At 38.5% G+C, this 57,671-nt stretch carries 55 protein-coding genes and 6 tRNA genes (2 of these 61 cut by a window edge); 24 read left to right on the top strand and 37 right to left on the bottom strand.

Translation table 11 applies throughout. The features are described 5' to 3' along the window. Positions 1-520, bottom strand: the 5' portion of a protein-coding gene (gene thrH, locus I5515_RS13155; protein ID WP_003655338.1) for a bifunctional phosphoserine phosphatase/homoserine phosphotransferase ThrH. The gene continues 98 nt to the left of window position 1, outside the view; 520 of the gene's 618 nt are visible here — the first part of the coding sequence; the start codon lies at positions 518-520; its stop codon lies off the left edge, out of view. Between the two features lie 184 nt (positions 521-704). Between thrH and I5515_RS13150 the strand changes: the two genes are divergently transcribed. Both I5515_RS13150 and I5515_RS13145 read left to right on the top strand, forming a co-directional pair. Beyond that, on the top strand, positions 705-1,439 hold the full coding sequence (locus I5515_RS13150) for a phosphoadenylyl-sulfate reductase (protein ID WP_199967577.1): 735 nt from the start codon (positions 705-707) through the stop codon (positions 1,437-1,439). Between the two features lie 171 nt (positions 1,440-1,610). After that, positions 1,611-2,996, top strand: coding sequence for a WS/DGAT/MGAT family O-acyltransferase (locus I5515_RS13145; protein ID WP_199967575.1), 1,386 nt, complete (start codon positions 1,611-1,613; stop codon positions 2,994-2,996). A 29-nt stretch (positions 2,997-3,025) separates the two neighbouring features. Here I5515_RS13145 and I5515_RS13140 read toward each other — a convergent pair whose 3' ends face one another. The 6 genes from I5515_RS13140 to I5515_RS13115 all read right to left on the bottom strand — a co-directional run bounded on the left by I5515_RS13140 (position 3,026) and on the right by I5515_RS13115 (position 7,841). Continuing rightward, positions 3,026-3,199 carry a PA1571 family protein gene (locus I5515_RS13140; protein ID WP_199967573.1) on the bottom strand — a complete coding sequence of 58 codons (174 nt, stop codon included), beginning with the start codon at positions 3,197-3,199 and terminating at the stop codon, positions 3,026-3,028. 139 nt (positions 3,200-3,338) lie between these two features. Further along, complete coding sequence (gene rng, locus I5515_RS13135; protein ID WP_199967572.1) at positions 3,339-4,793, bottom strand: ribonuclease G; 1,455 nt, start codon at positions 4,791-4,793, stop codon at positions 3,339-3,341. 107 nt (positions 4,794-4,900) lie between these two features. Next, positions 4,901-5,461: a Maf-like protein gene (locus I5515_RS13130; protein ID WP_199967571.1), complete on the bottom strand. Its 561-nt coding sequence runs from the start codon at positions 5,459-5,461 to the stop codon at positions 4,901-4,903. Continuing rightward, positions 5,449-5,940 carry a rod shape-determining protein MreD gene (mreD, locus tag I5515_RS13125; RefSeq protein ID WP_199967570.1) on the bottom strand — a complete coding sequence of 164 codons (492 nt, stop codon included), beginning with the start codon at positions 5,938-5,940 and terminating at the stop codon, positions 5,449-5,451. Before mreD ends, I5515_RS13130 begins: the two co-directional genes overlap by 13 nt. Further along, positions 5,927-6,784, bottom strand: a complete 858-nt coding sequence (gene mreC / locus I5515_RS13120) for a rod shape-determining protein MreC (RefSeq protein ID WP_199967569.1) — start codon at positions 6,782-6,784, stop codon at positions 5,927-5,929. The genes mreD and mreC overlap by 14 nt, the downstream gene beginning before the upstream one ends. A gap of 16 nt (positions 6,785-6,800) precedes the next feature. After that, positions 6,801-7,841: a rod shape-determining protein gene (locus I5515_RS13115; protein WP_004789315.1), complete on the bottom strand. Its 1,041-nt coding sequence runs from the start codon at positions 7,839-7,841 to the stop codon at positions 6,801-6,803. A gap of 133 nt (positions 7,842-7,974) precedes the next feature. On the opposite strand from I5515_RS13115, the gene gatC reads away from it, so the two are divergent. The 5 genes from gatC to I5515_RS13090 all read left to right on the top strand — a co-directional run bounded on the left by gatC (position 7,975) and on the right by I5515_RS13090 (position 12,615). Further along, positions 7,975-8,289, top strand: coding sequence for an Asp-tRNA(Asn)/Glu-tRNA(Gln) amidotransferase subunit GatC (gene gatC, locus I5515_RS13110; protein ID WP_000107699.1), 315 nt, complete (start codon positions 7,975-7,977; stop codon positions 8,287-8,289). Positions 8,290-8,342: 53 nt separating this feature from the next. Continuing rightward, positions 8,343-9,821, top strand: a complete 1,479-nt coding sequence (gene gatA / locus I5515_RS13105) for an Asp-tRNA(Asn)/Glu-tRNA(Gln) amidotransferase subunit GatA (RefSeq protein WP_199967568.1) — start codon at positions 8,343-8,345, stop codon at positions 9,819-9,821. Continuing rightward, complete coding sequence (gatB, locus tag I5515_RS13100) at positions 9,821-11,290, top strand: Asp-tRNA(Asn)/Glu-tRNA(Gln) amidotransferase subunit GatB (RefSeq protein WP_199967567.1); 1,470 nt, start codon at positions 9,821-9,823, stop codon at positions 11,288-11,290. Before gatA ends, gatB begins: the two co-directional genes overlap by 1 nt. Before the next feature lie 111 nt (positions 11,291-11,401). Further along, entirely contained in the window at positions 11,402-11,866 is a 465-nt protein-coding gene (locus I5515_RS13095; RefSeq protein ID WP_199967566.1) for a hypothetical protein, read from the top strand. Between the two features lie 170 nt (positions 11,867-12,036). After that, positions 12,037-12,615, top strand: a complete 579-nt coding sequence (locus tag I5515_RS13090) for a DJ-1/PfpI family protein (protein WP_199967564.1) — start codon at positions 12,037-12,039, stop codon at positions 12,613-12,615. Between the two features lie 77 nt (positions 12,616-12,692). Here the strand turns inward: I5515_RS13090 and I5515_RS13085 are convergent, their stop codons facing one another. From I5515_RS13085 to I5515_RS13075, 3 genes are all read right to left on the bottom strand, one after another. Continuing rightward, entirely contained in the window at positions 12,693-13,211 is a 519-nt protein-coding gene (locus I5515_RS13085) for a hypothetical protein (protein ID WP_199967562.1), read from the bottom strand. A gap of 110 nt (positions 13,212-13,321) precedes the next feature. Then, positions 13,322-14,092, bottom strand: a complete 771-nt coding sequence (locus I5515_RS13080) for a hypothetical protein (RefSeq protein ID WP_199967560.1) — start codon at positions 14,090-14,092, stop codon at positions 13,322-13,324. Positions 14,093-14,130: 38 nt separating this feature from the next. Next, positions 14,131-15,195 (bottom strand): DUF1176 domain-containing protein, encoded by a 1,065-nt coding sequence (locus I5515_RS13075; RefSeq protein WP_199967558.1) that lies wholly within the window; start codon positions 15,193-15,195, stop codon positions 14,131-14,133. Between the two features lie 124 nt (positions 15,196-15,319). Between I5515_RS13075 and I5515_RS13070 the strand changes: the two genes are divergently transcribed. Next, positions 15,320-16,069: a DUF4850 domain-containing protein gene (locus I5515_RS13070; RefSeq protein ID WP_199967556.1), complete on the top strand. Its 750-nt coding sequence runs from the start codon at positions 15,320-15,322 to the stop codon at positions 16,067-16,069. A gap of 41 nt (positions 16,070-16,110) precedes the next feature. Here the strand turns inward: I5515_RS13070 and sbmA are convergent, their stop codons facing one another. The 6 genes from sbmA to I5515_RS13040 form a co-directional block, all read right to left on the bottom strand. Beyond that, complete coding sequence (gene sbmA, locus I5515_RS13065; protein WP_005049987.1) at positions 16,111-17,307, bottom strand: peptide antibiotic transporter SbmA; 1,197 nt, start codon at positions 17,305-17,307, stop codon at positions 16,111-16,113. A 237-nt stretch (positions 17,308-17,544) separates the two neighbouring features. Continuing rightward, positions 17,545-18,780 (bottom strand): threonine ammonia-lyase, encoded by a 1,236-nt coding sequence (locus tag I5515_RS13060; protein ID WP_004639034.1) that lies wholly within the window; start codon positions 18,778-18,780, stop codon positions 17,545-17,547. 204 nt (positions 18,781-18,984) lie between these two features. Beyond that, complete coding sequence (locus I5515_RS13055; protein WP_199967554.1) at positions 18,985-19,959, bottom strand: patatin-like phospholipase family protein; 975 nt, start codon at positions 19,957-19,959, stop codon at positions 18,985-18,987. Between the two features lie 168 nt (positions 19,960-20,127). Beyond that, the gene (locus tag I5515_RS13050) at positions 20,128-21,603 is read right to left on the bottom strand and encodes an alanine/glycine:cation symporter family protein (protein WP_199967553.1); all 1,476 of its coding nucleotides are present in this window, start codon (positions 21,601-21,603) and stop codon (positions 20,128-20,130) included. A 99-nt stretch (positions 21,604-21,702) separates the two neighbouring features. Then, positions 21,703-21,870, bottom strand: a complete 168-nt coding sequence (locus I5515_RS13045; RefSeq protein ID WP_199967552.1) for a hypothetical protein — start codon at positions 21,868-21,870, stop codon at positions 21,703-21,705. 157 nt (positions 21,871-22,027) lie between these two features. Beyond that, positions 22,028-22,231: a hypothetical protein gene (locus I5515_RS13040; protein ID WP_199967551.1), complete on the bottom strand. Its 204-nt coding sequence runs from the start codon at positions 22,229-22,231 to the stop codon at positions 22,028-22,030. Between the two features lie 508 nt (positions 22,232-22,739). Between I5515_RS13040 and I5515_RS13035 the strand changes: the two genes are divergently transcribed. Then, positions 22,740-23,447, top strand: a complete 708-nt coding sequence (locus tag I5515_RS13035) for a nitroreductase (RefSeq protein ID WP_199967549.1) — start codon at positions 22,740-22,742, stop codon at positions 23,445-23,447. Between the two features lie 25 nt (positions 23,448-23,472). On the opposite strand, the gene I5515_RS13030 is transcribed toward I5515_RS13035, so the two are convergent. Next, positions 23,473-24,687: a multidrug effflux MFS transporter gene (locus tag I5515_RS13030; RefSeq protein ID WP_199967547.1), complete on the bottom strand. Its 1,215-nt coding sequence runs from the start codon at positions 24,685-24,687 to the stop codon at positions 23,473-23,475. Between the two features lie 127 nt (positions 24,688-24,814). Here I5515_RS13030 and yccS point away from each other — a divergent pair, with 127 nt between their 5' ends. The 4 genes from yccS (at position 24,815) to I5515_RS13010 (ending at position 31,315) form a co-directional block, all read left to right on the top strand. Continuing rightward, the gene (gene yccS / locus I5515_RS13025; protein ID WP_199967545.1) at positions 24,815-26,989 is read left to right on the top strand and encodes a YccS family putative transporter; all 2,175 of its coding nucleotides are present in this window, start codon (positions 24,815-24,817) and stop codon (positions 26,987-26,989) included. 100 nt (positions 26,990-27,089) lie between these two features. Continuing rightward, positions 27,090-27,665 (top strand): SdpI family protein, encoded by a 576-nt coding sequence (locus I5515_RS13020; protein ID WP_199967544.1) that lies wholly within the window; start codon positions 27,090-27,092, stop codon positions 27,663-27,665. A gap of 156 nt (positions 27,666-27,821) precedes the next feature. Beyond that, positions 27,822-30,404 carry a PepSY domain-containing protein gene (locus I5515_RS13015; protein WP_199967543.1) on the top strand — a complete coding sequence of 861 codons (2,583 nt, stop codon included), beginning with the start codon at positions 27,822-27,824 and terminating at the stop codon, positions 30,402-30,404. Positions 30,405-30,529: 125 nt separating this feature from the next. After that, positions 30,530-31,315 carry a YdcF family protein gene (locus tag I5515_RS13010; RefSeq protein ID WP_199967542.1) on the top strand — a complete coding sequence of 262 codons (786 nt, stop codon included), beginning with the start codon at positions 30,530-30,532 and terminating at the stop codon, positions 31,313-31,315. A 452-nt stretch (positions 31,316-31,767) separates the two neighbouring features. Here I5515_RS13010 and I5515_RS13005 read toward each other — a convergent pair. From I5515_RS13005 to I5515_RS12970, 8 genes are all read right to left on the bottom strand, one after another. Next, a tRNA-Val gene (locus I5515_RS13005) sits at positions 31,768-31,843 on the bottom strand. A gap of 67 nt (positions 31,844-31,910) precedes the next feature. Beyond that, positions 31,911-31,987, bottom strand: a tRNA-Asp gene (locus I5515_RS13000). 37 nt (positions 31,988-32,024) lie between these two features. Continuing rightward, a tRNA-Val gene (locus I5515_RS12995) sits at positions 32,025-32,100 on the bottom strand. An 87-nt stretch (positions 32,101-32,187) separates the two neighbouring features. After that, a tRNA-Asp gene (locus I5515_RS12990) sits at positions 32,188-32,264 on the bottom strand. A 48-nt stretch (positions 32,265-32,312) separates the two neighbouring features. Next, a tRNA-Asp gene (locus I5515_RS12985) sits at positions 32,313-32,389 on the bottom strand. Positions 32,390-32,413: 24 nt separating this feature from the next. Continuing rightward, positions 32,414-32,489 (bottom strand) — tRNA-Val (locus I5515_RS12980). 206 nt (positions 32,490-32,695) lie between these two features. Continuing rightward, positions 32,696-33,199, bottom strand: a complete 504-nt coding sequence (elsL, locus tag I5515_RS12975; protein ID WP_199967541.1) for a cell wall-recycling L,D-carboxypeptidase ElsL — start codon at positions 33,197-33,199, stop codon at positions 32,696-32,698. 128 nt (positions 33,200-33,327) lie between these two features. Further along, positions 33,328-33,699, bottom strand: a complete 372-nt coding sequence (locus I5515_RS12970; protein ID WP_199967540.1) for a YbaN family protein — start codon at positions 33,697-33,699, stop codon at positions 33,328-33,330. A gap of 103 nt (positions 33,700-33,802) precedes the next feature. On the opposite strand from I5515_RS12970, the gene I5515_RS12965 reads away from it, so the two are divergent. The 3 genes from I5515_RS12965 (at position 33,803) to dapE (ending at position 36,212) form a co-directional block, all read left to right on the top strand. Continuing rightward, positions 33,803-34,684, top strand: a complete 882-nt coding sequence (locus I5515_RS12965) for a DUF1853 family protein (protein WP_199967539.1) — start codon at positions 33,803-33,805, stop codon at positions 34,682-34,684. A 122-nt stretch (positions 34,685-34,806) separates the two neighbouring features. Then, entirely contained in the window at positions 34,807-34,950 is a 144-nt protein-coding gene (locus tag I5515_RS12960) for an entericidin A/B family lipoprotein (protein WP_199967538.1), read from the top strand. 125 nt (positions 34,951-35,075) lie between these two features. Further along, the gene (gene dapE, locus I5515_RS12955; protein ID WP_199967537.1) at positions 35,076-36,212 is read left to right on the top strand and encodes a succinyl-diaminopimelate desuccinylase; all 1,137 of its coding nucleotides are present in this window, start codon (positions 35,076-35,078) and stop codon (positions 36,210-36,212) included. Between the two features lie 34 nt (positions 36,213-36,246). On the opposite strand, the gene I5515_RS12950 is transcribed toward dapE, so the two are convergent. The 6 genes from I5515_RS12950 to pilG all read right to left on the bottom strand — a co-directional run bounded on the left by I5515_RS12950 (position 36,247) and on the right by pilG (position 44,858). After that, positions 36,247-36,714, bottom strand: a complete 468-nt coding sequence (locus tag I5515_RS12950; protein WP_199967536.1) for a hypothetical protein — start codon at positions 36,712-36,714, stop codon at positions 36,247-36,249. Then, positions 36,714-41,222, bottom strand: coding sequence for a hybrid sensor histidine kinase/response regulator (locus tag I5515_RS12945; protein WP_199967535.1), 4,509 nt, complete (start codon positions 41,220-41,222; stop codon positions 36,714-36,716). The genes I5515_RS12950 and I5515_RS12945 overlap by 1 nt, the downstream gene beginning before the upstream one ends. A 147-nt stretch (positions 41,223-41,369) precedes the next feature. After that, positions 41,370-43,448 carry a methyl-accepting chemotaxis protein gene (locus I5515_RS12940; protein WP_199967534.1) on the bottom strand — a complete coding sequence of 693 codons (2,079 nt, stop codon included), beginning with the start codon at positions 43,446-43,448 and terminating at the stop codon, positions 41,370-41,372. Between the two features lie 44 nt (positions 43,449-43,492). After that, positions 43,493-44,029 (bottom strand): chemotaxis protein CheW, encoded by a 537-nt coding sequence (locus tag I5515_RS12935; protein WP_199967533.1) that lies wholly within the window; start codon positions 44,027-44,029, stop codon positions 43,493-43,495. A gap of 60 nt (positions 44,030-44,089) precedes the next feature. Next, complete coding sequence (locus I5515_RS12930) at positions 44,090-44,452, bottom strand: response regulator (RefSeq protein ID WP_009389403.1); 363 nt, start codon at positions 44,450-44,452, stop codon at positions 44,090-44,092. A 22-nt stretch (positions 44,453-44,474) separates the two neighbouring features. Further along, positions 44,475-44,858 carry a twitching motility response regulator PilG gene (gene pilG / locus I5515_RS12925; RefSeq protein ID WP_199967532.1) on the bottom strand — a complete coding sequence of 128 codons (384 nt, stop codon included), beginning with the start codon at positions 44,856-44,858 and terminating at the stop codon, positions 44,475-44,477. 284 nt (positions 44,859-45,142) lie between these two features. Here pilG and I5515_RS12920 point away from each other — a divergent pair, with 284 nt between their 5' ends. The 4 genes from I5515_RS12920 to I5515_RS12905 all read left to right on the top strand — a co-directional run bounded on the left by I5515_RS12920 (position 45,143) and on the right by I5515_RS12905 (position 51,844). After that, entirely contained in the window at positions 45,143-45,778 is a 636-nt protein-coding gene (locus I5515_RS12920) for a hypothetical protein (protein WP_199967531.1), read from the top strand. Between the two features lie 68 nt (positions 45,779-45,846). Then, positions 45,847-46,956 carry an efflux RND transporter periplasmic adaptor subunit gene (locus tag I5515_RS12915; protein ID WP_199967734.1) on the top strand — a complete coding sequence of 370 codons (1,110 nt, stop codon included), beginning with the start codon at positions 45,847-45,849 and terminating at the stop codon, positions 46,954-46,956. 15 nt (positions 46,957-46,971) lie between these two features. Continuing rightward, complete coding sequence (locus tag I5515_RS12910) at positions 46,972-50,070, top strand: efflux RND transporter permease subunit (protein ID WP_199967530.1); 3,099 nt, start codon at positions 46,972-46,974, stop codon at positions 50,068-50,070. Positions 50,071-50,128: 58 nt separating this feature from the next. After that, a complete protein-coding gene (locus I5515_RS12905; RefSeq protein ID WP_199967529.1) occupies positions 50,129-51,844 on the top strand; it encodes a proline--tRNA ligase in 1,716 nt (571 codons plus the stop codon). A gap of 48 nt (positions 51,845-51,892) precedes the next feature. On the opposite strand, the gene I5515_RS12900 is transcribed toward I5515_RS12905, so the two are convergent. From I5515_RS12900 to I5515_RS12885, 4 genes are all read right to left on the bottom strand, one after another. Beyond that, positions 51,893-52,234: a YegP family protein gene (locus I5515_RS12900; protein WP_199967528.1), complete on the bottom strand. Its 342-nt coding sequence runs from the start codon at positions 52,232-52,234 to the stop codon at positions 51,893-51,895. A 211-nt stretch (positions 52,235-52,445) separates the two neighbouring features. After that, positions 52,446-52,790 carry a zinc ribbon domain-containing protein YjdM gene (locus I5515_RS12895; RefSeq protein WP_199967527.1) on the bottom strand — a complete coding sequence of 115 codons (345 nt, stop codon included), beginning with the start codon at positions 52,788-52,790 and terminating at the stop codon, positions 52,446-52,448. Positions 52,791-52,881: 91 nt separating this feature from the next. Next, entirely contained in the window at positions 52,882-53,241 is a 360-nt protein-coding gene (locus tag I5515_RS12890; protein WP_199967526.1) for a DUF488 domain-containing protein, read from the bottom strand. 147 nt (positions 53,242-53,388) lie between these two features. Beyond that, the gene (locus I5515_RS12885) at positions 53,389-53,841 is read right to left on the bottom strand and encodes an SRPBCC family protein (RefSeq protein WP_199967525.1); all 453 of its coding nucleotides are present in this window, start codon (positions 53,839-53,841) and stop codon (positions 53,389-53,391) included. 38 nt (positions 53,842-53,879) lie between these two features. On the opposite strand from I5515_RS12885, the gene I5515_RS12880 reads away from it, so the two are divergent. From I5515_RS12880 to I5515_RS12865, 4 genes are all read left to right on the top strand, one after another. Continuing rightward, a complete protein-coding gene (locus I5515_RS12880; RefSeq protein WP_199967524.1) occupies positions 53,880-53,996 on the top strand; it encodes a hypothetical protein in 117 nt (38 codons plus the stop codon). Positions 53,997-54,055: 59 nt separating this feature from the next. After that, the gene (locus tag I5515_RS12875; RefSeq protein WP_199967523.1) at positions 54,056-54,778 is read left to right on the top strand and encodes a YgfZ/GcvT domain-containing protein; all 723 of its coding nucleotides are present in this window, start codon (positions 54,056-54,058) and stop codon (positions 54,776-54,778) included. Between the two features lie 148 nt (positions 54,779-54,926). Further along, entirely contained in the window at positions 54,927-55,637 is a 711-nt protein-coding gene (locus I5515_RS12870) for a DsbC family protein (protein ID WP_199967522.1), read from the top strand. A gap of 183 nt (positions 55,638-55,820) precedes the next feature. Continuing rightward, complete coding sequence (locus tag I5515_RS12865) at positions 55,821-56,645, top strand: tetratricopeptide repeat protein (protein ID WP_199967521.1); 825 nt, start codon at positions 55,821-55,823, stop codon at positions 56,643-56,645. 35 nt (positions 56,646-56,680) lie between these two features. Here the strand turns inward: I5515_RS12865 and I5515_RS12860 are convergent, their stop codons facing one another. Beyond that, positions 56,681-57,604: an AEC family transporter gene (locus I5515_RS12860; RefSeq protein WP_199967520.1), complete on the bottom strand. Its 924-nt coding sequence runs from the start codon at positions 57,602-57,604 to the stop codon at positions 56,681-56,683. A gap of 56 nt (positions 57,605-57,660) precedes the next feature. Further along, a protein-coding gene (locus I5515_RS12855) for an NADH:flavin oxidoreductase/NADH oxidase (RefSeq protein ID WP_199967519.1) crosses the window boundary here: on the bottom strand, positions 57,661-57,671 show its 3' end. Its footprint extends 1,099 nt past the window's final position; the window shows 11 of its 1,110 coding nt (coding positions 1,100-1,110); its start codon lies beyond the right edge, outside the window — the gene reads right to left on this strand; it ends in the stop codon at positions 57,661-57,663.

The following is a 57,671-nucleotide window of genomic DNA, read 5'->3' as shown; positions in this document are numbered from 1 at the left end:
TTGCAGGCGCATCAAATAAGAAACCATGGTCAGCTTCGCCAAGCATAGTTGTATCGTTATATGAGTCACCAGCGGCGATTACACGGAAATTTAAGCCATGAAGTGCTTTAACCGACTCACGTTTTTGATCTGGTTGACGTAGTTTATAAGCCGTAATCATCCCCTCTTCATCTGTCTCTAATTTATGACAGAAAATTGTTGGCCACCCCAATTGCTTCATTAAAGGATGTGCAAACTCATAGAAAGTATCTGACAAAATCACGAGTTGGAAATGAGTACTCACCCATTCAACAAACTCTTTTGCACCAGGTAAAGGCCCCATCTCCGCGATTACTTCTTGAATATCATTTAAGCCTAGACCGTGTTGTTTTAAAATATTAAGACGCTGAGTCATTAAAACATCATAATCTGGAATATCACGAGTTGTTGCTTCTAGTTCTTTAATCCCTGTTTTTTTTGCGAAATTGATCCAGATTTCAGGAACTAAAACCCCTTCAAGATCTAGGCATACGATTTCCATGAATGCTTCCAACGTTGGTTAAAAATTGCTGTATCATACCATTAAGATTTTCAGTTTTGCGTTGTTATTGATCAAATCAATTTTATTCATAAGGTTTGAAATTAAAGTGCTAAGCAATTTATTCACTATCCTTTAGAATATTTTTCATAAATCAATGCGCCCAAGCCTTTTGCCAGGAACACACATGACCGTTATTCCGACTATTGATATCGTAGATGCTCTTGCTGCTGAATATGCAAACAAAAGTCCTCGAGAAATTTTAGAGCTTGCCTTAAGCCAACAAGGTGAAATCGCAATTTCTTTTTCGGGAGCAGAAGATGTTGTTTTAATTGATATTGCTTCACGTTTAGGTAAGCCTTTCCGTGTCTTTAGTCTCGATACTGGCCGCCTCCATGCTGAAACTTACCAATTTATTGAAACTGTCCGTAAACACTACAATATCAATATCGAAATTTGCTTCCCTGAATCTGAAGCTGTTCAAAACATGGTAAATGAAAAAGGTCTATTCAGCTTTTTTACAGATGGCCATCAGGAATGTTGTGGTATTCGAAAAGTTCAGCCTTTACGTAAAAAACTTGCTACTTTAGATGGCTGGATTACAGGTCAACGTAAAGATCAAAGTCCCGGTACACGTACAGAAATTCCTGTAGTACAAGCTGATGTAGGCTTCTCTGGTCCAAATAAACAACTCATTAAATATAATCCTCTAGCGAACTGGACAAGTGCCGAAGTATGGAGTTACATCCGTATGATGGAAATTCCATACAACCCTCTCCACGAGCGTGGTTTTGTTTCTATCGGCTGTGAACCATGTACACGAGCTGTATTACCGAACCAACATGAGCGTGAAGGACGCTGGTGGTGGGAAGAAGCGACTCAAAAAGAATGTGGATTACATGCAGGCAACATGAAAAAATAATTTGTTATCAAAAAACCACTGTTAAATCAGTGGTTTTTTTTATGTCATGTTACGTACACAAAGTCATATTTTCTATACTCTAAACGCTATATACTTAATTTTACGGTTCTATAATTCTAATAAGAGCTCAGATAAGGGCTTCTTAGAAAAATGCATGAGGCACAATGATTTATGCGTCCATTACACCCAATTGATTTCATTTTTCTGTCACTTGAAAAAAGACAGCAACCCATGCATGTCGGTGGATTATTTTTATTTGAAATTCCTGAAAATGCACCTGAAACATTTGTACATGATTTAGTAGAAGATATTAAACGCTCAAAAAGCATTCCTATTCCTCCCTTCAATAACCGTTTAAATGGACTATTTTGGGATGAAGATGAAGAGTTCGATATCGATCATCACTTTCGCCATATTGCTTTGCCTCATCCTGGGCGCATTCGTGAACTTCTGGTTTATATTTCACAGCAACATAGCTCATTAATCGACCGTGCAAAACCACTTTGGACTTGTGACATTATTGAAGGAATCGAAGGCAATCGTTTTGCCATGTATTTCAAAATTCATCATGCAATGGTCGATGGCGTTGCTGGTATGCGTTTGATCGAGAAATCACTTTCAAAAACACCTGAAGAAAAACACGTAGTTCCGCTATGGTGTGTCGAAAGTAAAAGAACTAAACGCTTAAAAGTACCAACACCAAGTACAAGTAAAATTAAGAGTATTTTAGGAGGCATTAAGTCTCAACTCGATATAGCTCCCAAAGTAATGCAAGAGTTATCTCAGACGATATTTAAAGAAATGGGCAAAAATCCTGATTATGTTTCTACCTTTCAGGCGCCAGTGTCGATTTTGAACCAAAGAGTAAGTGCTTCACGTCGTTTTGCTGCCCAATCGTTTGAACTGAGCAGACTAAGAAAAATTTCAAAAGCATTAAGCGTAACGATTAACGATGTTGTACTAGCCGTATGTTCTGGTGCTTTACGTGAATATTTGATTAGTCAAAATAGTTTACCTAAAAAGCCACTTATCGCTATGGTTCCAGCTTCATTACGCACAGATGACTCTGACATGAGTAACCGAATTACTATGATTCTGGCAAATTTAGGAACTCATAAGGACCAACCGTTAGAACGTCTAGAAATCATTCGTCGCAGTATGCAGAATTCAAAGCAACGCTTTAGCCGTATGACTGCTAATGAAATTTTAAATTATAGTGCGGTTGTTTATGGTCCGGCAGGATTAAACATCATTTCAGGAATGCTTCCTAAGCGTCAGGCGTTCAATTTAGTCATTTCCAATGTACCAGGACCACGAGAGCCGCTTTATTGGAATGGCGCGAAATTAGACGCTCTCTATCCTGCTTCGATTGTCATGGATGGACAGGCTTTAAATATTACTATGACCAGTTATTTAGATAAGCTTGAAGTTGGATTAACAGCTTGTCGAAATGCCTTGCCAAAAATGCAAAACCTTTTGACTCATTTAGAAGATGAGATTCAACGTTTTGAAGAAATTATTGCAGAGAAGCAGCTGAAACATCATTCAGCAAGTTAGAAAAAGTTAAGGGGCTTTGAATTGGCCCCTTATTTTTTAATTGTGCGGCACTGTCTAAGCAACTGATGACATACTGAACGAATCATCGCAGTTGTGATCGGTACTTCTTTACCTTGGTCATTCAACATATAGCAGCTATTGACTGGCGTACTATCTAGAACATGTTTAAGACCGTTGCTAATTAAGTTTTCACTTACATTCATGGGTTATACCTCTTCTTGTTTGCTAAGACGTTAAATAGGGAGAACGTCTATGGCTACTGTAGGTAACTAGTATTTAAAATTCATGAATGAAAGTAAAATTTCAGTTGTAACAAGGATTAAGCGATATCTTGTTACAACTTTAACTTAAAATGATATCGTATTGCTCTTGCGTATATAAATTTTCGACCTGAAATTTAATCACACGGTTGATGAAATGCTCTAAATCTGCCACTGCAGGCGCTTCTGCTGTTAATAATCGGTCAATCACAGAAGGATGAGCAACAACAGTAAAGCCACTCGTTGATTCAAATGCACGTGTATATCGCAATATCTCACGAAATATTTCGTAACACACTGTCTCTGCTGTTTTGACAAAACCACGTCCTTGACAGGTTGGACACGACTCACACAGCAAATGCTCTAACGATTCACGTGTTCGTTTACGAGTCATTTCAACCAAACCAAGTTCTGACACTTGAGTAATTTTGGTTTTGGCGTGATCGCGCTCAAGCATTTTTTCGAACTGACGCATCACCTCTTCACGGTGAATTGCCTCTTGCATGTCAATAAAATCAATAATCAGAATACCACCCAAATTACGCAGTCTAAGTTGACGTGCAATGACTTGTGTCGCTTCCATATTAGTTTTAAAAACGGTGTCCTCAAGACTACGACCGCCGACATATGAACCAGTATTAACGTCAATCGTTGTCATGGCTTCAGTCTGGTCGATCATCAGATAACCACCCGATTTCAAAGCTACGCGGGTTTGAAGGGCTTTCTGGATATCTTCTTCGACATTATAAAGATCAAATAATGGTCGTTCACCTGGATAATGAATGAGTCGACTCTGCATATTCGGAACAAATTCTTCAACAAACTCAAGAAGCTTGGCATGAATTTCTCTCGAATCGACATAGATCTTTGCAGTCTCTTCGCTTGCTAAATCTCGAATAATACGCTGAGGTAATGGAAGCTCTTCAAAAATTAAAGAAGGAACGGCAACATCAATTTGCTTACGTTGGATGTATTCCCATAATTTACTCAGATAGCACATATCTTGTGCAATTTCTGCTTCATCCACCCCTTCAGCAGCAGTACGCACAATCACGCTACCTGGCAAATTATGTTCAGATTGAATACCTTCGATAATATTACGTAGTCGCTCTCGCTCTTCTTCAGACTCAATACGTTGCGATACACCAATATGGTTACCGTATGGCATTAAAACCAGATAACGAGAAGGAATTGAAAGATCTGTACTCAGACGAGCCCCTTTTGTGCCCAACATATCTTTCATTACTTGGACAGTAAGAGTCTGTCCAGGATGTAATAGTTCAAAGACATTTGGGGTAGGCTGTGAACGAGGCCAAACCATATCATTGATGTGTAAGAAGGCTGTTCGAGATAGACCGATATCAACAAAAGCAGCTTGCATGCCCGGAAGCACTCGCACGACTTTACCCTTGTAAATATTACCGACTAGACCGCGCTTGACTGTACGTTCGACATACAGCTCATTAACAGTTCCATTTTCGATTAATGCCACCCGACACTCCATAGGCGTGACATTAATAAGTAATTCTTCTGACATACATAAACTCAAAGCATTATAAAATTTTTATTAAAGAGTCAGAGAAGCTGTTAACTTTGCCTAGTGTTTATCGACAATGCTATTCAATTAAGAATGATAACAACCTCTTATGTCTTTACTCTTTTTAATAACTGTGCAAATTCGTATAAAGGAAGTCCTACCACATTACTATAACTTCCTTGAATTTGGGGAATATATTGAGAAGCAATCCCTTGAATTGCATATCCACCGGCTTTCCCAACAGGCTCACCTGTAGTCCAATAATTTTCCATATCTTGCGTAGTCAGATGCTGAAATTCGACTTGTGTTTGCACCACCTGACTTAACATTTGTTGTTGCGTCGCAATGCATAGTCCAGAAAACACATCATGCCAACGTCCCGATAATTGTTTCCATATCTCAAAAGCATGGCTTTTTGATTCAGGCTTACCAATAATTTGACCATCAAGTCCAAGACTAGTATCGGCAGCAATAACAATTGCTTCTGGAAAAAGTTTTAATACAGTTTGCGCTTTTTCTCTCGCTAAACGTTCAACATAATGATGAACCAGCTCATTCTTATGAACAGACTCATCAATATCCGGACTATAGATTTCAAAATCCAAACCGAGTTGTTGCAACAACTCCTTCCTACGAGGAGAGCTAGATGCTAAAACTATATGCGCCATTTTGCCAAACAATAATAGACGATTGGCCAAGTGATAATACTTGTCATCAATGGTTGCCAATGTCTAGCAATCGAAAAATGAATTCCACCCATGGTCTGGGTTACCCACATAAATGCTAAATGAGCAATAATGACCAGAGTTGCAATTGTCCATATATTAACGAAAGTTAAAATACGACGTTCCCGAATTAAAAAACGGGTAAGAAAAGTCATAATTACAAAGCTTAAGGCATTGAGACCTAAAGGAGCATCAAGCAATAAGTCTGTAAAAATCCCCATTCCAAATGCAAACCAGACCCCACACCACGTCGGCTGACATACCACCCAAAACAGCGTGACCATCAACATGAATAATGGGCGCCAACCTGAAATATCGTAGGACAGCGGGTAAACCATCAGCACAGAACCCACAATAACAGAGATGATTATTCCCCATAGTGGATCTTTACGCTTTTCTCGCTTCAGTTTAGCGATCGGCATATGGCTGCTCCTTCGCTAATGAATCCGAGAAAAGTATAACGACATGGTGCCCTGTTGCTAATTGTGCAGCTGGTGTTACATCAATTTCGGCAAACTCACCTGAATTATGACGTCTTATTTTAGCAACTGTACCCACTGCGTACCCTGCTGGGAAATGTTCACCCAATCCTGAGCTAAACACTTTATCACCCACTTGAATATTTGCACTCGTCGGGACATATTCCATTTTTAAGCGGCCCAAATCACCTGTACCAGAAACAATCGCCCGCATTCCTGTGCGTTCGAGACGTACCGAAAGTGAATGTTCTTTATCTGATAACAACATTACACGTGAGCTATGAGGATATACATTAATGATCTGCCCCATGATCCCCTTATCATCCAAAACCGTTTGACCAACCTTTAAATGGTCCACAGAGCCTCGGTTAACAATGATGATATGACGCAATGGGTCTGCATCTGTCCCAATTACTTCGGCAATCTCCATACGTCCATCAATAATTAATGGGGTATCAAGAAGACCTCGCAAACGGGTGTTTTCAGCTGACAGTTCAGAAAGCTTCTGTAAGCGGACTTGAGCTTGTAAAAGCTCAGCCTGCATCGCAGTATTTTCACGACGCAGTTGTGCTTCAGATTTTGTTTGTTGATTCAGCCATTCTCTCGACAGTACTGGATAACTAGCCAATGCATAAATTGGGTTATATGCAGCGTACAAGACATCCCTTGCTGGCTGAATTACATACGGCATGCGCCAATCAAAGAACAGCACAACCAAGCATGTAATGACCGCAATAACGAACGAGCGGAAAGATGGCGGCTGTCTTGAAAAAATATTCGGTTGCACCGCCTAATCCTTAAACTTAACCAACAAAAAGCATGTCATGGTTCGGATTGTCAAAGAATTCTAATACTTTACCACCACCACGGGTAACACAAGTAAGAGGATCTTCAGCAACCACAACAGGTAAACCAGTTTCTTGAGCTAATAATTTATCGAGGTTACGAAGTAACGCACCACCACCTGTCAACACAATACCGCGCTCAGCAATATCAGAAGAAAGCTCTGGAGGTGTTTGCTCAAGTGCTGATTTCACTGCGCTTACAATGTTTTGTAATGGATCAGAGATTGCTTGAGTAATTTCGTCCGAAGTTACAGTAATTGCACGAGGCACACCTTCTGCAAGGTTACGTCCGCGTACTTCAATTTCTAATGTTGTGCCATCAGAAACAGCCATACCTACTTCTTTTTTAATGATTTCTGCTGTGGTTTCACCAATCACGCAACCATGAGCTTTACGAACATAATTGATGATTTGCTCATCAAAAACATCGCCGCCAATGCGTAAAGAGTCAGCATAGACACAACCTTGCAATGAAATAATTGCAATTTCTGTTGTACCGCCACCAACATCCACAACCATAGAACCACACGCCTGTTCAACTGGCATACCTGCGCCAATTGCAGCTGCCATAGGCTCTTCAATCAGACGAACATCACGTGCACCAGCATTAAATACTGCCTCACGAATCGCACGGCGCTCGACCAAAGTTGATTTACATGGTACACATACAACCACACGAGGTGCAGGTGGGAACAAACGTTTTTCGTGAACTTTACCAATAAACTGATTCAACATGGTTTCAGTCACTTCAAAATCCGCAATTACGCCGTCTTTCATTGGACGAATTGCAGAAATATTCGCAGGTGTACGGCCTAACATTTGTTTCGCGTCCAGCCCTACAGCAGCAACAATTTTTTGTGAACCACTGTGACGAATTGCCACAACTGTTGGTTCATTTAATATAATGCCGCGGCCTGGCGCATAAATAAGTGTATTTGCTGTACCTAAATCAATGGCTAGATCCGGCGAAAACAAGCCAATTAGTCGTTTTAGAATCACGGTTCGTTCTCAGTTAAACTTTCATGTGGATGCAAGGTGGCAACTTTAAACTAAATGTGATGATTTGAACAAGTCAATCGCTTATTATAACGCACGATATTTTGAAAATTTTTAATACTGATTAGGTGATGTTATGTCTACATCGGATGCACAGCATTCAGCAGATTTAAATGCACAAACAGTTTCAGCAATCGCCAATCTTGCTCGATTGTCGCTCAATGATACGCAATCTGCTGAATATGCTCAAAGTCTAAATAAAATTTTAGGCATGATGGAAACCTTAAAAGGCATTGATACTGAAGGCGTAGAACCTTTAAAAAGCCCTTTTGATAATCCTCAACCTTTACGTGCTGATGTGGTAACTGAAAGCAATCATCGAGATGAGTACCAAGCAGTTGCACCAGCAACTCAAGATGGTTTGTATCTTGTTCCTCGCGTGATTGAATAAATTTTACTCAATTAACCCATCTTCCCTATTTTGAATGTAAAGAAATTTTACTCATGACTGATTTACATCGCTTATCAATTCGTGAACTTGCTGAGGGCTTAAGCCAAGCGAAGTTTTCATCTCGCGAACTGACTGAACACTATTTGCAACGTATTGCGAAACTCGACTCACAAGTTAAAAGCTATGTGACGGTTACACCTGAACAAGCACTTATAGAAGCTGATGCAGCTGATGCTGTATTAAAAGCAGTTAATGCAACTGCTCTAACGGGTATTCCACTAGCGCACAAAGATATTTTTTGTACTAAAGGCATCAAAACGACTGCCGGTTCAAAAATTCTTGATAATTTTATTTCTCCTTACGATGCAACTGTTGTTGAAAAAACTAAAGCTGCTGGTCTAGTCACTTTAGGTAAAGTGAACATGGATGAGTTTGCTATGGGTTCAACTTCGGAAAGCTCATATGTCGGAGCAACGAGCAACCCATGGGCACTTGACCACGTTCCGGGTGGTTCATCTGGTGGTTCTGCTGCGGCCGTAGCTGCTGATTTAGCACCATTTGCAACGGGTACTGACACTGGTGGTTCAATTCGCCAACCCGCTTCTTTTTGCGGTTTAACAGGCTTGAAACCTACTTATGGCCGCGTGTCTCGTTTCGGTATCATTGCCTACGCATCATCACTTGACCAAGCAGGTCCAATGGCACGTTCTGCTGAAGACTGTGCTTACCTCATGAATGTAATCGCAGGTCATGATGCAAAAGACTCAACTTCTGTTAAAAAAGAAGTTGATGACTACGTTACGAACTTAAATGGCACATCTGTAAAAGGTTTACGCATTGGTATTCCTAAACAGTACTTTAACGTTGTTGGTTTAGACGCTGACGTAAAAGCTCGTGTTGAAGAGTCGTTGAAAAAACTTGAAGAAATGGGCGCAACACTTGTTGAGATTGACCTCAACATGACTGAAGCCTATGTACCAACGTATTACCTCATCGCACCAGCAGAAGCTTCTTCTAACTTGTCTCGTTATGACGGCGTTCGCTATGGCTATCGCTGTGAAAACCCAGCTGACTTGATGGATCTTTACAAGCGTTCACGTTCAGAAGGTTTTGGTCCAGAAGTTCAACGCCGTATCTTAATTGGTACCTATGCACTCTCTGCGGGTTATTACGATGCTTATTATGTGAAAGCGCAAAAAGTACGTCGTTTAATTCAACAAGACTTCTTAAAAGCATTTGAAAATGTAGATGTGATCGCTGCTCCTTCTGCACCAACAACTGCTTATAAAATTGGTGCAAACTTAAGTCCAACTGAAATGTATTTAGGTGACATCTATACACTTGCAGTGAACTTAGCAGGCTTACCAGCGATTAATGCTCCTGTTGGTTTTGATAAAGATAACTTACCTGTAGGCTTACAATTGATTGGTAACTACTGGTCAGAATCACAATTGTTGTCAATTGTTCATCAATACCAACAAAACACAGACTGGCACACTAAACGTGCGGCAATTGCTGAGGAGAATGCATAATGGCTGAAGCTCAAAAGTTGAAATTGATTGACGGTTGGGAAGTCGTTATTGGTATCGAGATTCACACTCAGCTTGCAACCAATTCTAAAATTTTCTCAGGTTCATCGACTGAGTTTGGTCAAGACCCAAACACGCAAGCAAGCCTTGTAGACTTGGCAATGCCGGGTGTGTTGCCTGTGCTGAATGAAAAAGTGGTTGATCTTGCCATTCGCTTTGGTTTGGGTATCGATGCATACATCGACCAAGCATCTGTGTTTGCACGTAAAAACTATTTCTACCCTGACTCGCCAAAAGGCTATCAAATTAGCCAAATGGATAACCCGATTGTCGGTTTAGGTCACATCGACATCCAGCTTGAAGATGGCACAACTAAACGCATTGGTGTAACTCGTGCTCACCTTGAAGAAGATGCTGGTAAATCGATTCATGACCAATTTGAAGGCATGTCTGGTATTGACTTAAACCGTGCTGGTACACCTTTGCTTGAAATCGTTTCTGAACCTGACATGCGTTCGGTTGAAGAGGCAGTGGCATATATCAAATCAATTCACACACTTGTGCGCTGGTTAGGTATTTCTGACGGTAACATGGCAGAAGGTTCATTCCGCGCGGACTGTAACGTGTCTTTACGCCGTCCGGGACAACCTTTTGGTACTCGCTGTGAGCTAAAAAACCTCAACTCATTCCGTTTTATCGAGCAAGCGATCAATGTTGAAATTGAACGCCAAATGGAAATTTTGGAATATGGCGGAAGCATCGACCAAGAAACTCGTTTGTTCGATCCAAACAAAATGGAAACGCGTTCAATGCGTTCTAAAGAAGAAGCGAACGATTACCGCTACTTCCCAGATCCAGACTTGTTGCCAGTAATTATTGCAGATGAGCAAATTGAAGCTGCTCGCGCTGCACTTCCAGAATTACCTGCTGCACGCCGTGCACGCTTTATCGCGGACTTTGGTGTAACAGAGTACGATGCACACGTACTTACGCTCTCACGTGAAATGGCAGACTTCTTTGAAGCTGTTGTGGCTGCTGCGGGTGGTGCTGCACAAGGTAAAGTATCGGCAAACTGGGTGATGGGTGAATTCTCAGGCGCGTTAAACAAAGCAAGCCTAGATTTAGCAGACTCTCCTGTTTCAGCTGAACAGCTTGGTGGCATGATTGCACGTATTGTTGATAACACCATTAGCGGTAAGATTGCAAAACAAGTCTTTGGCTTTATGTGGGAATCGGAAGGTAAATCTGCCGATGACATTATTGCGGAAAAAGGCTTAAAGCAAGAAACTGACACTGGCGCAATTGAAGCAATCATTAAAGAAGTACTTGCAGCCAATGAAAAAATGGTTGAAGAGTACAAGTCTGGTAAAGAAAAAGCCTTTAACGGTCTTGTTGGTCAAGTCATGAAAGCTTCTAAGGGTAAAGCTAACCCTGCTCAAGTAAATGAATTAATGAAAAAATTGATTGGTTAAGCTAATCCAATTTTTAGAAAAACCCGCTTTAGAGCGGGTTTTTATCTATTTAAAAAAACGCAATGAATCCAAAATAATTTTTAAGCCAAAACTATGCTGATAAGGTTACGCATGATAAATAAATTACTTATTACGACTTCTTTATTGTTAATAAACTCGACACTTTTTGCTCAAACGGTTCAAGTTCCAAAGAGTGAGGTAGAACCTATTTTTAAAGCAGCAAATTTCAAAAAAACAAAGAATGGTTGGGCAGGAAATTGTAATCGGGGTGAAATTATCATTTATAAAGATTTAAATGGTGATGGTCATAAAGATGCAGTTATTCAAGATAGTAGTACTATGTGTTATGGCAATACGGGTGTTGGTTACTATATTGTTTCACAACAAAAAGACGGTCAATGGAAAAAACTCTTTAGCGACTCTGGCATTCCCACCTTTTTGAAAACTAAAGGCAAAGATGGTTGGCCTGATATTGAAAATGGGGGTTCAGGCTTCTGTTTTGCTGTTTATCGATGGAATGGTAAGGAATATGTCTTTAACCGTCGTGAATATGAAGGTAAAGCTTGTGAGTTATAAAAAGCAGACCCCATAAATTTAAAAGCCTCGATTTATCGAGGCTTTTTTACATCACTTATGAAACATTCTTCGACTAAAGAATGCACTTTTTTTCTAAAGAATTACTCAGTGACTGTGCTAATTTAAATTAAGAATTTAGATAACTTATATTTTAAAAAGAGAGATAAATCATGTCTAAAAAGATTTTAATGTTAGTCGGTGACTATGCTGAAGATTATGAAACTATGGTTCCTTTTCAGTTTTTAACCGGTTTAGGTTATACCGTGCATGCTGTTTGCCCAAATAAAAAGAACGGCGACCATATTGCAACAGCTATTCATGATTTTGAAGGTGAACAAACATATAGTGAAAAACGTGGTCACAACTTTGCGATTAACTATGATTTTGATGCTGTTAATACCGAAGACTATGTAGGCTTAGTCATTCCCGGTGGTCGAGCACCAGAGTATTTACGTATGAATGAACGTGTTATCGAAATTGTACGTGAGTTTGATAGAGTTAAAAAACCTATTGCAGCCGTATGTCACGGTGCTCAGTTACTCGCTGCGGCAAACGTATTAAAAGACCGTCTCTGCTCGGCTTATCCAGCATGTGCTGTCGAAGTAAAACTGGCAGGCGGTCAATACGCAGACATTGCTGTAACCGAAGCCGTTACAGATGGGCATTTGGTGACAGCCCCTGCTTGGCCTGCACATCCTGCTTGGTTAGCTCAGTTTGTAAAAGTTTTAGGGGCTAAGATTAGTATCTAAATAGATCTAGTTGGCCAGTTAAAATAAAACCTGCTCTTAGATAGCAGGCTTTATTATTGAAGTAGAAAACTAGATTTTTATCTTGTAATTCCCAACTTATTCCAAATTTCTGGGGTTAAAAATGTCGTCACTAATTTATTTAAATCGATATAACGTAATGTGCCCTGCAACTGCTGTTTAACTGAGGGGTCTTTAATAATATCTTCACCAGCACTTTGGCCTAACTGCTGGAAAGCCTCCCCAACTGCCTTCACACCTTCAGCCTGAATCACAGCTTTAGTTTGGGTAGAACATTGCTCAACAATCACACGTTGTAAAACCTGTGCCAGTTTTTGATCTAACTGATTTTTTTGTTCAGGCGTTACATTACTAAATGCTTTTAAATCAGGATGGGCAGCTAAAGCTGTAAATGTCCATTGAAGCACCGTGGTTTTGTCTGAAGCTGTTGTTGCTTTAACTAAACAGTCACTTAACTGATCAACTGTTGGACCCGCCATCGCAATTTGTGTTGTACCCAGTACAGCAACTGCCATACAAACTGAACGGCTCAAATGTGAAAACTTACGGCGGGCAATCGCATAAACTTGACGTGACATAGGTCTAGCTCCAATAAACAATCTGTTCTTTGTATCACAGAGAGAGTGGTGTTACCTGTTATGACTCTGTAAATCGTCTACTTCTTCAAATTTAACAATTACTTTAATAATTAGCCCATTCCAGCATAATTCCATGCTTCTGGAATATTTGGCTGTTCTGGTGCTTTATTTAAATCAATATTTAAGTTTCTACTGCCCTGATATGATTTTTCATCTGAATCAGAGGCAGGTGATACGCTTAAACTATAACGATAGCGGAATTGCCACACTAGCGGTTTGAGTGGACGAATATCTAAACTTAAAGAATCCTCATCATGACAATTTCCTTTGGAACTTTCATAATCTTGCTCAGAAAAACAGGCTCTGATCATGCGGCTAAAACTAAATGGATAGTTCGCAATAAACTGATGTGTCGTTCCCAAATCTGTTAACTCATAAAAGCTAGCGCGTTCAATATTTGCACCACCTCCAGAGTACATTTCAGAAAATGAATCGATTACAGCAATCGCATAACGGTTTTGAGTCATGGGAAAAAGCTTAGGAAAGATAAACTGCCCATCAGATGTACCCTCTTTTTGAGTAGAGAGATTTACATGCCACTGTTTCGATACTTTGAGTCCCGCCGCAGAGTTGTTAAATTGAATAATATCTCCACCTGACAAAAGCCATAACTGCCCATCTGCTATTTTTAAAACACGCCATTGATCAGGATGCCCGCAAAGATTTTTAACTTGTATGCAAAGTTGTTCCTGCTCATTCTGACTTAATTGTGTTTTTTTAAACTCTAAAATACTTAAGGGTGCAGCAAAAGCAGGCTTGGCAAAACAAGAAAATATTCCTGCTATAACTAAAAAAGCTATCTCTATTTTACTTTTAATCATTTTTTCTTTTCCTCATGATATTTCTCTTCAAAAAATGGCTATTTTACAATAGCTTCAATTCGATCAAGCTCCCAGACACCACCTGCTGCCAAGCCTTTACACATCCCTGTCCACATATCTTTCGTATGTACAAAACTTTTACCGTCCCAGACCCATTCTTCACTTGCCCAGCAATCTCCAACACCTCTTCCCTTTTGAGCGCTGCTAATAATGCCACTATCAAAATCCGATGCTGTCTCAGTTACAAATGTTGCTTTACCAGTCAAAGACTCATCAAGTACCCAAGCACCATACCCTTCGTTATAGGCACCTCTCCAACATAGAGTAGTCGCCAGAACTTTCTTATTGGTCAGTTTATAAAGTTCAATTTCCTGCGGTTCAGCTCCATCGCTACTACCATAGATTCCTTCACAAAATCCTTCCTCTTTTGGGTTCGATTGAGCTGACATTAAACTATGATGAACAGATTGATACGACTTACTTTTTGGTTGCAACGTCAAATATGGCTTAGCCGCTGTTTTGACATGCTTTACAATTAATTTGGATTGGGCTGCCAACACTTTTGATTCATTAGCAGACCCTTTTTTGACCAAAGCACCAACCGTTCCGATACGCTTCTGAAAATCATCCATTTTTAGCAATACAGCAGTCATTCCTGCATCGGAAATCGTCCATTCATGCTGCGCATTTTTAAATATAATTTCAGTTTTCTGCTTTGACTGCTGGAGTAAAGCGTTGACCTGTGAGTTATTCAGTTTCCCCATTAATGGCAGCTCGACGCCATCCACAATGACAGTGCCTAAATCTTTGCCATTCACATAAAAGTGGATATTTTTAAGCTGACTTGAAGGCAAACTTTGCTCATAGTCTGATAAAGCAAATTCAGCCTGTACAGCTTGCTTTGGGCCTGCTTTACGTACTAATAGCAGCGACGCTGGATTATCACCATTTTCTTCATTTTGATACCCTGCGGCCTTACATTTTCCCGTATTACTGCAAGAGATTTCCCACTCTTGATGTGAAAATGAAATGCCTTTTATGTCTTGAGCAAAACTATAAGAACTCATGGCTGATAAACAGCAGATTGAAAGCATTTTTTTCATTTTTTCATGTCTCTATAGATCTGTTTTTATTATTAAGTTAAAAACAGTATAAAATTTTGGGTTACCGTCTAGTTTAAAAGAATATGCTAGGTTGATATAAAATTTAAATGATTACTTTTTAAAAATGAAAAAACTATATTTTTTACTATGTGTCGCGTTAGTGAGTACAGCTTCAATTACACATGCCGAAGTAAAAAGCTTTACTCCTCATTTCCCAAAGTTTTATAGCTCAGCTGCAACCCGAAAAGCAGATAATCAGTTCTACGCTCTCGGAGAAGCAAAATTTTTAAACGGCGTTACGGTCCCATTTTATGGTGTTACTGCGCTGAGTCCAACAGATGATGGTTTGCTTAAAGATTTTGAAAAATGCACACTAAAAAATTGCCGCTTTAATTTTAAGCTTGATGCTCAACATGCCAAGCAGCTTAAGCTTCTTGCATTACCTGAAACAGGGTTAGTGCTTGTGCCTAGAAATTGGCAAGATGTGCAAGCAAATGCAGGTGCCAACGGTAGTGGTTTTGCTCTAATAATGAGTCCAGATCAAAAACAAGCGATAGAGCTTTATGATTCTTCATTTTGTGTTGGATGTGGATTGCCAAATGCAACGCTCTATTTTCCAGAACTGTTAAAAGAAAGTATTGAAAATGAGTTTAGTGGATATAAAGACCCTAAAAAACTGATCAATACTGTTCATCCCTCTAAGAAAATAGCTTTTTTTAGTTATCAAATTCCTCAACTCAATAATAAAACACATGGCATTGCTAAATATTACGATGAAGACACGTTTAACTATAAAGAGATTCAAGTGACCTTAGATAAATCGCAACAGTCTTTGGTTAGCCCTATCCTCAATTTCTACAACGCAACTCATTAAACCAAAACTCATAAAAAAAACCCGCTTTCGCGGGCTTTCTTTTATTTGTGTAATATCGATTCAAAGGCTTTTAAACGCTTATAAATTGAAAGTAGTTCAATAATTGTTTTCCATGAACTAATTAAATATTGGAAAGATTCACGTACACGTCCAAATACATTTGCAATTTGTTGAATTAAACCTAATGTGAGCTTACCAGCAGCAATTGATGGGAAAAGGACAACCAAGTTATACAAAATATCAAGTTGCCCATACCAAATCGCCGTCATATTAAAATATGCATAGTGGAAATAAAGTCGGAAATAGTTTTTACGTACGTTACTGAATAACTCACGTAAGGTAGCGGGTTTTGCCCGATCTACATGGTCTTCACCGTAAACCAATTCCTTACGATAAGCCGCTTCTACTTTCTGATTATTAAATTGAAGCCCTGGTAACTTTACACCTACTACCATTAATAGGACGGTCCCGAAAATTGACCAGACTATTGCCGCCCATACTAAAGAATGATCTAACTCTCCAATAATGGGTAATGTAGGAACGTATTTAGACAGTTGGAATAAAATAGGTAAAAAAGCAATAAGTGTAATAATTGCCTTTACCAGCTCAACACCCAAATCTTCCAAAATAGTTGCAAAGCGCATCGTGTCTTCTTGTACACGCTGTGAGGCACCTTCAACATGGCGCAGTTGCTCCCAGTGCTCAGTGTAATATTCATTCATTGCCGTACGCCAACGAAATACATAATGGCTGGTAAAAAAAGCATTAATCACGGCCAGAGTTACAGCCACCATTGCAATATAAAGAAACACTAAGGTCTCGCTATAAAGTGCCGAAAGATTTCCCCCACCATTCGAAAGCATTTTTTGAATTAAATCCCAAAATGGCACATACCATGCATTAATCGCAACACTGACCTGAACAGCAAACCAGATATTAAACAAAATAAATGCCGAGCCCCATATAGACCAACGCTGCCATGGATTATTGGAAATAATTTTCCAAAAGCCAGCAAAGAGAGCGGTAGAGACTAAAAACCAAAGATAAAACCATAAAAAAGCAGGTGACCAAAAACGGTTTACACCAACTGGCAATTCAGCTTCAGCATAACCATGAGGAAAGCCTAGATACTCACCCCAGTGATCTCCGCCTGTGTACCAGAGCACCATATTTAACGCGAGCCAAATGACCGCAGATATAAAGAAATATCGTGGTGATGGAAAAAATGATTTGAACATTGAGCGCGGATATCCTTATATTTCTTCAAATTTACAATGAGAAGAATACTAAAACCTAAACCTTAAAATTGTGAAGGATAAAGTTTAGAGAATTGTCAGTTTTTCTCGTTACATTGAAGGATTTGATCGTTTTTTTGTAAATTCATCCCTTTTGAGCAATTTAATCCATTTAAATTGCCTTGTATATGACCCTCGATAGAGCCATATACGGCTTTTATAACACAGCAATATCAGAGATTAAATCTCTTCTTTACGAACAATATAACCTTCCAACTGCATTGCCTGAATGAGCAAATCTAGGTCTGAGGCGCTTTTAAGCTCAACGTCAACACTCACGGCACTTTCTTTTGCACGGCTTGTTGCCGCAAAGCGCTCATGGCGTAGTTCATAAATATTACCGCCTTGCTCAGCAATAATTGCTGTTAAACGAGCTAAAGCACCAGGGTTATCTGGTAATTCAACACGAATACGGACCATACGGCCTGTACGGGTTAAATGACGTTGTAATACTGAAACCATAACGCGTGTATCAATATTGCCACCAGACAGCACCACCCCCAATTTATGGCCTAAAAATAGATCAGGACGAGACATAATTGCAGCAATACCTGTTGCACCTGCCCCTTCACATACTGTTTTCTCAATATTAAGTAAAAGTGCAATTGCCTCTTCAATCATGTCTTCAGTAACAACTACAATATCGTCGACATATTCTTTAGCAACTTGAGTTGTAAGCTCACCCGGTGTTTTTACCGCGATACCTTCTGCAACTGTAGAGCCCATTGAAACGGCATGCTGATAATTGCACAGTAGTTTTGCCATACTTGGGTATACAACTGATTGCACCCCAATAATTTTAATCTTCGGATTTATAGCTTTGGCAGCAATCGCAATACCTGAAATTAGGCCACCCCCTCCAATTGGCACAACTAAAATGTCTAGATCTGGTACAGCTGCAAGCATTTCAAGCGCAATTGTTCCTTGACCTGCAATAATTTCTGCATCATCGAATGGATGGATAATCGTTAAAGATTCTTCTTGTGCAACGCGGTGCATTTCAGCAGCAGCTTCAGAAAAATCATGTCCATGTAAAATCACTCGTGCCCCATATTCACGCACTCGCTGTACTTTTACATTAGGTGTAGATTTCGGCATCACGATGGTCGCTGTTACCCCTGTGCGCTGAGCATGATATGCTACGCCTTGCGCATGATTGCCTGCCGAAGCTGCAATAACACCATGTTGTTTTTCTTGGTCAGATAAACACAACAGTTTATTCAGTGCCCCACGTTCTTTAAAAGAAGCTGTAAATTGTAAGTTTTCAAATTTCAGCCACATTTCAGCCCCTAAGGTTTTAGAAATGGTTTCTGAGAAAACAAAAGGAGTTTTTACGACTAAACCTTCCAAACGCTCTGCGGCAGCATGAACATCATCTAATGTTGGAAACCCATTTTTAACCTGTTGCTGTATCATTTATCTCGTCAGCCTCAATACATTACAAATCAATTATTTTTTAAAAATGACATCAATATTTTATATTGGTCATCAGAGTTTTCAGCATATCCAACATGTACCTAATATACAAAAATTTTTATTCCAAAAATTAAGGATTTAAACTCGCATAAAAAAAAGCCCTGCTCAGACTTTTTATTTAATTTTCAAAAGATTAACGTTAAATCATTGGGTTTGTGCGCTCAAACCATCCGTAGATAGATTTTGTTCAGCTATTTTTTCATCAATTGCAAATTGAATATCAGAAAGTTTGGCATTAGCTGCATCTATGCCAGATTTCATAGTAGCTTCACGGCCTTTCACATCAAAAATATGCGCTTTTTCTCTTAAATCTGGCTGAATAACAACATCCGCATATTGTAATTCTTCTGCTGCTAGACGACCTTGCATAATATTAATATTCTGGTTAAACAGCCCCCAGACATTCGATGTTTCTGTGTAAATAGGCTGAGCTAAAATATCAACAGCAATAATGACATCAGCACCTAAATCGCGTGCGACTTCAACAGGTACAGGGCTCACTAAACCACCATCGACATATTCAGATTTACCGATTTTAGTCGGTACAAACATGCTTGGAATTGAAGTAGATGCCCTAACAGCTTGTCCTGTATTGCCGTAGTTAAATACGGTTTTAGTGCCATGCTTTAATTCGGTTGCAACCACATACATTGGGATTTTCATTTTTTCGAGTGGTATGTTGTTTACTTGTTGGTTAACGTAGTTTTCTACTTTTTTGCCATCAAAAAAACCTTTTAACCCAATACTAATGTCACGTACATCACCAGCTTTCATTTTTAATGCAGTATCACGTAATTCAGCAGGACTTTTACCACTGGCATAAATTGCTCCAACAATACTCCCCGCACTCGTACCGACAATAAAATCTGGTCGAATACCATGTTGTTCCAAAACCTCAATAACACCGATATGGGCATAACCGCGTGCCCCACCGCTACCCAATACGAGCGCAACAACAGGACGTTTTTGCTGTTTTTTAATTCGTGCAAATGGCTGATCGACAGAGCGGGCATAAGCCTCCGCTGTTTGCGGTTTTAGAGCAGCAGACAAGTGTGTAGTGCTCTGGCATCCTGCCAACACTATAGAGAGTCCGAGAACCCACAATTTAAGCTGTTTCATGGCCTATCTTCGCACTATGAGGTTTAAAGTCAGATTGCAATTTTAGTTGCTCATCTCGTGAAAAGCTGTATTGAATTTATTTAATTTGTCATGTTTAAAATTTAGACTCAAGTATTTTATCTACCTCCTATAAAAAAGGCCCCTTATTTATAAGAGGCCTTTTGTAACTTACCAGATATCTGAATCAACTTTTTTCTTCAATTCTGGATATTTATCAATTTTAAACTCAGGCTCTTTAATACCTTGTTTCAATTGTTCACGGTAATCTTTCAACAATGTGCGTGCCATTGGTGTTAACAGTAAGATTGCAATCAAGTTAATGGTTGCCATAATACCCATAAACAAGTCAGCCATAGACCAAACGAGTGGAACACTACCAATTGCGCCGAAGTACACCATCACTAATACAAAAATTCGGAAGATGAACATGACTTTCGGATTGTTATTAATAAACTGCATATTACCTTCTGCATAGGCATAGTTACCTAGTACAGCTGAATAACAGAATAAGAATAATAGAACAGCAAGGAAGTCTGATCCCCAATGTCCAACTTGAGTTTCTAATGCACGTTGTGTTAATTCAACGCCAACATAAGCTGTATCTTGGTAAACACCAGAAACCAAAATGATAATTGCGGTACTTGTACATACAATGAAAGTATCTACAAATACACCGAGCATTTGTACTAAACCTTGGTTTACAGGGTGTTTTACATCAGATGCAGCCGCTGCGTTTGGTGCAGAACCCATACCAGCTTCATTAGAGAATAAACCACGCTTAATCCCTTGCATCATTGCCATTGACACTGCTGCACCAAAGAAACCACCTGCCGCAGCATTAAAATGGAAAGCATCGGTTACAATCAGCTTTAAAATATCAGGCAAAATTGCATAGTTACTGATTGCAATATAGAGAGCAACAGATAGGTAAAGACCTGCTTTTAAAGGTACAAACATCTCTGCAAATTTAGCGATACGCTTAATACCACCAAAAATTGCTAATGCCACTAAAACTACAAGAGCAAGGCCAACCCATGAAATTTCTAGATCAACACCACCTAAATGAGCAATAAGATTAGCTTTGTCCCAACCCCAAGCATGTGAAGATGCATTAGCAATCGCATTGATTTGAACTGAGTTGAATACGAAACCGTAGGTAAAGATCAATGCAAGTGCGAAGACAACACCAAAGGTTTTACTACGTAAACCTTGAGTAATATAGTAGGCTGGTCCACCGCGGAACTGTTTAGTCTTACTATCTCGAACTTTAAATAGTTGAGCAAGAGTAGACTCAATAAAAGCAGAGCTCATACCAAGAACAGCAGTAACCCACATCCAGAACACTGCACCAGGACCACCAATTGCGATAGCGATTGCTACACCAGCAATATTACCTACCCCAACACGGCTCGCAAGGCCTGTTACAAACGCCTGAAAAGGTGTAAGACCATGCTCATCAGCACCTTCTGTACGACTGCTTTTCATCACTCGGATACTTTGCAAGAACATGCGAATTTGCACTGCTCCTGTTAAGACCGTATAAAAAATACCTACAGCCAGCAAGAAAATAACCAAAAAGTCCCATAAAGGGTCATTAAAAAATTTTACCCACGACATCAGTGTGGCATTGAGTTGTTCATTCATACTCGGTCCGCTTACGTTCCTTGCTAATGTGCTAAGTGCACATGCCAAAATACTGCAATAAACAAAAAAGCCCCTAGAAACTGGGACTTTTCAGTAAATTCAAAAAAAAACTTTTAATGTCAATTGAATAGCAATTATCGTCACAAGTTTAAGCAACATCATGCCCAACACTAAGCCTTTGAAGGTTGCATGAGAGAAAGCAACCTTCAGATAAAATAATATCATTGCACTACTGCAATTTTCCGCTTTCGGAAAAACAGTATGCATCGACTCAGCTACAAACTTGGAAACTAACAAATGACCACCGCTAAATAAACTCGTCTAATGATTCCCATCAATTAAGCGAATTTTACAAAATCTGAATTTAAGCCAATAAGCATATTTACATATACTTTTGAGCAAATGTCTAAACTGGATATAAATTTCAAAGACTGTAACGAGCCATCGCCATAACGCGACTATCTGCGCCATTTTCTCCATGATTAAAGAAAAGTGCGTTTAGATCTATACTAAGCTGTTGTATTTTTTGTGACTCAGTAGTTGCTTGAGTTACGTTCATTTTCATGGTTGCAATGGTAATCGCCAATCCTTGTTTCATGAACTGCTTGTTGATGAGTGGTAGACTCATGTAAAGCTCCTATACCTCGTGTATTTCTCCATTTCCGCATCTAAATCCTTTTGGTAAAGGGATTCCGTTATGCAGCCAATATTTCCTAACTTGAGTATGGAGAAATCATACCTGCGTAAAAAAGTCGGTATTATGCAGAAATTTAAAGATTTGTGTATATTTTTCATTAAAATTTTATATAAAAAATGGTCATATTTTATATAAAATGATCCGTTTTGTACTGTTTTTAAACATATTATACCTTTTTTTCAATTGAATATTTTTCACCCACTCACTGTTATGCTTTTATTTTTATAATCGACAAAATCGCACTATTTTGTCTATTTAAATCTAAAGTGGCATATTCGAATTATGATTAATCCGACATTATGTCTAGACTAATTAAATTATCATACCTGTAAGAATATCTCTTTTCTAATATTTTTTGCTTATAAATGAAGTACTTTCAAAACATGAAATCAAGCTTCAAAAAGTATGAGATATTTAAGAAAAAGATGTAGGAGTACTCATGAATCTGGAACAAGTTCGTCTCGTTGATGAAGCTATCACTTCTCGACACTCTGTCCGCGCTTTTTTAAATACTCCAATTGAGCCAGAAGTCATTAAAGATATATTACAAGTCGCTAGCCGAGCGCCTTCTGGAACAAATACTCAACCATGGAAAGTCTATGTGGTAACAGGCAACAAACGTAATGAATTGGTTAAATGTGTCTGTGCAGCACAAATTGAAGTTTCAAAAAATCCAGAACTTGCAGAACAATACAAAGAAACTTTTGCCTATTATCCTGAAAAGTGGATATCCCCTTTTATTGATCGCCGCCGAGAAAATGGCTGGGGACTCTATGGTCTACTCGAAATAAAAAAAGGCGAAAAAGAAAAAATGGCGGAACAGCAGTTACGTAATTTCAAACTGTTCGATGCTCCAGTTGGCCTTTTCTTTACTGTCAATAAAACAATGGGAATCGGGTCTAAAATGGATATCGCAATGATGATCCAGAACGTGATGGTTGCTGCTAAGGCACGTGGTTTAGATACATGCCCACAAGCAGCTTGGAACCATTTTCACCCTGTTGTTTTAGATATCTTGGGTGCATCAGATGAAGAAGAGCTCGTATGTGCAATTGCGTTAGGTCATGCTGATCCCAACCACATTGTAAATACCTTTATTACCCCTAGAGAACCAGTTGAAAATTTCGCAGTTTTTCTAGACGAATAATATATAAGTGGCCATTCTCTTAAACTTATGAGAATGGCTTTATTACTACTTGTTTCGTCGCTTTTAATACGACAATAAAACCGCTCAGTGTAAATAGCACCATCATCACGCCCATATTGAGCGACGCAGACCAAATAAGGAAATTAAGTAATACACCACCTAACAGGCCACAAGCGAATTGCATACTTCCCATAATTGCACTCGCTGTCCCTGCGCGAGCGCCTTGTTTGGACATTGCCAACGCCATTGCATTTGGTCCTGTTAAACCAATGCCTGAAATAGCTAAAAATAGCCCTAACATAACAAGCCATAAAGGTGCCGCAGGAATTAAACCAGCAATTAATACAATGATTGCTCCTGTTACTTGTACCATTGAACCAGCTCTTAAACGTTTAGTGATTTCAACACGTGTTGTTAAGTGCTTATTTAAAGATGACATCAACATAATGCCAAAAGCATTTAGTCCAAATACGTAAGCAAACTCTTGCTGATTGAGTCCGTACTGATCCATAAAAACTGCGGGTGCCGAGCTGATATAACAAAATAGCGCTGCTCCTGTTAAACACCCTGCAAACATAGGTAAACGGAAGCTCATATCTTTGAAAATAGCCCCATAGAGGGTCACTACTTGATATGGTGAAAGCTTAAGCCTTTTATCAGTGGCTAAGGTCTCTTTAAAGAAGAAATGTACACACAACCAACATATGACGCCGACAATTGAAAGAGCAATAAAAATAGCTTGCCAAGGAAACCAGATTAAAATCCATGCTCCAATCATAGGTGCCAAAATTGGTGCAAGTCCCATTACAATCATCATGCTTGAAAAAGCTTGTGCCGAGCCTTGAACATCGAGTTTATCGCGTATTGCTGCACGAGCCATGACCACGCCCACACAGCCACCTAAAGCTTGCAAAATACGAGCAGCAATCAAGCCCCATTCATTTGTCGCCAACACGCAAAATAAGCTTGCGACTGCGTAAAGTGCGAGACCAAAATAAAGTGGTTTTTTTCTACCAATACGGTCGCTTAGAGGACCATAAACCAACTGCCCAACAGCTAAACCAAAAAAGTACGCTGGTAATGTATTTGCCACCATTTGCGTACTTACCCCAAAATCATGAGCCATTTGTGGCAAAGCAGGTAAGTACATATCGATGGATAATGGCCCTAAAGCCGTAAGCAAAGCGAGCAGCATAATCCAGCCAATAGAGTATTGACGCTGGGCTGTTTGTTCAGACATAACGATATTTCATTTTTCAATCATTTGCATACAGACAAGCTTACACTGTCTATCGTATGATTTGTGCAACATTGGTGTAGAAATACACAAATCCTTTATCACTCAGGTTGATCAGCAAGGACTTCCTTTGAAATCTTGGTTTAAACGCATAAAAAGAGCGACTTATAACACAACATTTATGTATAACGTGCGAATGCTGATAGCCTTTTCAGGAACTGCTTTCGTGCCTTATTTTCTAGGCTATCAATTAGCAACAATTCCTCTAACTTTAGGTGTGGTCGCAGCAGGTTTAAGTGATATTGATGATCGCTTTTCAGTGCGCATCATGAACCTGATTTATACTTATATTGGATTCTTCGTTACCGCAGCTTCGGTACAACTGCTTTTCCCCTATCCAATTGCTTTTGCTTTGGGGTTGATTGCTTCGTGTATTGGCTGGATTTTACTAGGTTCATTAGGACGCCGTTACGCAACTATCTCTTATGGCTGTTTGGTCGTTTCTGTATACACCATGCTGGGAGTTCACCTTTTTGACCATTGGTACATCCAACCTGCTCTTTTAGTTGCAGGCGCTGCATGGTATGGCCTCATTGCAACCATTAGCTTTTTGCTCTTTCCCGTTCGCCAACTGCAAGACAAACTGGCGGCCTCTTATGCATCTTTAGGTGATTTTCTATTTGCAAAATCAAATTTGTTTGATGTAGATATGACTGCTGCCAGCTATCAGCAAAGTATGATCGAACTGTCATTAGAAAATGGTAAGTTAATTACGATTTTTAATGACTTAAAAACAGCTTTATTAACTCGTTTAAAAGGCGACCGTGGGCAAAAAGATACACGCCGAAGCTTACATTATTATTTTGTCGCTCAAGATATTCATGAACGTGCTGACTCCGCTCATATCGACTATCAAAAATTAGCTAAAATTTTTCAGCACAGTGATATTTTATTTAGATTCCAACGAATTTTGGCGATCCAAGGCAAAGCTTGCCAAGAGCTAAATGAATGTATTTTACAACGCAAACCTTATAACCATAATAAAAGGTTTAAACAAAGCTTTGAAAACCTACGCCTCTCATTAGAAAAGTTACGTCGTGATCAGCATTACGATCTTTTATGGGTAAATGCTCTTTTTGCTTTATACCAAAACTTAAAATCTATCGATTCCCAGTTACTCAACCTAGAAACAGAACAACACATTCAATCTGATAAAGTAAAACAGGCTGAAAACCAGCTTAAAGATGATGATTTACAAGGATGGAATGATATTGTCATTCGGATAAAACAAAATTTAACTCCCGAATCTGTACTATTCCGCCACGCAATTCGTGTATCGATCGTTTTATTTATTGGATATGTTTTTATTCAAATGACCCATATTGAATATGGCTACTGGATTATGCTTACGGCCCTATTTGTAAGCCAACCTAACTTTAACGCGACCAAGCGCCGCTTACGTCTACGAATTGTTGGAACATTAGTTGGTATTATTGTTGGACTTGCCATTATCTTCTTAATTCCTTCGACCGAAGGACAACTATTCATGTTGATATTAAGTGGAGTATTGTTTTTTGAATTACGTAGTAAACAATATGCTCAGGCAACTGCCTTTATCACAATTCTTGCATTAATTAACTTTAATCTGGACGGTTCGGCCATGGCTGCGGCTATTCCAAGATTTGTAGATACTTTAATGGGATGTGCATTAGCTTGGTTTGGTGTGACATTTATCTGGCCTGACTGGAAATTCAGACGCTTGCCTCGCAACATTAGACGCTCCCTACAAGCCCAATGTAATTATTTAGCCGAGGTCGTCAAACAATATCATGAAGGCCGTAATCATGCGCTAAATTACCGAATTGTGCGTCGAGCTGCACATAATACTGATGCTGAAGTTGCTTCACTTATTTCAACGTTAGCGACTGAACCAGATTTTGATCCGACTCGTAAATCCGATATTTTTGAATTTTTATGTTTAAACCATACTTTTTTAAGTTATATCGCGGCACTTGGAGCACATCGAGAAAACATTCAGGATCAAGCTGTTCTTAAATTATTAGACCAAGCGTTAGATGATATTCAAGGCGCTCTCTTGAGAGATGAGATGCCTGATCTTACAGCACAAAATATGCTCCAAACAATACGCCAACGTCTAAGCCAAAATGATGAAGATGACCAAAAATCACTCATTATTTTACAACAGCTATCACTTATGCTTGGTGTATTGAACCGATTGAGTATGTTAAAACAACGGCTAAGTCATGATCTTGATAATGATGCCAGTGAGCTTGCATCATTATAAATTTGAGTCGGAATTTAGTATTAAATTGGCATAATATCCTTTCCTGACTTATGCCAATTAGTGCTAAACTTAAAACAGTTTACAATTTGTTATTTGCACTATGACCGCGAAAACTTTATACGCTTATACGCTTCAGCCTGTTCCCTATGACGTGTCAGAAGCTGAACAACGTAATGCACAGCTTCTTATCTGGCGCAGCACCAATAAAATTAGCACAAAAATCTGGGCGATTATGGGTGTAGTTTTAGCCCTAGCTATTTTGGGTCTTGTTCTTATCAAGAACTACTCTACTGTTTTTTGCTGGGTTGCTATTGTCGCTGTAGTACTTTACTACCTAGGTCGTAAATACGGATTAGAATGGTACGTTAAACGCAAAATGAATGAATTTCCGGTACAGGAAATTAAGGGTATTCGTTTAGGTGTACAACCCCATGGTATTGTGATGCGCCAACAAATGGGCCAACAAGAAGGCGTTGGTACAATTGGATGGAAAAATATCTATGAATGGTACAATGCGCCTGATTTCATCTTGGTCAATTTCAAAGTAAAAGATCCAAAAGGCCAAGAACAACAAGGTGCTTATATTTTACCTAAGCGTATGGATTCTAAAAATTTCTCATTCAATACAATTCGCACGCATCTAAAAGAAGCTGTAGGCGAACCAAAAACCTTGTAAGTTTTGATTTCAATAAAAGACCTCCTTTTGGAGGTTTTTTATTGCAGTAAAGACAAATGATAATGAAAATTAATATTATCTCGAAAATCCATATTATCTACCCAATCTTCGGCTATACTTCATTACAAGATCTCCATCATATTTACATTTTCGGCCATGTTTAAAAAGTTTTTATTTCAAATTCATTGGTTTCTGGGTATTAGTGCGGGCCTAATCTTATCTGTTATGGGTGTAACAGGTGCAATTTACTCTTATGACCAACAAATTTTAAAATGGGTGAATTCTGATAGTTATGTTGTTCAAGCTGAAAACACACCAAAATTAACCCCCGCTCAGCTTTATCAACATTTCAATACAACTCAGCCTGAAATCAAAATTAATAGTATTACAATTGCCAAGGACCCTACCGCCTCTTCAACTGTCAATATTGAAAAAGAAGGCGAACGTCGTGGCTATAATATGATGGTCAATCCTTATAACGCTCAGGTTCTGCCTGATGTTAAAGGACGAAAACTGTTGTTACTCATACAACAAATTCATCGTAATTTAACTGCAGGCGAAGTTGGTAAACAAATTACTGGCGCCTGCGCATTAATGTTAATTTACTTTGTACTGAGTGGGTTATATTTACGCTGGCCTAAAAAGCATTCTGCCCGCCAATGGCTCGCGGTTAAGCCTAAATTGAAAGGTCGAAATTTTATTTGGGATCTACATGCTGTTGTTGGGACATGGGTAATTATTTTTTATCTTCTTTTCGCATGTACAGGTCTATATTGGTCTTATGACTGGTGGCGTAGTGGTATGTTCAAAGTAATGGGAGTTGAACAACCCAAACCACAAGGTCATGGTGCTACTCCCCAAAATCAAGGAATGCAACAAAATAAACGACCAGACCGTAATACTGATAAAAAATCAGAGCTTCAATTAGATAATACTCAACTCATTACAGTACTTAATCAAACATGGAATGGCTTCAATAGTCAGGTCGGACGTGATTATTCGACACTAACGATGAGCCTACCGAAAAAAGATGATGGAAAAATTGAATTAAGCTTTGTCGATGCTACGCCACAACACGAACGTGCGCGCAACCAAGCCATCTATAATTATAAAACTGGCCATATCGAAAAGATGGAGCTTTACGAAGATAAAAAGCTTAATCAAAAAATCATGAGCAGTATGTTGCCAGTACATCGTGGTAGTTTCTTTGGGCCAATTTATCAATTTGTTGCGATGCTTGCTTCACTAGCAATGCCTTTATTCTTTGTTACGGGATGGATGCTTTATCTTAAACGCCGTAAACAGAAAAAATTAACACAGGCAGCTCGTCAGGCTTTAGCCGGGCAATATATTGACCCAAATGCAAAGCCTTGGCTTATTACCTATGCAACTCAAACTGGTGTAGCGGAACAACTCGCTTGGAGCACAGCAACAAGTTTACAAGAAGCTCATCAACCAGTTCAGGTTAAATCTATACAACAGCTCACCCAATCTGATTTAGAGCAGCATGAGCAGGCTCTATTTGTGATCAGTACTTACGGCACTGGTGATGCGCCGGATCTCGCTACAAGCTTTACTAAAAAGCTTTTAAAAGTAAATATGGATCTTAAACATCTGAACTATGCTGTTTTGGCGCTCGGCTCTAAAGAATACCCTGATAGTTATTGTAGCTTTGGTCATGCAGTAGATGCTTGGCTTAAAACTAATGGAGCTAATGCCCTCTTTAATACAATTGAAGTTGATAATTCAAACCTATCGGATATTCAAAATTGGAATCAAGCACTTGCGAAAGCAACTAAATTAGATTTGCATGCTGTAAATTTAGAAAAAGTCTTTGATACGTGGATATTACAACAACGGGACTTACTCAATCCAAATAGCTTAGGCCAACCTGCTTATAATATTGAGCTTAATGCAAAACACGAAGCGATATGGCAAGCTGGTGATATTGCTGAAATTCAACCAGGTAATAGCCCTGAACGTATTCATGATTTTTTGCAGAAGCACCATATTCTTAAAAATGCAAAAGTTGATTCATTACAGATTTCAATCGAAAAAGCCCTTTGGAATAAAGATTTAACTGGCGAAATTGAACCATTTGCTAATCTAGAGCATTTATTAGAGCAACTTCCTACCCTGCCAACACGCGAATATTCGATTGCCAGCATTCCTTCTCAACAACTGCTTCGTTTAGTTGTTCGCCAACAATATGATGAGTCTAGTAATTTAGGTTTAGGTTCTGGGTGGCTAACTCAGCATACGCAAATTAATGATGAGATTGCTTTGCGTATTCGCACCAATGAATCATTCCATCTTATTGATGACAACCGCCCTATTATTTGTATTGGTAACGGAACAGGTATTGCAGGTTTAATGAGCCTATTGCATACACGTACTCGCCATGACTACACTGAAAACTGGTTAATCTTTGGTGAACGTCAACGAGCATGTGATTTCTTCTATGCATCAACGATTGAAGCATGGCAAACAACAGGAATGTTAAAACGTCTAGATTTAGTATTTTCTAGAGATCAAGAACGACGTATGTATGTTCAAGATATAATTCGTCAGAATGCAGCAGAATTAGTAAGCTGGGTAGAACGCGGTGCTATTCTCTATGTCTGCGGTAGCATCAATGGTATGGCAAGTGGAGTCGACCAAGCACTTGTTGAAATTCTAGGTGATGAACAAGTAGATGAATTAAGACAACAAGCGCGTTACCGTCGAGATGTCTACTAAACTTATCTAAATATGAAAACCGAGTAAAACTTAAATGCTTTACTCGGTTTTTTATTTCAATCAGCATTGAATTCGGAACGATTTTGCATACACTGTTTGCAATTTAAATTGCAACTGTAAACACAATGCAAGTCAGTAAGTGGATCCGTATTTTCTTAGCAATCATTGGTTCGATTTTATTTCTAGATGGATTATTTTTAATTTTCCTAAATAAAATCCATGTTGGCACAATTGTTCCTTTAATTCTAGGAACGTTCTTCTGCCTCTATGCTTTATTTTATTATCATTTAGAGCGTTTTTTCTTCTATCACTTTCGCTTACATACCTTTTGGCGTTTTGGCTGGCTATGCTTCTGGATATGGTTGATTGGCTTAGGCTATTTTTTTAGTTTTATAAAAGAAAATAAAGATACTTCAAATAATATTCCCCCAGTAAAAGCAATTATTGTTTTGGGGAGCGGTGTTGAAAATGGCCAACCATCCACAATCCTTGCTAAGCGTTTAGATACGGCTGCCCCTTTGGCACTTAAACAGCCCCAAGCAAAAGTTGTTTTAACTGGGGGGCTGGATTTTTCAGAAAAAGAAAGTGAGGCATTAGTCATGTCTCGTTATCTAGAGCAACATTATCATTTAGCAAAAGAACGAATGATACTTGAAGATAAAAGTACCAGTACTGAGCTTAATTTAAAAAATAGTAAACCACTATTAGCGCAACACCACATTGCTTTAGACCAACCAATCGCTATTGTGACAAGCGATTTCCATATTCCTCGAGCAGTCGCAATTGCGAAAAAACAGGGCTATAGTCAGGTATATGGAGTAGCAGCAGAAACACCTTTAGCTACACGCTACAATGCATGGTTACGTGAATACTTTGCTTATGCGAGTGGATGGCTGCTAAACGAATATTAAATGTAAATAATTTCCAAAACTGCTATTAAAAATAGCAGTTTTTTTTATTTTTTAAAAATATAGCTCTGGGTACAAATAGAATTAATAAAGACTAAAGCAATGAACAGAAATATAATTTTGAATGCTTAAATGCTAACAGAACAAATTTAATGACAATAAAAATCCAAGAGCGATATAAATATAAAATAAACGCTTCAATAAAATTTTAGAGAAAATATTTTTAGCTGTGTTTAAGACATCAATATTTAATCATCGACTGAATAATTTATCAGATTGTAGACATGGATGATTCTAAGCAATAAAGCACTGAGGATATAAAAACTTTAATTTTAGAATAGAAAAGCTGAACCTACACTCTGACTCTAACGGTAAATGAGTCTATAAGATGGCTTACAATATTGATCAATAAGAATTTTAAATCTAGGAAGATTTTGAATTTCTGGAAGAGATTATGGTGGGCGCTGACGGGATCGAACCGCCGACATTCTGCTTGTAAGGCAGACGCTCTACCAACTGAGCTAAGCGCCCTTAATGAGAAAAGACAACGAATGCAGTCTTTATACTCTACATTCTCTAGACAAGGGAATCAAGAGAATGGCGCAGCGGACGGGGCTCGAACCCGCGACCCCCGGCGTGACAGGCCGGTATTCTAACCAACTGAACTACCGCTGCACTTACAATACTTTAAAGTAAAGTATGGTCACATATATGGTGGGCGCTGACGGGATCGAACCGCCGACATTCTGCTTGTAAGGCAGACGCTCTACCAACTGAGCTAAGCGCCCTTAGAAGAAAAATCAATAAATTATCAATTTTTTATTTAAGGTATTTATACCTTAAATTTCCTTCCAATCACAACTCGATTTGAAAAGTGGCGCAGCGGACGGGGCTCGAACCCGCGACCCCCGGCGTGACAGGCCGGTATTCTAACCAACTGAACTACCGCTGCACTTTCACAATATCAAAATTGTGGGGTAAAACGATGTTAAGTCTAAAGTGGCGCAGCGGACGGGGCTCGAACCCGCGACCCCCGGCGTGACAGGCCGGTATTCTAACCAACTGAACTACCGCTGCACTTGAGAGCTTAACGTAAAGGCTTGGTGGGCGCTGACGGGATCGAACCGCCGACATTCTGCTTGTAAGGCAGACGCTCTACCAACTGAGCTAAGCGCCCTTAACGTCTTCATCGTTTGTGAGGTGCATTATAGAGAATCTTTAACAGGTGTCAAACGCTTTTCGACTTCTTTTTAAAAAAATGCGAATGAATGATTAAAAATAAGTCATTATTAAGTAAAAAACAATTTTTTGTATTTTATTTAAACACTTATTTCAATATTTCCTACATTCATAGAGCTAAACAATAAGAAATAAAACCATCACTCAGGCTAAAGATTGTTCAGAAAGATAAACTAGTGCATCCTCTGGAACCAAATCAAATAATTCAATGATTTCTTCATTACGCATTCGAATACAGCCATGTGACATTGGTACACCCATTGGTTGTGTATCTGGAGTTCCATGAATATAGATGTAACGCTGCATCGTGTCGCAGCCCTCCCCTTTATTAAATCCATTTTCTAAGCCATCTAACCAGAGAATGCGAGAAAGGATCCAGTCCCGTTCAGGATATTCGGTAGCTAATTCGGTGTTATAGACCTCTCCTGTTGGTTTACGCGCAATAAAAACTGCATTTTTAGGAGATTGAGCACCAAATTTCTGCGCCACTCTATGCCAACCTCGTGGAGTTTTACCCGTATTTTCCTGTTCGCCAATTCCATTTTTTCCTGTGGAAATAACATAAAACTTATTATATTTAGGCAAAGCTAGTGTTTGATTTGCCAAATCGATGAGAACATCCGCGTCCTCGAGCTTAAATTGAGACATTGAACTTATTCTCTTATCTGAGTATCCAATTAAAATACGCTTATTATATGTAGCACTTCAACAAACGTTAACAATCACTCATATTTCTAAATACAGTCGTAATGTTTATTTGATAGAAAAAGTAAATATTACTGTTCTTTGTCTTTTGGTTCAGGACGTAACCATAACCAAACTGCAACGATCAACATGGTAGTATCAGTAAAAACCTTGACCAAAAAAGGTGCTGAAGTAAATAGCATTATCATGCCACTGATTGCCATCATTATGCTCGCAATCCACTTCGCTTTACGAGGTACTGTACCATGGGCTCGCCAATCGCGTAGAGTTGGTCCATATTTAGGATGATTTAATAACCACTCATCCATTTGCGGCCAACCTTTTGATGCAGCCCAAGCAGCCAGAATCAGAAACACTGTTGTCGGCATACCTGGTAAAATTGCTCCAATAATGCCAAGCGTGATAAAAATCACCACCAAGGAGCGCCAGAACAATGTTCGCATATATAAACCTTAACCTGTTGTTAGAATTAGTATAAAGTGTTTTTATAATATTGTTCGCTGATCCGCTATGAAATTAGGATGAATTACTTCGAGTATTGAATGTATGAATATTGCGTCAGTTAAAACTTCCTATTTCGAACCATGGTTACAATTTCAACATCCAATTGTGCGACAACTCGCTTTTTGTATTGCGAGTCCAAATTTACTTTGCCAAGTACCAAAAAGTTTATTGATCCAGCATCATTTTAAGCTACATCCGAACGAAGTCTGGGAAAGTCATTTTCAAAACTATTTACCACGTTTGAAACAACTGGATAAGTCACCAGAACCTTTACTTCAGTTTTTATCGCAGCTTAAAAGTACTCGTTTAGGTCTACGCTTTGAAAATTTACTTTGGTTTTGGCTACAAGAAGATAAATATCACCCCTATCAACTACTAGGTCATAGTATTCAAAAAATTGACGGTTCTAAAACCTTAGGTGAGTTAGATTTTTTAATTCTAAATAAGGATTCTCAGCAAATTGAGCACTGGGAAGTAGCATTAAAATATTATCTAGGTGAAGCCGATTTGCTTTTAGAACAGTGGACTGGTTTAAATCGTGAGGATACGTTAAGCACAAAACTTTATCACTTTACCAATAAGCAATTTCAATTTTCTCAAGCATTAAATTTTGAAATTCAGCAACGTTTTGCGGTTTTGAAAGGTCAACTATATCTGCCTGCAAAGTTAAGTTCTGAACAGTCACTACCCGACTGGATAAATTTAAATCGTCGTTTGGGGTATTGGGGAACCACAATTCCTCATTCTTCTTTTTATCGATTAGAAAGGCAGGAATGGCTGTGTCCCAATAAGTCTCCCAGCTCAGCTCCAGCACATTGGTGGACAGACGGGTTATATTGTAAAAATGGTCAGGAGGCACAGTTTTATATGTTTAGACACCCTTTACATTTAAAATTTAAGCCCTCAATGCAGAAATTTAAATAATTAACAATAACTTTAATCTTCCAGAAACATTTTATAACGTTTTTACTATTAAACAGTCATGTTTCTTTTTACGTTTGTTTTTTAATCTAAATTTACTTCATTATTAAATTTAAACGGAGAAAATGATGAAAAAAGTTTTAGCTGCTTCTGTAATGATTGCTGTTGTTTTAACAGGCTGTAATACATTTAAGGGTTTTGGTAAAGATGTTTCTAAAGCAGGTAATGCTGTAACGAATACTGCTGAAAAAACACAAGATAAAATGTAAGTTAAAGTTGTCACTAAAAAACCTTATCGTTCCGATAAGGTTTTTTTATTTTTACGTACCCATCACGTAGAGATTCGCCTATTATATCGAACTATATTTCACCTGATCAGCACGCAATTTTCGGTATGAACCATTCAGACACTCTCTCGCTTAGCTTAGAACTGTTACAACAGCCTTCTGTTACTCCTATTGATCACACATGCCAAACCATCATGGCCGACCGCTTAGCCAAAATCGGTTTTCAGATCGAACCCATGCGTTTTGGGGATGTGGATAATCTCTGGGCACGCCGCGGAACTGAAGAACCTGTATTTTGTTTTGCAGGCCATACTGATGTAGTCCCAACAGGTAAGTTAGAATCATGGAATTCAGATCCATTTGCACCTGAAATTCGTGATGGTAAGTTATATGGTCGCGGTTCAGCTGATATGAAAACAGCTTTGGCAGCCATGGTTATCGCGTCTGAACGTTTTGTCGCAAAACATCCAGACCATAAAGGATCTATCGCATTTCTGATTACTTCCGATGAAGAAGGTCCTGCCATTAATGGTACAGTTAAAGTCATTGAAACTCTTGAAGAGCGTAATGAAAAAATTAAATGGTGTTTGGTAGGTGAACCTTCAAGTACAAATAAATTAGGTGATATCGTTAAAAATGGACGCCGAGGTTCTTTAAATGGCTTATTAACTGTTCATGGTAAGCAAGGCCATGTGGCTTACCCACATTTAGCCCTTAACCCAATTCATGAAGCGTCATCTGCTTTAACAGAGCTATGCCAAACTGTTTGGGATAAAGGAAATGAATATTTCCCAGCAACATCATTTCAAATTTCGAATATTCACTCAGGTACTGGTGCAACCAATGTCATTCCAGGTACTTTAGAAGTTACTTTTAACTTCCGTTATTCTACAGAAGTGACAGCTGAACAGCTTGAACAACGTGTTCATGAGATTTTAGATAAACACAGTTTACAGTATGAAATTGATTGGAATCTTTCTGGTTTACCATTTTTGACACCAGTAGGTGAACTGGTGAATGCAGCTCAAAATGCTATTTTAAATGTAACTGGTACTGAAACTGAGCTTTCAACAAGTGGCGGTACTTCTGATGGACGTTTTATTGCTCCAACAGGCGCACAGGTATTGGAGTTAGGTGTTCTCAATGCAACAATTCATCAAATTAATGAACATGTTGACGTGCATGACCTCGATCCACTAACTGATATTTATGAGCAAATTTTGGAAAATTTATTAGCTAAATAGAAATTAAAAAGGAACTCAAAATGAGTTCCTTTTTTTATAGATGAAGTGTGTCTTGGATATATTGTAAATTAGGTACGTGGTAGCGTTGATTCTCCATACGCACGTATTTAAATACAGTCGGGTGCTGTAAAGCGTGTTGTATATCTTCATTTTCATCTACGACTTCAGAAATACGTAACCGAACTGAAACTGGCATTGATTTACACATTAGTGCAAAACGTTGGCTGATATCTTCACTTTCAATAACCAATGCCACCGCTCCCGACTCAATTTCATTATGCACGGAATAAACAGGAAGTTTTACGTCATGCCATTCAATATGCTTGATACCATTTTTAACATCCATAGCTGATAACACTACGTTTTGTGGCAATAGCATCGGCACTTGCTGATTACATTCAATAATATATGCATCAATAAAACCAGTTGAAACAGTAATTAAATGTTGAAGTTCTTGCTGATCCATTTCATTAATTAATGATGTACTTAGATTGGTTTTCATTAGGCAAGTTCCTCTTCACGTATCATGAAAAAAGCCTCAATATTGTGAAGTAAGTCTTCTTCTTGGAAAGGTTTACCCATGTATTGGTTAACCCCTAACGTAAATGCTCGTTCACGGTGTTTTTCGCCAGTTCTTGATGTAATCATAATGACTGGCATATCTTGATGTAGATCATGATGTCGAACAAGATTAAGTACCTCAAATCCATCCATTCGCGGCATTTCGATATCAAGCAGCATTAGATCTGGTTTAATATTTTCCAACTGTTCAATTGCATCAATACCATCTTTAGCAGTGACTACATCATAACCCTGACGTTCGAGTAAACGAGTGGTTACCTTACGCACTGTGACAGAGTCATCCACAATCATAATGAGACGGCGCTCGTCAGACTCACGTTGTCTATAGATAGCTTCGTTAAGCGGCTTATGTCGGCGGGTAGACTGAATTTGGCGAGCAATATTTTGTCCATCTAAAATTAGACAAACTTGACCATCACCCAAAATAGTTGCGCCTGCAATCGCACCAATACTAGAGAACTGCTGTCCTATTGGCTTGACCACAATCTGCGCACGTGAACCGATAAGCTGATCAACCAATAATGCAATTGTTTGTCCATTATTTGCCTTAATCATTAATACTGGTAGTGAATACATCATCCCACTTAAACGTGGAATCGGTTGATTACCAACAAACTCAGATAAATAGCGTAATGGATAATGCTTATTTTCAAATTCAAAAAATTCTTGTGTACTTCCAAAATACTGTTCTAAGGAGGTTGGTGAAACTCGAACAATTCGGTCAATTTGAGCCAGCGGAATTGCAAATTGTTGATCGGCAACTTTAACCATTAAGGCATCACTAACGGCTACTGTGGTTGGAACACGTATTGTAAAAATTGTTCCTTGTCCATATACAGAGTCGACACTCACATGTCCGCCCAAAGCCTTAATATCACTTTGAACAACATCTAGTCCAACACCACGACCTGAAATCTGAGTGACTTGATCGGCTGTGCTTAACCCAGGATGGAAAATCAACTGTAAAATATCTTGATGTTCTAATACTTGTTCAGAATTAATCAAACCAGACAAGAGAGCCTTTTGACGGACCTTCTCGATATCAATACCTCGGCCATCATCCTTAAATGTAACAACAACATCTGTACCTTGACGATGAATATTGAGTTCAATACGTCCAGTTTCTGGTTTTTGCGCTTGTTTACGTTGCACACGATCTTCTAGACCATGGCCAATTGCATTTCGAAGCATGTGCTCAAGTGGGGTAACCAAACGCTCTAGCATTGTTCGGTCTAATTCACCTTCCGTATTATTAACAAAAAGCTCTGCTGGTCGATCTAATGCAGTAGAAGTCTGCCTCACAATTCTTTGTAAACGAGGCAACGATCGAGAGAATGGTACTAACCGTGTTCGCATGAGGCCTTCTTGAATTTCGGCCTGAATACGTGATTGCTGTACCAGCAAACTTTCTGTGTCTCTGATTTTTTCGGATAGTGTATTTTTGAAATCCACTAAATCCGATGCAGATTCAGCAAGTGATTTCGATAGTTGATTTAATGAAGAATATTGGTCCATCTCTAGAGGATCAAATTCTGTATAACGAGAATGCTCAATACCGTGTTTTGCAATAATCTGGGTTTCTAACTCACCTTCCATTCGACGCAACTGGTCTGCAAGCCGTTGAATGGCTAACTCCATTTCTACTAGCGTATGACCAAATTGACTTAGATCCATTTCAATTCGTGAACGGTTAATCGAATTTTCACCAGATAAATCGATCATTTTCTCAATCAAATCTGCCGAAACTCGGATCATCTCATTATTTCGTTCAAGATGCTGTGTTTGTTCCCATGCCCCCACCATTGGTGGTGGTTCTGCGCCATCACCTTGCACAAAGCTCATGACAGGCTCAATACTAAACAGATCAGTTCTAGTCAACTTACTTGGAATTTGTATTGCAGTTTCAATAAACTGAATATTTTCTAAACTTTGTTGTAAGCCATCGAAATGTTGATAATTTTGTTTGAAGATTGCCTCTTTTAACCAAGCAATCGCGCTCTCTAACAAGTTGTCATAAATATTTGAGCTAAAATGATGAAGCGCAAATTGTTCAAAAGCATTTTCAAGTTGATAAGCAATCGCTTGTACGGTTTCAAGTCCCACCATACGGGAACCACCTTTCAAGCTGTGCACAGCCCTTTGTAGCTGAAGTAAGACACTACGATTGGTACGCTGCTCAAACCACTGCTTTAATAGGTGATCGGCCATCTCTAACAGTTCGGCCGCTTCCTCCATAAATGTCTGTTCGACAACTGAGCTAATATCCTGATCTTGGTTACTGTCGGTATAGCCTTGGTCAGCATCAAAAACTTCTAATTCTGTGTGATTAACAACTCTATTATTAGGCTCGCCAATCTGTTCAAAATTAGAAGTGAACTCATGAAAGTTTAACTCGGTATTATGTATAGCTTCTTGTTGTAATACTTCAAAAGTTAATTCTGGTGTAATGTATTGTTCAGACTCTGCTTGCGTTTCTTTAACAGTAGACCCAAGTGAATCATATGTCTTACCAGCATTCTTAAGCGCTTGGATAGTATGAGATGCTGCATAATCGAGATGTTGTTCACGTACTATTTGCAGACGATCTGCTAAATCATCTTGAACCAGACGGATAAAATCAATGAGAGCAGATGAAGTAATTAACTGTCTTTGAATTAGGCGCTCATAAATACTTTCTAATTCATGTGCAATTAAACCAATATAATTTGCCTGAATCATATTTGCCCCACCTTTTAAGGTATGCAAATAGCGCATCAGGTTATTAAGAGCAGCAAAGTTCTCTTGATCATTAACCCAAATATTAAGATCTGTATCTATTCCTTCAAGCAACTCATCGGCTTCTTCAAGAAAAATATCTAACAGTTCCGGATCAAAATGACGGTTTACATGTTCAGTAGACATGAACTGACGATCTAAATGAATACTCTGACCCATTACGACATGATCAGTTAATTCACTTTCGATAGATATCGAAGATTCATATGCTGTTTGTTCTACATCCGCACTAAATAGCGACTCAACAACTTCCTGATGATTTTCTAATGGTTCAGAATTAAGGCTTGGAATATGTTGGGTATATAGTTTCAGCTCTTCCAAAACATTTTGATGTTGCTCAATAACACTAACTCTCTGGCCCGCAGCTAACGCATCAAATAATTGAATTAATTGTTGATGTGCTTTTTGATAAATTTCAAAAACATAATCTAATTGCAATAAATCAGGTCGGCCAAGCAATACGTCATAGCTATCTTTCAGCTGGTTAGTATATTCATATAAACCAACCATTGCTGGAGACTGGGTATGTTGCAATAACAAATCAGCTTGTTCACTTAAACGTTCAAGATAATGAGGAAACTCTGTACGAATCCCCTTCTCAAAATCTAACTCTGCATCAAGTAACTCTGAAACATCTAGCTGTAATAGCTGAGATACGAGACCATACGGAGGCATGAGCTGGCTCGAATGCTCGCCACGCTGTTCCATATAATCATCCCAAACCCGATTGAATTGTTTCAGGCTAGAGTCTAATTGCTCATTAGAGCAATACTCAGCTAATAGATCTAAACACTGTCGGATAAACTGACGGTAATCACGGAGTAGTAAGATTTCTTCTGAATGAGAAGAAAGCTCTTCTTGTAATAAGATTTTGAATAAATGCTCAACCTTGGTACTCGCGTCAAAAATTGCTTCTACATGAGCCATTGCTGAGCTACCGCGCAACGTGTGTAATGCACGGATTAGGGCGTTGTAACTCTCATGCTGATGTGTTTCTTGTTCTAAAAACTGATCAATGGTCGCTAAGTGCTCTTCCGCTTCTTCCATGAATAAAACTAAAGTTTCAGCAAGAGTATGTTCACTTTCTATGGTGGTTTGTAAAGTTAAATAATTTGATTCTTGTTCTAAATCATTTACCTCTAAACCAGTCTGAGTTTCAGCAGTAAGTGTATCCGATAATAATAAAAGTTCTTCTAAAGCAGGCTCTAAACTTTGCTGCTGTTGTAATTGTTGTCCCAATAAAATAAGAGCTCTAAAATCTACTGCATGTTCCTTTTTAGCTTTAAAGTCATCTACTAATTTAAAGAAATAGAACTTAAATACTAACTGAACATATTGTTGGATGTCAGGAGTTAATCTGAGACTCTCATTGATTATCCGGTTAAGTGTATCTTCTACAGTCCAAGCAAGCTCTGCAGAAGATTTCGCTCCAATCATTCGTCCTGAACCTTTCAATGTATGAAAATGGCGACGGATTTCAGGAAGTTTAGCAATATTTTTAGATTGCATCCATTCATGAATCAAAGATTGCAATTCAATAAAAATTTCTTCAATTTCTTCAACAAAAATATCAAGAAATTCAGCATCTTGTTGAGAATAGCTATCTTCCGGTAGCATCATTGCTTCATTTAAAGTTTTTAATATTTCTTTCATAGCAAAGGCTTCTTTTGCTTATCTCCTAAATGGAGAAAAACGACAGAGTCAACACCAGATAAATAGATGTTTCCCCAATATTTATCTAGTGTTGCTAATACTTTTAGAAGAATAGCTATTATAGAAACAGCTATCCTCGTCCCCAATTTAATCAGGTAATTTAAAGTCCGTTACCGATTCACGTAATGACTCTGCCATATTTGCTAATTCAGAAACAGAACGCGCTGTATCGAAGGTTGCAGTTGTCGTTTGCGAAGTAATTTCTTGTACGACGGTCATGGTTGTAGCAATGTGGCTCGCAGATGCAGATTGAAGTTTTGCTGCATCAGAAATGCTGGCCATCAAGTTTGCCAAGTCACCAGATACTTTTTGAATCTCATCCAAGGCAATACCCGCATCTTTTGCCAAGTTTGCTCCACGCACAACTTCAGTTGTTGTTTGTTCCATTGAAATAACAGCTTCGTTAGTATCGGTCTGAATTGTTTTAACTAGAGTTTCGATCTGTTTAGTTGCCGATGCAGAGCGTTCCGCAAGACGCTGTACTTCATCTGCAACCACGGCAAAACCACGCCCTGCTTCACCCGCCATAGATGCTTGAATTGCTGCATTTAATGCAAGAATATTTGTTTGGTCAGCAATGTCATTAATTAACGATACGATGTTACCAATTTCTTGTGAAGACTCACCCAGACGCTTAATACGTTTAGAAGTTTCCTGAATCTGTTCACGAATCGTGTCCATACCTTCAATTGAACGGTTTACCACTTGTGCTCCATTAGAAGCAATTTGTACCGAACGTTCTGCTACTTCGGCAGATTCAGACGCATTTGAAGATACTTGGTCAATTGATTGCGCCATTTCATTCATTGCAGTTGATGCGCCGGCAATTTCTTGTGCCTGATGCTCTGATGCTTCTGCCAACTGGTTCGTAATATTCTGTGTATCATGCGTATAACGGGCAACTTCCTGAGAAGTTTCATGAATTCGGGATACAAGATCACGTAATTGGTCAATCGCGAAGTTAATCGAGTCGGCAATTGCTCCCGTAAAGTCCTCAGATACAGTTGCATATGAACGTAAGTCACCATCTGCCAAATCGGCAATTTCATCGAGTAAACGTAAAATCGCATTTTGGTTACGATCATATTCCTCTTGTAATCGAGTCACACGTTGCTTATCCATCACGCTACGTAATGTAATCAATTTAAATACAGAGAAAATTAAACCGGCTAAAGAACTGACTAGTACAGCACCTAAGAACAAAGTGAGCCAGTTGCTTCTTGCTACATCAGATAAATGTCCCAAGCTATCTAACATAACATCTGATTTTGAGAAAATCTGAGAAGATGCCTGACGAACATTAACAATTTGATTACCATTTTTTAAAACTGTAGTAGCTGCAGTTTTAAAAACTTTGTCGTATTCATTTTTAATACTTTCTAAAGATTCACGCAAAGCTGGATCCGCAATACGATCTACGCCCAACTCAGCATTACCATTAAGTTCAGCATTTAAATACGTACCAAATGTATCAATATCTACGCCAAAATCACTAGTCGATACGTTCCCATCTGTACCACTCAGTACCGAGTTAATAGAACGTAAAATACGTTCAGCAATAAACACTTGGTTTTTAGCAATAATTACCTGACTACTTGGCAAACCTTGACGAGCCATTTGATCAACCATCAAGTTATATTCAGCCTGAATTTCAGGAACTGTCTCACTAATTGAGATATTAGTGTCATATAATTGGTTAAGAACTTTCTGGTGAGATGAAATCAAGTCAATATTATTTGAAACTCCAGTCCACATGGCTTCAACTTTTTGATATTCATCAGTCGACTTACCATGAATATTTTTAATCTCAAGTAAGTTTTCATTAAAGTCTTTTTTAGACTGCTGTAGTTTAGTAATAACCTCTTGAGAACCCGACTCTGTTGCCTCCGTTGCTTGCTTAGAAATCGTTTGAGATAACAAACGTAACTCACCGAGACTTCGGATTAACTGATTATGACGTGGAACGTTATAAAACAGGTAGGCTAAAGACACTAACGCAAGAGCAAAACATAAAAGTGCTGCATACAGGATAGGCTTGGACTTTTCACTTTCCCCAAATAAACTGGCAAATTGCTCAATTCTTGACTGAATTGTTGCAATAAAATTGACACCCGATTTTTCGGACGCAACACGATTGCCGCCTTTCTTTTTAAGCTTAAAGCCCATAGCTTTTCCCCAGAAAAATACGCTGTTTTTTCACAGCGTAAAAATTAGTTTATAAATTTTGTCGATGCATTCATGTAATGTGGGTTTTGCAGTAACCGACTAAATAAAAAGACATGCCAATGCTGGTTATGTTGGTGAAAATAACCTTGGCAATAATCTTTTAGATTTTCCTCTAAGTCTAAACTTTGAGAAAAAAAGCTTTTTTTATTAAAGTGCTGAATCCCCAAAACCTGATCTACGACCAACCCCACATAATGGTCGCGATGGCTAATGCATAATACTTTTTGAGTTGACGAAAATGAACTTCGTTGCCCTAAAATAAAATGCGCCAAATCAGACACCGAAAGTAATCTTCCCCGAATATTAGCCAATCCCTTTACCCAACTTTGGGTATTTGGAACAGGCGTATATTTTGGTGGATAGATAACTTCTGACACTTCCCCAAGTGGTGCGACGAAGTATTGCCCTCTCATTTCAAAAGCAATCCCTGACCATCGCTGTGCTTCATTTTGAACTGAAGCGTAATTCTTATTACCCCGTTTAGACAAACGAAGTAACTCAATAAATCCATTCGCTGCCATACTCGATCCTATAAAACGGGCACATAATCCCGTTATTTATGTTTTTTATGGATGGATGAGTTAATTTAGAAATTGTTTAATTACATCAATCAATTGCTTTTCTTCGATAGGTTTAATCAAATAATCGATTGCACCTTGACGTTTACCCCATACTCGGTCAGTTGCCTGATCTTTAGTACTCACAATTACCACAGGAATATGTTTAGTATCTTCCCCACGGCTAATCTGACGAGTTGCCTGAAAACCGTTTACACCAGGCATAACCACATCCATTAACACAAGGTCTGGTTGCTCTGCTTTTGCAAGAGTTACGCCATCGGCACCGTTTGATGCTTCAAGCACGTCGTAACCATGTTTGGTTAAGATTTCTTTAAAACGAAAAGTTTCTGTTGGTGAATCATCTACAATGAGAATACGTGCCATTTTTTTGCCCTCAACTTACTTGCTATGAATTTACATGATTACGAATCGCGTTTAACAATTCATCTTTGCTAAAAGGTTTCGTCAAGTATTCATCTGAACCTACCACACGCCCTTTCGCCTGATCAAATAAACCATCTTTACTAGAGAGCATGATAACGGGAATGTTCTGATAATTTTGAGAGTTTTTAATCAAAGCACAAGTTTGATAACCATCTAAACGAGGCATCATGATATCGACAAAAACAATATCTGGATTTGTTTCTGCAATTTTGGACAAAGCTTCAAATCCATCTACAGCAGTAATCACTTCACAGCCTTCTCGCTGTAATAAGGTTTCTGCTGTACGGCGAATGGTTTTTGAGTCATCAATCACCATTACTTTCAGATTTTGGAATGCATCTTCCATTTAATCTTCCATCCCCATAAATATAAAATATAAATGCAATTTAACTTAAATTTGTTTTTACGCATTTATACGCATTTTTAACATATCTCACTGTCTATTTTCAATGAGGTATTTTTGTCTACTTTCTCATTTATAAACAATAACTTTTAACCTCATCACACTTTAATTAAAATTATCATTTTTTTTATAATGACTATATTTTTATTCAGCTAAATAATAACTAATATAATAAAGATTAATTATTTAAAAATAAGCGATTTAGCTATCTTTTTTGGGGATTTTCAATGAATAATCGGATGAAATATGCCTTTTATTGGAACTGCTTGTCTGTATCTATAGGCATTATTTCCTTCGGTTCACTCTGTTTCTCAACGACCTCTGCTATAGCCGCTACATCTAAAGTGGTCTGGTATCGTTATTATGATCAACAAGGCACTGCCAATATTAGTACCTCAGTCACGCCTGCTCATATTCGTTACGGTTATGAAGTTCTAGACCAAAATATGCAAGTGATTAAAAGAAATCACTCTTATAATGCCGAGACTGATTTAAATCAATCAAGTCAAAGAGCATTATCGGCACAGCATAGAGAACTAGATAGCAAATTAAAAAAAGCCTATAGCAATAGTAAAACAGCCACGATTAAAAGAGATCAAGCATTACTGGCGATAAAAAAGCAAATTAACTATCAACAGGAACAACTCAATCAGTTACAACAAGATAAAATTTTATTTAAACGTCAGGAAATGGGATATTTCAGAAAGGGAGAAATCGTCCCTGAGCGACATAAGACTTTGATTGAAAACAATCTAAATAATATTAATAGGGTGAAACAAACACTTGAAACGCTGTCAAAGACCTACAACCGCACCAATAGCGAGTATGAAAATATTATCGAACGTTTAAAAAAGCTTGAATAACTGCAAAGGTTTATCAAGAATAGGGGCAAAATAAAATTTGAATTATAGGATGATGCTGTATGCATAAAATGCATCTCACCCCTTCCACCATTTTTAAACTGAGTATTATTAGTTTATGTTTGATTTTAGCTGCATGTAATCAGCAAGAAACAAATAAAACAACGGCATCAGCTCCAGCAAAAATTGAACTCATTCCTCAAGACCTGATTGCAGTTAAAGAGGGAGCACTTAACTCTCAGACTGCATTTACAGGAACCATTCGTGCAGTACAACAAAGCTCAATTCAAGCTCAAGTCAGTGCAACAGCGTCGGCCGTTACTGCGAATGTGGGGCAGAAGGTACAAAAGGGCCAAGTATTAGTCAGATTAAATAATCAGGACAATGCCGCCCGCTTAGCACAAGCTCAGGCCAACCTAGCTTCTGCTCAGTCACAAGCAGAGCTTTCGCGTAATTTAATGAATCGGAAACAACGACTTCTCGATCAAGGCTTTATTGCCCGTGTAGAGTTTGAGCAGAGTCAGGTAGATTATAAAGGCCAACTTGAAAGTGTTAGAGCTCAACAAGCAAATGTTGATATTGCTAAAAAAGCTGATCGAGATGGAATTATTATCAGCCCTATTTCAGGTGTTATTACTAAGCGACAAGTTGAACCAGGGCAAACTGTATCAGTTGGGCAAACATTATTTGAAATAGTTAATCCTGACCAGTTAGAAATTCAAGCGAAACTACCTATTGAACAACAATCTGCACTAAAAGTAGGTAGCCCTATTCAATATCAAATTCAGGGAAATTCTAAACAATTAAATGCGACGCTTACGCGTATTTCACCTGTTGCAGATCAAGACAGCCGACAAATCGAATTTTTTGCAGTTCCTACAGAAAAGATTGATTCGTTAAGCATAGGGGCTTTCATTAATGGAAATATTCTACGTAATGACCCTCATCAGGGCCAAAGCATTCCTTTAGATCGTATTCAAAATTTGCAACAAGACCCTTTCGTATGGGTTATACGTAATCAAACCATACAAAAAGTCAAAATTCGGGTAGTTGAGCAGCGTTACAACGAGAATATTGCTTTAGTTCAGGGCTTACAAAGCACAGATCAAATCAGCCGTATCCAGTTTGACGACTCAGATATCAATAAAAAAGTGACGCTTACAGCCGAAAAAAACAAATAAGGTAGCAAATAGCTTATGTGGTTTACCCGAATCAGTGTGAAGTATCCCGTTTTTACCATTATGATGATGTTGTGCTTAATAGTACTCGGACTGGCTTCTTGGAAACGCATGACAGTTGAGGAGTTTCCAAATGTAGATTTCCCATTCGTAGTAGTCACTACACAATATGCTGGTGCTTCGCCTGAAGCTGTTGAGTCTGATATTACAAAAAAACTTGAAGACCAAATTAATACGATTTCTGGCATTAAACAAATCACTTCACGTTCGAGTGAAGGGTTTTCCATGATTGTAGCCGAGTTTAATCTTGATACCTCGTCAGCGATTGCCGCACAAGATGTTCGCGACAAAATTGCTCCAATTACTGCCCAATTCCGTGATGAAATTGATGCGCCGATTGTACAACGCTACGATCCTTCATCTAGCCCGATCATGTCAGTGGTATTTGAATCCAGTAGTATGAGTTTGGCTAAATTAAGTTCCTATGTAGATAAACGGGTTGTGCCTCAGCTTAAAACCGTTTCCGGTGTGGGCAACGTCAATTTATTAGGTGATGCTAAACGTCAAATCCGTATTAAAATTCATCCTGAACAATTGCAAAGCTATGGTGTAGGAATTGATCAGGTCATTAACACTCTAAAAAATGAAAATATTGAAGTTCCAGCCGGAACCTTACAACAAAAGAATTCTGAACTGGTTGTACAGATTCAATCAAAGGTCATTCATCCTTTTGGGTTTGGTGATTTGATCATTGCGAATAAAAATGGCTCACCCATTTTTCTAAAACAAGTTGCAAGCGTTGAAGATACTCAAGCCGAGCTACAATCAAGTGCATTTTATAATGGAAGAACAGCGGTCTCTATTGATATTTTAAAAAGTTCCGATGCCAATGTAATTCAGGTCGTCGATAAAACCTACCAAACTTTAGAGAAATTAAAAGCTCAAATGCCAGCGGGCCTAAATTACAAAGTTGTGGCGGACAGTTCTAAAGGAATTCGTGCTTCAATTAAAGATGTTACCCGCACCATTATTGAAGGTGCTGCCTTAGCAGTTTTAATTGTTCTATTATTTTTAGGCTCTTTTCGATCTACAGTCATTACAGGCTTAACCTTACCAATTACTTTGCTAGGAACCTTAACGTTCATCTGGGCTTTTGGATTCAGCATTAATATGATGACACTATTGGCCTTATCGCTCAGTATTGGTTTATTAATTGATGATGCGATTGTCGTTCGAGAAAATATTGTTAGGCATACCGAGCTTGGCAAAGATCATGTTACTGCTGCCTTAGAAGGCACGAAAGAAATTGGTTTAGCGGTACTCGCAACCACACTCACCATTGTGGCCGTATTTCTACCTGTTGCCTTTATGGGCGGACTAATTGGGCGTTTCTTTTATCAATTTGGTGTAACCGTAAGTACAGCTGTTCTCATTTCAATGTTTATTAGTTTTACGCTCGATCCAATGCTATCTGCTCACTGGAAAGATCCTATAAAGAAAAAAGAGAGTCGGCTGCAACACTTCTTTAATTATATTTCTAATTTATTAGATGGTCTTACGCATATTTATGAAAAGCTATTAAAGCTCGCGCTACGCTTCCGCTTTATTACAGTCATTATTGCAGTGGCTTCATTATTCGCGGCCTTAGGTTTATCGACACTGATTGGAACCGAATTTGTACCGACACCAGATAAAGGCGAAATTCGTATTCAGTTCGAGACTCCTGTCGATGCTTCTTTAGAATATACGCAAGCCAAGCTGCATCAAGTTGATCAAATTATCAGGCAATTTCCTGATGTTGTTTCTACTTATGGTGTAGTAAACAGCGGAATAGAGTCTGGTAAAAACCATGCGGGTTTAGGCGTGACCTTAAAACCGAAACAACAGCGCAGTTCAGATCTGACGACACTGAACAATGAATTCCGTGATCGTTTGCAAACCGTAGCAGGAATTCATGTTACCTCTGTCGCTGCCTCTCAAGATTCCGTTTCTGGTGGTCAAAAGCCAATCATGATTTCGATTAAAGGAACTGACCTGAATGAACTTCAAAAAATTTCAAATCGATTTATGACTGAAATGGGTAAAATTAAAGGTGTGGTTGATTTAGAAAGCTCATTAAAAGAACCAAAACCAACTTTAGGTGTTCATATTAATCGCATACTGGCAAGTGATTTAGGCTTGTCTGTTTCTCAAATCGCTAATGCAATTCGTCCATTAATTGCAGGTGATAATGTAACAACTTGGGAAGATCGAGACGGCGAAACGTATGATGTTAATATTCGATTAAATGAAAACAAACGCATGCTTCCACAAGATGTGCAAAACCTATATCTCAATTCAAACAAAACCAGTGCAAATGGAAAACCGATATTAGTTCCATTAAGTGCGGTAGCAACTACTGAAGAAAAACTTGGCGCATCACAAATTAACCGACGCGATCTTGAGCGTGAAGTACTCATCCAAGCAAATACATCAGGACGTCCAAGTGGGGATATCGGTAAAGATATTGATAAAATGCAAAAAGCCTTTAAATTGCCTGCTGGTTATAGCTTCAATACCCAAGGTGCCAATGCAGATATGGCCGAATCGGCGGGATATGCATTAACTGCAATCACTCTTTCTATTGTATTTATCTATATTGTTTTAGGTTCTCAGTTTAATAGTTTTATTCACCCTGCTGCGATTATGGCATCTTTACCATTATCTTTAATTGGGGTCTTCCTCGCCCTCTTCTTGTTCAAGAGTACCCTAAATTTATTTTCGATTATCGGCATTATTATGTTGATGGGATTAGTCACCAAAAACGCAATTTTGCTCATCGATTTTATTAAAAAGGCCATGGAACATGGGGAGAGCCGTTATGATGCTATTTTACAGGCAGGCAAAACCCGTTTACGTCCAATTTTAATGACGACAAGCGCCATGGTAATGGGCATGGTTCCTTTAGCTTTAGGCCTTGGTGAAGGCGGTGAGCAAAGCGCACCAATGGCTCACGCTGTAATTGGTGGCGTAATTACCTCTACCCTGTTGACTCTTGTGGTTGTACCCGTCATTTTCACTTATCTAGATGACTTGAAAAACTTTATGCTGCGTCAAACTCGACGATTCATGTCATAATGCAGCGATTATCGTATAATCTGCGTTTTTACAACGCTTAACTTTTAGGACTTTTTCCATGCGCGCAAGCCGCTTTTTATTTGCAACGTTGAGAGAAACCCCAAATGATGCTGAAGTGATTTCACACCAGCTCATGTTACGTGCGGGGATGATTCGTAAATTGGCATCTGGTTTATATACATGGCTGCCGATGGGAACACGTGTGCTTAAAAAAGTAGATGCGATTGTTCGTGAAGAAATGAACCATTCAGGTGCAATGGAAGTATTCATGCCCGTGACTCAACCCGCAAGTCTTTGGGAAGAATCGGGTCGATATGAACAATATGGTCCTGAATTATTACGCTTTAAAGATCGTCATATGAACCCATTTGTACTTGGGCCAACACATGAAGAAGTTATTACAGATATGGCGCGTAACGAACTCAAAAGTTATAAGCAGCTTCCTGTAAACTTCTATCAAATTCAGACTAAATTCCGTGATGAAATTCGTCCACGTTTTGGTGTAATGCGTTCACGTGAGTTCATCATGAAAGACGCTTATTCTTTCCATGCAACTCAAGAGTCGTTACAAGAAACTTATGACGTGATGTATGACACTTATAGCCGTATTTTCACTCGCTTAGGCTTAGACTTCCGTCCCGTACAAGCAGATACAGGCTCTATTGGTGGTTCAGCTTCACACGAGTTCCATGTATTGGCTGCAAGTGGTGAAGATGACATCGCATTTTCAACTGAATCTGATTATGCAGCAAACGTTGAAATGGCTGAGGCTGTTTTAGTTGGTGAACGTGCGGCACCTGCACAAGAATTTAAATTGGTTGAAACACCAAACCAGAAAACGATTGATGATGTATGTCAGTTCTTAAATGCTGATCCTAAGCAATCTGTTAAAGCATTATTGGTTCAAGGTGTTGCTGACGAAAAAGGTCAGGTTCCTGTCGTTGCTCTATTTGTACGTGGTGACCACGAACTTAATGAAATTAAAGCTGAGAAGCATCCTTTAGTGGCTGCCCCTCTTACTTTTGCAACTGAAGAACAACTTCAAACATTTGGTTTAACTGCTGGCTTTACAGGTCCACAAGGTTTAGTCGAAAAAGGCTTAACTGTAATTGTTGACCGCGCTGCTTCTGTTCTTTCTGACTTCGTTGCTGGCGCAAACGAAGTAGACAAACATGCTGTTGGCGTAAACTGGGAACGTGATGCGCAAATTACAGAAGTTTTTGATTTGCGTAATGTGGTTGAAGGCGACCCATCTCCAGACGGTAAAGGCACACTACAAATTAAACGCGGTATTGAAGTAGGTCATATTTTCCAGCTTGGTACTAAATACTCAGAAGCTTTAGGCTGTAAAGTTCTAGGTGAAGATGGCAAACCATTTACAGTAACTATGGGATGCTACGGTATTGGGGTAACACGTGTTGTTGCCGCTGCAATTGAACAAAACTACGATGACAAAGGTATTATGTGGCCACAAGCCATTGCACCTTTTGAAGTTGCAATTGTTCCAATGAATGCGCACAAATCGCCACGTACACTTGAAGCAGCAGAAGCACTATATGCAGAACTTCAAGCTCAAGGTTTTGATGTGTTGCTTGATGACCGTAACGAACGTCCGGGCGTTAAGTTCTCTGACCTTGAGTTGATGGGCATTCCACACCGTATTGTGATTGGTGAAAAAGGTCTTGATGCGGGTACTTTTGAATATAAAGGCCGTCGCGATGCTGAAGCGAGCAATCTAACCAAAGAAGAACTTTTAGCTAAATTAGCGCATTAATTAAATAAAAAAAGCAGCTTTTAGAAGCTGCTTTTTTTTATCTCGATTTTATGCCTGAACTGTTAAGTCCTTGATGGACGTCGATGAACCATTGGTTTTAACAGACTCGATTCCTTTATCTCTTGAAGCTTCACTCGCATAGAGCTGGCTGGTTCCAATAATTTGATGATTTGCAGCTTTTAAATTGAAATAAGGTTTACCATTCTTTGCTGTTAAACGCTCATATCGTGCGTCATCACCACTATTTTTTTGAATTGATTCAATACCATTTACAGCAGAGGCTTTTGCCTTATATAGCTCACTATTTAAAATAGGTTCACCATTGCCTGCCTTTAAAATAAAGCGGTATTGCCCATCACTCGCTTTTGAAATTTCGTACCATCCTGCCATGAAAACCTCATTTTTTTGTTGGTGTGAGTATGACTTTCGTTATTATTCTGGACGAAAGTTATTTGTTATTTATGACAATATAAAGGGGCAATCATTCTTTGAATAGACCATTTTTTATACTTTTTCGTAATAAAATTATAATGATGTTAGGAATTTAAAAGATAGAGATATAGACATATATCCCTATCAAAATGTAATTAAAATTAACAATTTAAGCTTTTTTTACAAATTCAGATTTTAATTTCATCTGACCGATGCCGTCGATTTTACAATCGATATTGTGGCCATCACTTGCATCTGGAACTAAACGAATCGTTTTTACTTTCGTACCTACTTTTACCACTGAAGATGAACCTTTAATTTTTAAGTCTTTAATGACAGTTACACTGTCACCATCTTCTAAGACATTACCGTTTGCATCTTTAATAATTTCTTGTTCTTCAGTAAGCGACGCTTCTCCTTCTTTCCACTCATTTGAGCACTCAGGACAAATTAATAAGTCGCCATCTTGGTAGGTATATTCTGATTGGCATTTTGGACAATTTGGCAAAGACATGAAAAAAATCTCAAAAAGTATATTATGCGAGATATGACTCATTTTTTAAAGTTTTAAATAAGAGACTTTTACCAAAAAAAAATTTATATATTCACTTTAATTTATTGTTCAACAAATATTCTTTCAAAATTATTGCATGATTTCGTTCCGAGTCTTTTGCTGAATATAAAAGTGTGACTTTCTCACTTAGAGCAATATCGCATAACTCCTTCACTGCCAGATTGGTCTTTAACTCTTGCAAATAACGTTGTTTAAATTCGAGCCAATGTTGTTCAGACAACACTGCATGAAACCACTTTCGAAGTTCAGTTGAAGGAGCTATTTCTTTGAGCCATAAATCTAAATGAGCATTTTCCTTACTAATCCCCCTACTCCATAGCCGATCAACTAAAATTCGTTTTCCGTCACTCGGGTCAGCATTTTCATAAATTCTTTTAATTTGAATATCCATCACTTTTTCTCACTAAAGAGCCTAATAATTTGAGCTTTATAAGATCATTCAATATTTTGTTCTTTTTCATTCGTTATTAAAAAAGAAAAAGTGAGTAGTTTTTTCTCTACTCACTTTCAATGAAGTTAATCAAATTTAACAAGCTCATTACTGATCTGGAATAGCGGCTTCGACCAATAGCGTCAATAATGACAAAGACTCTTGCCACCCCAAATAGCATGCTTCCGCGGGAATAGCTTCAGGTATTCCTTCTTGAATAATGTGGACCTCTGTACCTACCAATACAGTCTTTAATGTAATAGTGACTTGCATGGTTCCCGGCAAATTTGGATCGTCGAATTGGTCGTTATAGCGAATTAATTCATTGGGAACTAACTCAACGTATGTTCCACCAAATGCGTGTGTTGAACCTGTCGAAAAATTGGTAAAACTCATTTTGTATGAGCCACCAATATTTGCATCAAAACTATGGATCTTTGCAGTAAAGCCATGAGGTGGTAACCACTTTACTAAAGCATCTGGATCGATAAAAGCGCGATAAACTCGCTCGGCTGGTGCTTTAAACACGCGATGAAATTTTACTGTTCCTGTTGCCATCATCTTCTCCTTATTTTAATTCCATTTAAGTTATCTAAATTATGTTTATTAGCTTAAACCTTCAGATCCATCCGAACGTATATTTTTGGTGTTTTCTTAAACAAAAAAGTTATGTTTTACGCAAAATCAAATTACGAAAACTATGGCTGATTTTTTAGTAAAAATGGAGCAAAATAGTCAGCAATCATAAAGAAACATATTGAATTTGAGATTAATCATGAGTCTGCTCGCTTTCTCCTCATACGCATTAAACGGTGTAGATGCACAAAAGTTTTTACAAGGCCAAGTTACTGTAGATACTGAACGTTTAGCTGAAAATGAAACTCGCTATACAGCCATTTGTGATCTTAAAGGTCGTATTCACTTTGGGTTATGGCTGAAAAAAATTAATGGTGAAAGTTTTGAAATTGTAGTTGCTCAAGATCAAGCCGAAGAGTTTGCCAAACATATTAAAAAATTTGGTGCTTTTTCAAAAATGACCTTGAGTGAACAAGGCCCTGCTTTTCCAAAAGTTGTCGGTCATCAGACTGAGTTCTCTGCACTAGAAACTGATATTTCTGAATGGCAAAAGCAAGCCATTATGACTGGCCAAGCATGGATTACTCAAGCAACTGAACATGAGTTCCAACCACAGGAATTGCGTTTACATCAACGTGAAGGTGTCAATTACGATAAAGGTTGTTACCTAGGTCAAGAAATTGTGGCGCGTCTTTGGTTTAAAGCAAAACCGAAACACTGGTTACACCTAGTGCAAGGCACAGGCGAAGCACCTGCTTCAGCAACTCAACTGCACAATGATATAGAAGTCGTAAATAGTGCTCAAACAAATAATGGATACATCGCATTAGTAGTTGCAAAGCCTGCCGCTTTAACAGAGCTAGGACTTCAAGTTCTTGAGTTACCAGAAGCCTTAAGTGGCGATGTCGCAAGACCACAATAATTATTATATTTGACACATTTAAAGCCCGTAAAATGCTTTACGGGCTTTTTTATAGATACAAAATACTAATGAATTCATTAGATTAGAACATCAATTTTTTATGTTTTATATGCCATCATTAACCATGTTGAAATTAACGAGTAAAAATATGAAAACTAAACTTGCTACACTCATGTTGAGTTTGGCTTTTTTCGGTTCTGCTCATGCTGATGTTAAAACACTTGAACAAAATCTTAAGACAAATTATCCGGATTTGCCTGTAAAAGGTGTTTACCAATCTCCTGTACAAGGCATTTATGAAGTGTATACAAGCGGCCGTATTGTTTATACCAACCAAGATGCCAAGTATTTTTTTGTAGGTAATTTAGTCGATATCAAACAACAAAAAAATATGACAGATGAACGTATTGCTGAGCTAGGGAAGATTGATGTTAAAAGCTTGCCACTCAATCAAGCCATTAAATATGTAAAAGGAAAAGGCGAGCGTACGATCTATATCTTTACTGATCCTGATTGTCCATATTGCCAGCAGCTAGAAAAAAATATGGTTGGGGTTGATAACGTTACGGTATATGTTTTCCTCTACCCTCTTACCAGCCTACATCCAAATGCAGAAAAAGTATCAAATCAAATCTGGTGCTCAAAAAATCCAGGAGAAGCTTGGACGAACTATATGCTTAACCGTAAGTTACCTACGACCAGCAAAAACTGTTCAACTCCAATTCAGAAAAACATAGCTTTAGGTCAAAAACTAAATATAGATGGAACACCAACCCTATTCTTGCAAAATGGCCAAAGAATCTCAGGCGTACCAAGTGATGCAAAACAGATTGAAGCATTGCTACAGTCAGTAAAATAAGAATCTTACCCGCTCTGTTTTATTGACATGAGTGGGTATTTTTTTCCACACTTTGCCCAAAGTACAGCGCTTTATATACAAATCGGCTGTTTACTTTCAGCAATCAATATTTATGATGAGAAATTGAAACTATTTAATGCATCAACGGAATGATGTAGCTACGAAGTAAAAGGTTAAAAAGAAATGAAAAAATTACTAATCGCAAGCCTAATCACCCTTTCAAGTGCATCAATTTTTGCAGCAGATAACACTGCCGCTACTGACAAGACCGATGCATTTAAACAGGCAGAACAACTTTATGCAGCAAAAAACTATTCTGCTGCTTTTCAAGAAATGCAACGTCTCGCCCACACAGGCAATGCTCAGGCCATCTATAACTTAGGTTATATGACTCAAATGGGTCAAGGGACAGCAAAAGACTCTTCTAAAGCTATCAAATATTATGAAGATGCCTCTAATAAAGGGTATGCACAAGCCAGTTATACACTCGCTCAAATCTATGAGACAGGTGAATTAGGCCTTGCTAAAGACAGCAATAAATTTAGTCAATATATTCAAAAAGCCTCAGCTCAAGGTTCAGATGAGGCGACTGTAAAAATTGCTACGATTTTATTTGCTCAGAAAAAACCTCAGTCGCATCAAATTGCTATTCAAAAACTGGCACCTTTAATTCGAAAAGGAAACTACCCTGCTATTCAGGTAAAAGCGCTCTATGATATTAGCCAAGGTGTTGAAAATAAAAATCCACTCATGAAACGCCAAGGCATAGAAGCCCTACAGTCAATTGCGCAAAAAGGTTACGCCCCTGCGTCTATGGTTTTAGCGACTATGATGGCTAATGGCAATATCATTCCGCAAAATTTGCCTGAGGCCAAAAAGATTTTTACTGAACTTGCCAATCAAAATGTTCCCAACGCTAAAGCCTCTTTAGCTTCAGTTGATAAGATTATTGCAGAAAAAAGTAAACAGGCAGCAAATGCTCCCACGCAACCAGCACCCAAACAGTAGCTAATAGTTTGAAGCTCCTCTATGGAGCTTTTAATTTACCACCAAAGTGCAATAAGTCCGCTAACCCCGATAAATCCAACAATCGTACTAATCATTAAAGGCGTTAATGCTTTTTCATTTAAGCCATACGCTTGCCCAAAAATCCCGAAAGCAATCGGCATCGGTAAAGCAGCAATTAATGTTCCTGCATAAAGCATTTCACGACTTACATTTGGGGTGATCAAAAAGAGTGAAAAAATCACAGTTGGCATTAAGATGACTTTAAAGGTAGCCAACAATATGCTTTGTATATTCACACTCGTAATACCAATCCCGACTAAGCTGCCACCAATCGCAAATAAAGCTAATGGTGAAGCTGTACGCCCAAGCAACTCTAAGGATTGGTCAAGAGTCGTAGGAAGATGAACATCTAAAAGAATGCATCCCATCCCAACCAAAATAGCGATAATGACAGGATTTTTGAGTAAATTTAGAAAAGTCTGTTTTAAAAGCGGTAAAAGATTTTGTTGTTGATTTAACCCAGCTTCGGCCAAAATAAGCATGAGGGCCACAATCAATAAATTTTCAATAATGAGTGTTAAAGAAATATAGATTGCAGCATGGTTACCAATCAGCATGGTTAAAATAGCGGTCCCCATAAATCCTGTATTGGACATCGATGCGCCCATCGAGATTACAGCGCTATGGGTTAAGCTATTTTTAAAATATTTTCGATAGAGAATAAAAGCTAATAAAAATAAAATTAAGGAACCGCCGCCATAAGCAATAAAATAAGCTGGGTGCCAAATGTCTTGTAAATTTTTATTTGCCAAAGAGTGAATTAAAAAAGCCGGTAAAGAAATTTTAATGACAAATGCGCTAAGCGCCTTAATCTGTTCAGGCGTTACCAACTTGATAAGAACACAAACATAGCCCATCAACAATAATATCAAGATAGGTAAAATAACCTGAAAAACCACCGACCACCCTCACTCATCTAAAGAAAAACGGGCAAAGATCACTTTGCCCGATAAAATTAAAAAGAAT

Source organism: Acinetobacter calcoaceticus (assembly GCF_016508255.1).
Classification (GTDB): Bacteria; Pseudomonadota; Gammaproteobacteria; order Pseudomonadales; family Moraxellaceae; genus Acinetobacter; species Acinetobacter calcoaceticus_E.
The sequence above is the reverse complement of the archived record's forward strand: the minus strand, read 5'-3'. Positions and strand labels throughout refer to the sequence as shown.

Excerpts from the sequence above, each read along its gene's own strand:
- I5515_RS13150 (WP_199967577.1), top strand. The coding sequence starts at position 705 with ATGACCGTTATTCCGACTATTGATATCGTAGATGCTCTTGCTGCTGAA.
- I5515_RS13145 (WP_199967575.1), top strand. The coding sequence starts at position 1,611 with ATGCGTCCATTACACCCAATTGATTTCATTTTTCTGTCACTTGAAAAA.
- I5515_RS13140 (WP_199967573.1), bottom strand. The coding sequence starts at position 3,199 with ATGAATGTAAGTGAAAACTTAATTAGCAACGGTCTTAAACATGTTCTA.
- rng (WP_199967572.1), bottom strand. The coding sequence starts at position 4,793 with ATGTCAGAAGAATTACTTATTAATGTCACGCCTATGGAGTGTCGGGTG.
- I5515_RS13130 (WP_199967571.1), bottom strand. The coding sequence starts at position 5,461 with ATGGCGCATATAGTTTTAGCATCTAGCTCTCCTCGTAGGAAGGAGTTG.
- mreD (WP_199967570.1), bottom strand. The coding sequence starts at position 5,940 with ATGCCGATCGCTAAACTGAAGCGAGAAAAGCGTAAAGATCCACTATGG.
- gatC (WP_000107699.1), top strand. The coding sequence starts at position 7,975 with ATGTCTACATCGGATGCACAGCATTCAGCAGATTTAAATGCACAAACA.
- gatA (WP_199967568.1), top strand. The coding sequence starts at position 8,343 with ATGACTGATTTACATCGCTTATCAATTCGTGAACTTGCTGAGGGCTTA.
- gatB (WP_199967567.1), top strand. The coding sequence starts at position 9,821 with ATGGCTGAAGCTCAAAAGTTGAAATTGATTGACGGTTGGGAAGTCGTT.
- I5515_RS13095 (WP_199967566.1), top strand. The coding sequence starts at position 11,402 with ATGATAAATAAATTACTTATTACGACTTCTTTATTGTTAATAAACTCG.
- I5515_RS13090 (WP_199967564.1), top strand. The coding sequence starts at position 12,037 with ATGTCTAAAAAGATTTTAATGTTAGTCGGTGACTATGCTGAAGATTAT.
- I5515_RS13085 (WP_199967562.1), bottom strand. The coding sequence starts at position 13,211 with ATGTCACGTCAAGTTTATGCGATTGCCCGCCGTAAGTTTTCACATTTG.
- I5515_RS13080 (WP_199967560.1), bottom strand. The coding sequence starts at position 14,092 with ATGATTAAAAGTAAAATAGAGATAGCTTTTTTAGTTATAGCAGGAATA.
- I5515_RS13075 (WP_199967558.1), bottom strand. The coding sequence starts at position 15,195 with ATGAAAAAAATGCTTTCAATCTGCTGTTTATCAGCCATGAGTTCTTAT.
- I5515_RS13070 (WP_199967556.1), top strand. The coding sequence starts at position 15,320 with ATGAAAAAACTATATTTTTTACTATGTGTCGCGTTAGTGAGTACAGCT.
- sbmA (WP_005049987.1), bottom strand. The coding sequence starts at position 17,307 with ATGTTCAAATCATTTTTTCCATCACCACGATATTTCTTTATATCTGCG.
- I5515_RS13060 (WP_004639034.1), bottom strand. The coding sequence starts at position 18,780 with ATGATACAGCAACAGGTTAAAAATGGGTTTCCAACATTAGATGATGTT.
- I5515_RS13055 (WP_199967554.1), bottom strand. The coding sequence starts at position 19,959 with ATGAAACAGCTTAAATTGTGGGTTCTCGGACTCTCTATAGTGTTGGCA.
- I5515_RS13050 (WP_199967553.1), bottom strand. The coding sequence starts at position 21,603 with ATGAATGAACAACTCAATGCCACACTGATGTCGTGGGTAAAATTTTTT.
- I5515_RS13045 (WP_199967552.1), bottom strand. The coding sequence starts at position 21,870 with ATGCATACTGTTTTTCCGAAAGCGGAAAATTGCAGTAGTGCAATGATA.
- I5515_RS13040 (WP_199967551.1), bottom strand. The coding sequence starts at position 22,231 with ATGAGTCTACCACTCATCAACAAGCAGTTCATGAAACAAGGATTGGCG.
- I5515_RS13035 (WP_199967549.1), top strand. The coding sequence starts at position 22,740 with ATGAATCTGGAACAAGTTCGTCTCGTTGATGAAGCTATCACTTCTCGA.
- I5515_RS13030 (WP_199967547.1), bottom strand. The coding sequence starts at position 24,687 with ATGTCTGAACAAACAGCCCAGCGTCAATACTCTATTGGCTGGATTATG.
- I5515_RS13020 (WP_199967544.1), top strand. The coding sequence starts at position 27,090 with ATGACCGCGAAAACTTTATACGCTTATACGCTTCAGCCTGTTCCCTAT.
- I5515_RS13015 (WP_199967543.1), top strand. The coding sequence starts at position 27,822 with ATGTTTAAAAAGTTTTTATTTCAAATTCATTGGTTTCTGGGTATTAGT.
- I5515_RS13010 (WP_199967542.1), top strand. The coding sequence starts at position 30,530 with ATGCAAGTCAGTAAGTGGATCCGTATTTTCTTAGCAATCATTGGTTCG.
- elsL (WP_199967541.1), bottom strand. The coding sequence starts at position 33,199 with ATGTCTCAATTTAAGCTCGAGGACGCGGATGTTCTCATCGATTTGGCA.
- I5515_RS12970 (WP_199967540.1), bottom strand. The coding sequence starts at position 33,699 with ATGCGAACATTGTTCTGGCGCTCCTTGGTGGTGATTTTTATCACGCTT.
- I5515_RS12965 (WP_199967539.1), top strand. The coding sequence starts at position 33,803 with ATGAATATTGCGTCAGTTAAAACTTCCTATTTCGAACCATGGTTACAA.
- I5515_RS12960 (WP_199967538.1), top strand. The coding sequence starts at position 34,807 with ATGATGAAAAAAGTTTTAGCTGCTTCTGTAATGATTGCTGTTGTTTTA.
- dapE (WP_199967537.1), top strand. The coding sequence starts at position 35,076 with ATGAACCATTCAGACACTCTCTCGCTTAGCTTAGAACTGTTACAACAG.
- I5515_RS12950 (WP_199967536.1), bottom strand. The coding sequence starts at position 36,714 with ATGAAAACCAATCTAAGTACATCATTAATTAATGAAATGGATCAGCAA.
- I5515_RS12945 (WP_199967535.1), bottom strand. The coding sequence starts at position 41,222 with ATGAAAGAAATATTAAAAACTTTAAATGAAGCAATGATGCTACCGGAA.
- I5515_RS12940 (WP_199967534.1), bottom strand. The coding sequence starts at position 43,448 with ATGGGCTTTAAGCTTAAAAAGAAAGGCGGCAATCGTGTTGCGTCCGAA.
- I5515_RS12935 (WP_199967533.1), bottom strand. The coding sequence starts at position 44,029 with ATGGCAGCGAATGGATTTATTGAGTTACTTCGTTTGTCTAAACGGGGT.
- I5515_RS12930 (WP_009389403.1), bottom strand. The coding sequence starts at position 44,452 with ATGGCACGTATTCTCATTGTAGATGATTCACCAACAGAAACTTTTCGT.
- pilG (WP_199967532.1), bottom strand. The coding sequence starts at position 44,858 with ATGGAAGATGCATTCCAAAATCTGAAAGTAATGGTGATTGATGACTCA.
- I5515_RS12920 (WP_199967531.1), top strand. The coding sequence starts at position 45,143 with ATGAATAATCGGATGAAATATGCCTTTTATTGGAACTGCTTGTCTGTA.
- I5515_RS12915 (WP_199967734.1), top strand. The coding sequence starts at position 45,847 with ATGCATCTCACCCCTTCCACCATTTTTAAACTGAGTATTATTAGTTTA.
- I5515_RS12910 (WP_199967530.1), top strand. The coding sequence starts at position 46,972 with ATGTGGTTTACCCGAATCAGTGTGAAGTATCCCGTTTTTACCATTATG.
- I5515_RS12905 (WP_199967529.1), top strand. The coding sequence starts at position 50,129 with ATGCGCGCAAGCCGCTTTTTATTTGCAACGTTGAGAGAAACCCCAAAT.
- I5515_RS12900 (WP_199967528.1), bottom strand. The coding sequence starts at position 52,234 with ATGGCAGGATGGTACGAAATTTCAAAAGCGAGTGATGGGCAATACCGC.
- I5515_RS12895 (WP_199967527.1), bottom strand. The coding sequence starts at position 52,790 with ATGTCTTTGCCAAATTGTCCAAAATGCCAATCAGAATATACCTACCAA.
- I5515_RS12890 (WP_199967526.1), bottom strand. The coding sequence starts at position 53,241 with ATGGATATTCAAATTAAAAGAATTTATGAAAATGCTGACCCGAGTGAC.
- I5515_RS12885 (WP_199967525.1), bottom strand. The coding sequence starts at position 53,841 with ATGATGGCAACAGGAACAGTAAAATTTCATCGCGTGTTTAAAGCACCA.
- I5515_RS12880 (WP_199967524.1), top strand. The coding sequence starts at position 53,880 with ATGTTTATTAGCTTAAACCTTCAGATCCATCCGAACGTATATTTTTGG.
- I5515_RS12875 (WP_199967523.1), top strand. The coding sequence starts at position 54,056 with ATGAGTCTGCTCGCTTTCTCCTCATACGCATTAAACGGTGTAGATGCA.
- I5515_RS12870 (WP_199967522.1), top strand. The coding sequence starts at position 54,927 with ATGAAAACTAAACTTGCTACACTCATGTTGAGTTTGGCTTTTTTCGGT.
- I5515_RS12865 (WP_199967521.1), top strand. The coding sequence starts at position 55,821 with ATGAAAAAATTACTAATCGCAAGCCTAATCACCCTTTCAAGTGCATCA.